The following is a 57,671-nucleotide window of genomic DNA, read 5'->3' as shown; positions in this document are numbered from 1 at the left end:
CCTGCTCAACCAGGCTGGCTTCAGCCAGGAACTTGCTGATACGGCCTTTGACCATGTTTTCAACGATGTTTTCCGGCTTGCCGGCGATCTTGTCAGCGTTCAGCGTCAGGAACACGCCTTTCTCACGCTCGACCGCTTCAGCGGAAACTTCCGATGGCAGCAGGAACTCAGGGTTGGTGGCCGCTACGTGCATAGCGATATCCTTGGCCAGCTCAACGTCGCCGCCTTTCAGGACAACTGCAACACCGATCTTGTTGCCGTGCAGGTAACCGCCGACAACGTCACCTTCAACGCGTGCCAGACGACGGATGTTGACGTTTTCGCCAACCTTGCCGACCAGTACCAGGCGATCAGCTTCTTGAGCTTCGATCAGCGGAGCAACGTCAGACAGTTTGTCGGCGAACGCTTTTTCAACGCTTGCAGCAACAAATGCCTTGAAGTCGTCCTGCAGGGCCAGGAAGTCGGTCTGCGAGTTCACTTCCAGCAGAACGGCGGATTTACCGTCTTCCTTCAGAGCGATAGCGCCTTCAGCGGCAACGTTGCCCGCTTTCTTGGCAGCCTTGATGGCGCCCGAAGCACGCATGTCATCAATGGCTTTTTCGATGTCGCCGTCAGCCTTGGTCAAGGCTTTCTTGCAGTCCATCATGCCTTCGCCAGTACGCTCGCGCAGTTCTTTGACCAACGCTGCAGTAATCTCTGCCATTTCAAAATTCCTCTTGGATAGGTTATCAACCATTCCACCCGATCGAACGGGCGTTCAATTCTTCCCGAACCACCTTTGTTAGCTGCTGCACATGACAACTGCAGTAGCGGCACCGCTGAAAACGGGCGCCTACAAACGGTTTTCGAGGTGGCAAAAAGGGGGCCAGGCCCCCTTTTTGCTTACTGAGCCAACGCCAGGGCGTTAATTACTCAGCTGCTGCTACCGGAGCTTCTTCTACGAACTGCTCGGCGCCGCCAGCAACGTGGTTGCGACCGCGGATTACAGCGTCAGCCATCGAACCCATGTACAGCTGGATAGCGCGGATTGCGTCATCGTTGCCTGGGATGATGTAGTCAACGCCTTCCGGGCTGCTGTTGGTATCGACTACGCCGATAACCGGGATACCCAGCTTGTTGGCTTCGGTGATCGCGATGCGCTCGTGATCAACGTCGATAACGAACAGTGCGTCAGGCAGACCGCCCATGTCCTTGATACCACCCAGGGAACGATCGAGCTTTTCCAGGTCACGGGAGCGCATCAGCGCTTCTTTCTTGGTCAGCTTGGCGAAAGTACCGTCTTCGGCTTGCACTTCAAGGTCACGCAGACGCTTGATGGAAGCACGGATGGTTTTGAAGTTGGTCAGCATGCCGCCCAACCAGCGGTGATCGACGTACGGCGAACCGCAACGTGCTGCTTCTTCAGCAACGATCTTGCCAGCGGAACGCTTGGTGCCGACGAACAGAATCTTGTTTTTGCCCTGGGCCAGACGCTCTACGAAAGTCAGAGCTTCGTTGAACATTGGCAGGGTTTTTTCAAGGTTGATGATGTGAATCTTGTTACGTGCGCCGAAAATGTATTTACCCATTTTCGGGTTCCAGTAACGGGTCTGGTGACCGAAGTGCACACCGGCCTTCAGCATATCGCGCATGTTGACTTGGGACATGATAGTTCCTTAATAAGTCGGGTTTGGCCTCCACGTATCCCAATGACCAACCAGCAGCATCAGCTGAAGGCACCCAGGTCATCGTGTCGACACGTGTGTGGATTTAGACTTTGCGGGGTATCCCCGGAAAGCGGCGCATTTTATATCACAGGAAGGATGAAAACGAAACCCGGATTCTGAAATCCAGGTCGCGCAGAGTGCCAACACCCCTGCAATCGCTCCAGAATGCGCCATTCTATAGAGAGATGCGATGCACAGAGGCTCAGATTTGCCCCAAGCGTCTGCTAGAATCGCGTTTTTCAGGGCTGCGCAGCACCATCACGCAGAGGCCCATTCCGTTTAGAAAGCGCCGCTGAGCGTAGAGAGAGCCTGTATGACCGTCACCCTCAAAACCCCAGAGGACATCGCAAAAATGCGTGTCGCCGGCAAACTGGCCGCCGATGTGCTGGAAATGATTGCCGAACACGTCAAGCCCGGCATCACCACCGAAGCGCTGGACCGCATCTGCCACGACTATATCGTCAACGAGCAGAAAGCCATCCCTGCCCCGCTCAACTACAAAGGCTTCCCGAAGTCGATCTGCACCTCGATCAACCACGTGGTCTGCCACGGCATCCCTAACGAGAAGCCGCTCAAGGATGGCGACACGCTGAACATCGACGTCACCGTCATCAAGGACGGCTACCACGGCGATACCAGCCGCATGTTCCATGTCGGCACCGTACCGGTCTGGGCCGAGCGCCTGTCCCAGGTCACCCAGGAATGCATGTACAAGGCCATCGAACTGGTCAAGCCTGGTTGCCGCCTGGGCGATATCGGCGAAGTGATCCAGAAGCACGCTGAAAAGAACGGCTTCTCGGTGGTGCGCGAGTTCTGCGGCCATGGCATCGGCAAGGTGTTCCACGAAGAACCGCAAATCCTGCACTACGGCCGCGCCGGCACCGGCATGGAACTCAAGGCAGGCATGACCTTCACCATCGAGCCGATGATCAACCAGGGCCGTGCCGACACCAAAGTCCTGGGCGACGGCTGGACTGCCATCACCAAGGACCGCAAGCTGTCCGCGCAGTGGGAACACACCCTGCTGGTGACCGAGACCGGTTACGAGATCTTCACATTGCGCAGCGATGACACCATCCCTCGCATTTCGGCCTGATCTGCTGCTCCCAGCCTATAGAGAAAGAAAGGAAAGCCAATCGATGCCGCAGGTGGATCCCGAACTCTTCGACCGCGGCCAGTTCCAGGCTGAACTGGCCTTGAAGGCGAGCCCGATTGCGGCCTTCAAAAAGGCCATCCGCCAGGCCCGCGAGGTGCTCGACGAGCGCTTTCGCAGGGGCCGGGATATCCGCCGATTGATCGAGGACCGAGCCTGGTTCGTCGATAACATCCTGCAAAAGGCCTGGGAGCAATTCAGCTGGAGTGAGGACGCCGACATCGCGCTGGTCGCGGTCGGCGGCTACGGCCGGGGTGAGCTGCACCCCTACTCCGACATCGATTTGCTGATCCTGCTGGACAACGCCGATCACGAAGTTTTCCGCGATTCCATCGAGCGCTTTCTGACTCTGCTGTGGGACATCGGCCTGGAAGTCGGCCAGAGCGTACGCTCGGTGGACGAATGCGCCGAAGAAGCGCGCGCCGACCTGACGGTGATCACCAACCTGATGGAAAGCCGCACCATTGCGGGCCCCGAGCATTTGCGCCAGCGCATGCTCGATGTCACCAGCACCGAACACATGTGGCCGGCCAAGGACTTTTTCCTGGCCAAACGCACCGAGCAGAAGGCGCGCCACCATAAGTACAACGACACCGAATATAACCTGGAACCCAACGTCAAAGGCTCGCCTGGCGGACTACGGGATATTCAGACGATTCTCTGGGTTGCGCGCCGCCAGTACGGCACACTGAACCTGCGCGCACTGGCCGGCGAAGGCTTTCTGGTTGAAAGCGAAAACGCCCTGCTGGCGTCGTCCCAGGAGTTTTTGTGGAAGGTCCGCTACGCCCTGCATATGCTCGCCGGCCGGGCCGAAGACCGCTTGCTGTTCGATCACCAGCGCTCGATTGCCGGGTTGCTGGGCTTTGAAGGCGATGACGCCAAACACGCCATCGAAAACTTCATGCAGCAGTACTACCGAGTGGTCATGAGCATCGCCCAGCTCAGCGACCTGATCATCCAGCACTTCGAGGAAGTCATCCTCGCGCCGGAAGACGAAGCGCCACCGCAACCGATCAACTCGCGTTTCCAGCTGCACGACGGTTACATCGAGGCGATCAACACCAACGTATTCAAGCGCACGCCGTTTGCCATGCTGGAAATCTTCGTGCTGATGGCTCAACAGCCGGAAATCAAAGGGGTGCGCGCCGACACCATTCGTCTGCTGCGCGAACACCGGCACCTGATCGACGACGATTTCCGCCACGACATTCGCAACACCAGCCTGTTCATCGAGCTGTTCAAGTGCAAGATCGGCATCCACCGCAACCTGCGACGGATGAACCGTTACGGCATTCTCGGGCGCTATCTGCCGGAGTTCGGCTTCATCGTCGGGCAAATGCAGCATGACCTGTTCCACATCTACACGGTCGACGCCCACACCCTGAACCTGATCAAACACCTGCGTAAGTTGCAGTACACTCAGGTATCGGAAAAATTCCCACTGGCCAGCAAGCTCATGGGCAAGCTGCCAAAACCCGAACTGATCTACCTGGCCGGGCTGTACCACGACATCGGCAAGGGCCGGCATGGCGACCACTCGGAGATCGGCGCGGTGGATGCCGAGGCCTTCTGCCAACGCCATCAGTTGCCTGTGTGGGACAGCCGACTGATTGTCTGGCTGGTACAGAACCACTTGGTGATGTCGACCACCGCCCAGCGCAAGGACTTGTCCGACCCGCAGGTGATCCACGATTTTGCGCAGGCCGTCGGCGATGAGACCCGCCTCGATTACCTGTACGTGCTGACCGTCGCCGACATCAACGCGACCAACCCGACGCTGTGGAACTCCTGGCGCGCCAGCCTGTTGCGCCAGCTCTACACCGAGACCAAGCGCGCCTTGCGTCGCGGCCTGGAAAACCCGGTCGACCGTGAAGAACAGATCCGCCAGACCCAGAGCGCCGCCCTGGACATCCTGGTGCGTGGCGGCACCGACCCGGACGATGTCGAGCAGCTCTGGGCGCAACTGGGCGATGACTATTTCCTGCGCCACACCGCCGGCGATGTGGCCTGGCACAGCGAAGCGATCCTCCAGCAACCGGCCGATGGCGGCCCGCTGGTGCTGATCAAGGAAACCACCCAGCGCGAGTTCGAGGGCGGCACGCAGATCTTCATTTATGCACCGGACCAGCACGACTTCTTCGCCGTGACCGTGGCGGCCATGGACCAGTTGAACCTGAACATTCACGATGCCCGCGTCATCACGTCCAGCAGCCAGTTCACCCTCGACACCTACATCGTGCTCGACACCGACGGCGACTCGATCGGCGACAACCCGGCACGGGTCAAACAGATCCGCGACGGGCTGACCGAAGCCCTGCACAACCCGGACGATTACCCGACCATCATCCAGCGCCGGGTGCCGCGCCAGCTCAAGCATTTCGCGTTCGCGCCGCAGGTGACCATTCACAACGATGCCCAGCGCCAAGTGACCGTACTCGAACTCAGCGCCCCCGACCGCCCGGGCCTGCTGGCGCGCATTGGAACGATTTTCCTCGAGTTCGACCTGTCGTTACAAAACGCAAAAATTGCCACCCTCGGCGAGCGGGTCGAAGACGTATTCTTCATAACCGACGCGTACAACCAGCCGTTGTCCGACCCGCAACTGTGCAGCCGTTTGCAGGACGCAATCGTCGAGCAATTGAGTGTCAGCCAGGAACCGGAAATCAAACTGTCACGACTGAGTATCTGAACTAACTAACTTTCCCTGTGGGAGCGAGCCTGCTCGCGAAGAGGCCGTCAGCTTCAACATTAACGTTGACTGACACACCGCTTTCGCGAGCAGGCTTGCTCCCACATTCAAAGAGACCCCGCACCGATGAACAACGCCCTGAACCAGTTGCAGCCCTACCCGTTCGAAAAGCTGCGCGCCCTGCTTGGTGCGGTCACGCCAAATCCTGACCAGCGCCCGATTGCGCTGTCCATCGGCGAGCCCAAGCATCGCTCGCCGAGCTTTGTCGCCGAGGCCCTGGCCGCCAACCTGGACCAGATGGCGGTGTACCCGAGCACCCTCGGCATCTCGGCCTTGCGCGAAGCCATCGCCTCGTGGTGTGAACGTCGTTTTAGCGTACCGAACGGCTGGATAGACCCTGCGCGCAACGTGCTGCCGGTCAACGGCACGCGCGAAGCGCTGTTTGCCTTCACGCAGACCGTGGTCAACCGCAGCGACGACGCCCTGGTCGTCAGCCCGAATCCGTTCTACCAGATCTATGAAGGCGCAGCGTTCCTGGCCGGCGCCAAGCCGCATTACTTGCCGTGCCTTGCCGAAAACGGCTTCAACCCGGATTTCGACGCAGTGTCGGACGACATCTGGAAACGCTGTCAGATTCTGTTCCTGTGCTCGCCAGGCAACCCGACCGGTGCGTTGATCCCGGTCGACACCCTGAAAAAACTGATCGCCCTGGCGGACGAACACGACTTCGTGATCGCCGCCGACGAGTGCTACAGCGAACTGTACTTCGACGAACACACCCCACCGCCGGGCCTGCTCAGCGCTTGCGTGGAACTGGGTCGCAAGGACTTCAAGCGTTGCGTGATTTTCCACAGCCTGTCCAAGCGCTCCAACCTGCCGGGGCCTGCGTTCGGGCTTCGTGGCCGGTGATGCCGACATCCTCAAAGGCTTCCTGCTGTATCGCACGTACCACGGCTGCGCGATGCCGGTTCAGACTCAACTGGCCAGCGTGGCGGCGTGGAATGACGAAGTGCATGTACGGGCCAACCGTGCGCTGTATCGCGAGAAGTTCGATGCGGTACTGGAGATTCTCGGCCCGGTCATGGATGTGCAGCGCCCGGACGGCGGTTTCTACCTGTGGCCGAATGTTGAGGGGGATGACGAAGCGTTCTGCCGTGACCTGTTTGTCGAAGAACATGTGACCGTGGTGCCGGGTTCTTATCTGTCCCGTGAAGTGGATGGGGTCAATCCGGGGGCCGGGCGTGTGCGCATGGCACTGGTTGCACCGCTGGCGGAGTGCGTTGAGGCCGCCGAACGGATTCGCGACTTTATCAAACGCCGTCGCTGATACTGTTTAATACCTGCACGGCGCAACGCCGTGCAGGTCTATTCAAATATAAAGCAATATAACCAACTTAATTTAAACTTCACTTACTCCCCCGCCCGCGCTTATTCTTTAAACGCACAACACATCATTTCAAAACCCCAACCAGCAAAACAACAAAACCTCACACCCGCAAACAGTAGATATTTAACTCAACAACACGGACGTTAACTCATGAACACACTAGAACTTTGCACCCTTAAAAAAGCAGCAGACATTCAGGCATCTTACGACGCCGCCATCACCGAAAACCCTGATAATCGCGGAGTTCCTTCCAAGCGTCAGAAGCGAGCAGTTGCCAAACACCTTAAGTTCTGGGCACCCGGCCGCACGTTGCGCATTGCCTTCCTGGACGGCGATCAATTGTTCAAGGACGCCGTAAAAGTTGCGGCACAGCGTTGGTTGCCACACATCAATCTGAAATTTGAGTTCGTCGAAGGTAGCGAAGCCGAGATCCGCATCACCAGCAAGAGCGGTTACTGGTCTTATATTGGAACCGATGCCTTGACCGTACCTGAGCAGGACGAGGCAACCATGAGCCTGTCACCGGATCACCACATCTCGCTAACGTTCTTCACCGCCAATACGATTCACGAATTCGGCCATGCATTGGGCGCCGAACATGAACACCTGCATCCTGAGGTGACTATTCCCTGGAACAAGGAAGCGGTCTACAAGGCCCATGGTGCTGAGCATGAAGACAATTACTATGCGAGAAGTGTCGTCGACAAGCGCTTTTTCAACCTTCTCGATGCCAGTGAAGTTAATTACTCACCCTACGACCCACAGTCCATCATGCACTATGCAATCCGGCAGGAATGGACCGAAGGCGACTTCAAGATTGATTTGAATCTTGTTCTCAGTGAAGGAGACAAAGCATTCATGGCCAAGGCATATCCGTACCCGGAATCACAAAGCAAATAAGTCAGGCAACGTGTACCCCATCAATCTATCCGTCACTTGAGCCGCACCACGTCAGACTCACGTAAATATAACGCTAACGACACACTATCACTCGCAACAAGTAACATCGCTCTCGCCTGTACAGTACCGTGCCGACCTCACTTAGGCCACCTGAAACAAACACTCAACAATCACAACTTTACCCTACACTGCAATACGACTAACTTTCAGTCAACCAACAAGCTTCATTTCGAACACTACTCACAAGGATACATTCAATGCCTGATTTCAAGCCCTGCAAAATCTTCGAAAGTGCTCATGATTTAACTTCGTATGAAGCCGCAACTTCCGAACGACCTGACAATGCCCCTCAGAGCGGGTCAAGTCGAAAAAACGCAGCGTCAGTGAACACACCAAATATTGGAAGCCTGGTCGAACATTAAAAATTGCAATCACCCGAGACGACGAGGATTTGTTCCAGGCAGTCAAGGCCGCTGCCAGGAAATGGCTACCCTACGTCAACCTGTCGTTCGACTTTATCGAGCTTCCTGACAACGATATGGATTACGAAGGGGATATCCGGGTTTACTTGACCCCTCACTATGACGGGACCGGAAGCTCGCAAGTCGGCACCGATGCGCTGACGAGTCCGGCTCACGACCCAACCATGTTCCTGGGGACCGACTACACCTCCCCCCCGCTTCGAGTTCACCGTTATTCATGAGTTTGGGCACACTCTGGGCCTGATGCATGAGCATCAACACCCTGAAGCGAGCATTCCTTGGGACAAGGAAAAAACCTACGCACTGTATCGACAGAATTTTGGTTGGTCGAAGGCGGAGGTGGATAAGAACGTTTTGCCTCTCACCCGTGATGCCAACCGGACTTACGCCCCGTATGACCGACATTCGGTTATGCACTATAAGGTGTCCAACACGTACACCGTGGGTGACTGGGAACAAGCGGAGAACTCACACATCAGCGCCGCAGACATCGCAAGTGTTCGTCGCATCTACCCATAAGGGCTTCTTCAGCCAGGCACATCGACCATTTTCACTCCCTACCTGCCGGCAATCTTTTACCTACACAAGACACTAAACACGGACGCTTAGTATGAATGCTCTGACAGCCTGCAAACTCATGAATACTCTCGACCCTATACTCTCCATGGAGGCTGCACTCTCAGAAAACGCCAACAATACTGACACCCCGTCGCCCGGCGGGCGTCGAAAGCGCGCTATTGCTACCCACACCAAGTTCTGGAGTAATCACCGGACCTTGAGCATTGCATTTCTGGGCAACCCCTCTGAGGAGTTACGCACGGGCACTGTCAATGCCATCCGCCAATGGCAACGCTCTATCAGCCTCACGCTGGAATTCGTCGAAGGTGAAAAAGGAGATATTCGAATTGCCTTTTCAGACCCTCATAACTACTCCTATGTCGGTACGGACGCGCTTCTGGTCCCAGCCGACCAGCAGACAATGAATATATCCGCGGAGGTTAACGACCCAGGGTTTGATACCGTCGTGATACATGAATTTGGACACGCGCTGGGAATGGAGCATGAACATCAACATCCCGACGCCAACATTCCATGGGACACACCGAAAGTTTATGAGTATTACAAAAACAACTTTCAATGGTCAGAAGAAGAAACTGACTTCAACATTTTCAAAACCTACCCGACCACTGAAATTCATAAAAGCGCTTACGACACAACGTCAATCATGCATTACCCGATCCCTACAGAACTGACCCTCGGTGAATGGGCGGTAGGAACCAACACCACCATCAGCAAACTTGACCGCCGACTCATGCGCAAGATCTATCCAAAGTAAAGCCTTTGGCGCGCAGGGTTTAACGCGCCCCGGTTTTGTCTCGCTCAAGCCCAGCGCGCGCAACACGTCATCACCCGCCGGGTGATGACGGCCGAGCGGCTTGCCGCTCAAAGCGGCACACATCAAGCAACAGGCTGCCGTCGAAGTGCCATATTTGCCGCTTAGACTGCGGGCTGGCTGCGGCACAAAGGTCGCGTACCTGGCCGGGGTACCGCCCCCGTCACGGGTAACACCCGGACGTGGCTGACGCCGAACCCGTCCGGTCATGGCATAATCCGTCACCCTTCATTTCCAGCACCTCCAAAGGGGGCAATTCCTTGACCGCTTCAAGCAAAACGTTGCACCTTTTCGGCATCAAAGCCTGCGACACCATGAAAAAGGCGCGCACCTGGCTCGATGAACACGCTGCAAAATATGACTTTCACGACTACAAAACGGCCGGAATCGACCGTGAACACCTGACCCAATGGTGCAACGAGCACGGCTGGCAAGTGGTGCTCAACCGTGCAGGCACGACCTTTCGCAAACTCGACGACGAACGCAAAGCCGATCTCGACCAGGCGAAAGCTATCGAACTGATGCTCGCACAACCCTCGATGATCAAGCGCCCGGTGCTCGATCTCGGGGACAGAACCCTGATTGGCTTCAAGCCAGACATCTACGCGGCAGCGATCAACTAAGCTTGCCCGTTCAATTTCGTTAGAGGTATTTGCATGTCCACTACCCTGTTCAGCCTGGCCTTTGGTGTTGGTACCCAGAATCGTCAAGGCGCATGGCTGGAAGTGTTTTACGCCCAACCTGTGCTCAAGCCGTCGGCCGAACTGGTCGCCGCCGTTGCCCCGATCCTGGGTTATACCGAAGGCAATCAGGCCATCGCCTTCAGCACCGCTCAAGCCGCCCAACTGGCCGAAGCACTGAAAAGCGTCGATGCCGCTCAAGCCGCACTGCTGACCCGCCTGGCCGAAAGCCACAAGCCGCTGGTCGCCACCCTGCTGGCCGAAGACGCACAACTGAGTTCCACCCCTGAGGCTTACCTCAAGCTGCACCTGCTGTCCCATCGCCTGGTCAAGCCGCACGGCCTGAACCTGGCCGGAATCTTCCCGTTGCTGCCGAACGTAGCCTGGACCAGCCAAGGCGCCATCGACCTGAGCGAGCTGGCCGAGCATCAACTGGAAGCGCGCCTGCGTGGCGAATGGCTGGAAGTGTTCTCGGTCGACAAGTTCCCGAAAATGACCGACTACGTGGTGCCGGCTGGCGTACGTATTGCTGACGCCGCACGTATCCGCCTGGGCGCCTACGTGGGCGAAGGCACCACCGTGATGCACGAAGGCTTCGTCAACTTCAACGCTGGCACCGAAGGCCCGGGCATGATCGAAGGTCGTGTATCGGCTGGTGTGTTCGTCGGCAAGGGTTCGGACCTGGGCGGCGGCTGCTCGACCATGGGCACCCTGTCGGGTGGCGGCAACATCGTGATCAAGGTCGGTGAAGGCTGCCTGATCGGCGCCAACGCCGGTATCGGTTTTCCGTTGGGCGACCGCAACACCGTCGAGTCGGGGCTGTACGTGACCGCTGGCACCAAAGTGGCACTGCTGGACGAGAACAACGCACTGGTCAAAGTGGTAAAGGCCCGCGAACTGGCCGGCCAGCCTGACCTGTTGTTCCGCCGCAATTCGGAGACCGGTGCCGTGGAATGCAAAACCCACAAATCGGCCATCGAACTGAACGAAGCGCTGCACGCTCACAACTAAGCACAGCGCTATCACTTGTAGGAGCGAGGCTGCCCTAATGCCAGTCAGTTATGCGCAATTCATGTGGGAGCGGGCTTGCTCGCGAAGACCGCGGCCCAGTCAATATTGATGTCGCCTGACACACCGTTTTCGCGAGCAAGCCCGCTCCCACTGGTTCCGCGCCTTAACTGACTGGCATTGAGGCTTGCCCGCGAAAAGCGGTGTGTCAGATACACTGCTTTCGCGGGCAAGCCTCACTCCTACAAGGTCAGGCGTACGCCCGCCCATGTCATTAGGGCTGCACAACATGATGATTCCTTCTCCCTGGCGTGCCGATTTCCCGGCCATCGCCGCGCTGCAACGGCAAGACCAGACCTATCTGGACAACGCCGCCACCACGCAAAAACCCCAAGCCCTGATCGATGCCCTGACGCACTACTACGCCAATGGCGCGGCCAACGTCCATCGTGCGCAACACTTGCCCGGTGCTCACGCCACACAGGCGTTCGAGGACAGCCGCAGCAAAATCGCTCAGTGGCTCAATGCGGGCGACAGCGGGCACATCATCTTTACCCACGGCGCGACCTCTGCGCTGAACCTCCTGGCTTATGGCCTGGAACACTCATTCAACCCAGGCGATGAAATCGTCATCAGCGCCCTGGAACACCACGCCAACCTGCTGCCGTGGCAACAATTGGCGCACCGCCGCGCGCTGAAACTGGTGGTGCTGCCACTGGATGCCGACGGCTTGATCGATCTCGACGCCGCCGCACTGTTGATCGGCCCCCGCACACGGTTGCTGGCGGTCAGTCAGCTGTCCAACGTACTCGGCGCCTGGCAGCCGCTGGCACCGCTGCTGGCGCTGGCCAAGGCGCAAAACGCCCTGACCGTGATCGACGGTGCCCAAGGTGTGGTCCATGGTCGCCATGACGTGCAGGCGCTAGGCTGTGATTTCTACGTATTCTCCAGCCATAAACTCTACGGCCCGGACGGCCTCGGCGTGTTGTATGGCCGCAACGAGGCCTTGCAACAGCTGCGCCCGTGGCAGTTCGGCGGCGAAATGGTGCTGGACGCCAACTACCACGACGCGCGCTTTCGCCCGGCGCCGCTGGGCTTTGAAGCCGGCACGCCACCGATTGCCAGCGTGATCGGGCTGGGGGCGACGCTCGACTATTTGGCGGGCCTGGACCAGGACGCGGTGTCGGCCCACGAAGCGGCGTTGCATGACTATTTGCTCAAAGGTTTGCAGGCGCGCAACGGCATTCGGTTGTTGGGCAAGCCGCAATTGGCGCTGGCCAGTTTTGTCGTTGAAGGCGTGCACAATGCCGACTTGGCGCACCTGCTCACCGAACAGGGCATCGCCGTGCGCGCCGGGCATCACTGCGCCATGCCGTTGCTGAAAAGCTTCGAACTGGCCGGGGCGATCCGCGTTTCGTTGGCGCTGTACAACGATTCGGACGACCTTGAGCGCTTTTTCGAAGCGCTTGATCAAGCCCTGGAGTTGTTGCGATGAGCCTGCCGACTGATGCCGTAGTGGCATTGGAAACCTTTCAGGCCGCCGCTGGCTGGGAGCAACGGGCACGCCTGTTGATGCAGTGGGGCGATCGCCTGCCGGCGTTGAGCGATGCGGACAAGATCGAGACCAACCGCGTGCATGGCTGCGAAAGCCAGGTGTGGTTGGTGGGCGCATTGCAGGACGACCATTGGCAGTTTGCCGCCAGCAGCGATGCACGGTTGATTCGCGGGTTGGTGGCTTTATTGTTGGCACGGGTCAACGGCTTGTCCGCCGCCGAGTTGCAACAGGTGGACTTGCCGGACTGGTTCAGTCAACTGGGCCTGAGCCGACAGCTATCGCCGTCGCGCAGTAATGGCCTCAATGCCGTGCTGCAGCGGATGCACGAACTCGCCGACTGATACCTGTGGCAAGGGAGCTTGCTCCCGTTCGGCTGCGCAGCAGTCGTAAATCTATGAATGCAGTGTGTCTGACAACCTGCGGCGGTCGATTTTGGGGCCGCTTCGCGACCCAGCGGGAGCAATCTCCCTCGCCACAACAGCAGAACTATTGCGCAGGCTTGATCTTGTCTGCCGGGCGCCGCACGCCCGCCACAATCTTATCCACCGCTTTGGTCGCCGCGACCATGCCGAACGTCGCCGTCACCATCATCACCGCACCAAAACCGCCCGCGCAGTCGAGTTTCACGCCGTCGCCGACAAAGCTCTTCTGCAAGCAAATACTGCCATCCGGTTTCGGGTAGCGCAGTTGCTCGGTGGAAAACACACACGGCACGCTGTAGTGGCGAGTCACGGTGCGGGAGAAATTGTAATCGCGGCGCAGGGTGGAACGCACTTTCGAAGCCAACGGATCGTTGAACGTGCGGTTCAGGTCGCAGACCTGGATCAGCGTCGGGTCGATCTGCCCGCCCGCACCACCGGTGGTGATGATCTGGATCTTGCGGCGCTTGCACCAGGCGATCAGCGCTGCCTTGGCGTTGACGCTGTCGATACAGTCGATCACGCAATCGATATTCGGCGTGATGTACTCGGCCATGGTGTCGCGGGTGACGAAATCCGCCACCGCGTGCACCGTGCAGTCAGGGTTGATCCCGCGCAGGCGCTCGGCCATGACCTCGACCTTTGGTTTGCCGACCGTGCTATCGAGCGCGTGCAACTGACGGTTGGCGTTGCTGACGCACACGTCATCGAGGTCGAACAGCGAGATTTCGCCAACCCCGCACCGGGCGATGGCTTCCGCCGCCCAGGAACCGACGCCACCCACGCCAACGATCGCCACATGGGCTGCACGCAAACGTTCCAGGCCCTCGATACCATACAAACGAGCGATGCCAGCAAACCGCGGATCTTCTGTACTCATGACCACTACCCTAAAAACCGGCGCGCATTATAGGGCCGATGCGGGCCAAGAGCATCTTTGCGCTATGAACGGCAGCTCGCCTGCTTTAATTAATCTGTCAGCCAAGGATATTTGCCCGGTCATGCATCCGGCCAAGAACTTAAATGAAGATGGCTTGCCCAATGTCGGGCTTGATTCTGACCGCTGTACGGTCAGTTGCAGGCCAGTGTAGGATGCGCGCCCCTTGGCGCATGCCGACCGTTCCCTCGTTCCACACCTTTTGGAACCCGAAATAGCTATGTCATCGCGTAAATTTGGACTCAACCTGGTGGTGGTATTGGCCATCGCCGCGCTGTTCACCGGTTTCTGGGCGCTGATCAACCGCCCGGTCACGACCCCCAACTGGCCTGAGCAGATCTCCGGTTTTTCGTACTCGCCGTTCCAGCAAGGCCAGTACCCACAGAAGAACCAGTTCCCGTCCGACGATGAAATGCGTCGCGACCTGGAGATCATGAGCAAGCTGACCGACAACATTCGGACCTATTCGGTCGACGGCACCCTGGGTGACATTCCCAAGCTGGCGGAAGAGTTCGGCTTGCGGGTGACCCTGGGGATCTGGATCAGCCCGGACGAGGAGCGCAACGAGCGCGAAATCCTGCGCGCCATCGAGATCGCCAACAGCTCGCGCAGCGTGGTTCGCGTGGTGGTCGGTAACGAAGCGATCTTCCGTAAGGAAATCACCGCCGAGCAACTGAGCGTGATCCTTGATCGCGTGCGCGCTGCCGTGAAAGTACCGGTGACCACCTCCGAGCAATGGCACGTCTGGGAAGAAAACCCGATGCTGGCCAAGCACGTCGACCTGATCGCCGCGCACGTCCTGCCCTACTGGGAATTTGTCCCGATGGACCAGGCCGGTCAGTTCGTTCTGGACCGTGCCCGCGACCTGAAAAAAATGTTCCCGAAAAAACCGCTGCTGCTGTCCGAAGTGGGCTGGCCGAGCAACGGCCGCATGCGCGGTGGTGCCGACGCGACCCCGGCGGACCAGGCGATTTACCTGCGCACCTTGGTGAACAAACTCAACCGCCAGGGCTTCAACTACTTCGTGATCGAAGCGTTTGACCAGCCGTGGAAAGCCAGCGATGAAGGTTCGGTCGGCGCCTATTGGGGCGTGTTCAACGCCGCGCGCCAGCAGAAGTTCAACTTCGAAGGCCCGGTGGTTGCGATTCCGCAATGGCGGGTACTGGCGGTCGGCTCCGTGGTACTGGCGCTGTTGTCCCTGACCCTGCTGATGATCGACGGCTCGGCCCTGCGTCAACGCGGCCGGACCTTCCTGACCTTCACCGCGTTCCTCGGTGGTTCGGCACTGGTGTGGATCGGTTACGACTACAGCCAGCAATACAGCACCTGGTTCAGCCTGACGGTGGGCTTCTTGCTCGCCCTTGGTGCACTCGGGGTATTTATCGTATTGCTGACCGAAGCCCACGAACTGGCCGAGACCGTCTGGACCCACAAACGCCGGCGTGAATTCCTGCCCGTGGTAGGCGATTCGGACTACCGGCCGAAAGTCTCGATCCACGTGCCGTGCTACAACGAGCCGCCGGAGATGGTCAAACAGACCCTCAATGCCCTGGCCAATCTCGATTACCCGGACTTCGAAGTCCTGATCATCGACAACAACACCAAGGACCCGGCTGTCTGGGAACCGGTGCAGGCCTATTGCGAAACCCTCGGCCCGCGCTTCAAGTTCTTCCACGTCGCGCCGCTGGCCGGTTTCAAGGGCGGCGCGCTGAATTACCTGCTTCCGCACACCGCCAAGGACGCCGAAGTGATCGCGGTCATCGACTCCGATTACTGCGTACACCCCAACTGGCTCAAGCACATGGTGCCGCACTTCGCCGACCCGAAAATCGCCGTGGTGCAGTCGCCACAAGATTATCGCGACCAGAACGAAAGCACCTTCAAGAAGCTCTGCTACGCGGAATACAAAGGCTTCTTCCACATCGGCATGGTGACCCGCAACGACCGTGACGCGATCATCCAGCACGGCACCATGACCATGACCCGCCGTTCGGTGCTCGAAGAACTCGGCTGGGCGGACTGGTGCATCTGTGAAGACGCCGAGCTGGGTCTGCGGGTGTTCGAGAAAGGTCTGTCAGCTGCGTACTACCACGACAGTTACGGCAAGGGCCTGATGCCCGATACCTTTATCGACTTCAAGAAACAGCGTTTCCGCTGGGCCTACGGTGCGATTCAGATCATCAAGCGCCACACTGCCAGCCTGTTGCGTGGCAAGGACACCGAGCTGACCCGTGGCCAGCGTTACCACTTCCTCGCGGGCTGGTTGCCGTGGGTGGCGGACGGCATGAACATCTTCTTCACCGTCGGCGCGCTGCTGTGGTCGGCGGCGATGATCATCGTGCCGCAACGGGTCGATCCGCCGCTGTTGATTTTCGCGATCCCGCCCCTGGCGCTGTTCGTGTTCAAGGTCGGCAAGATCATCTTCCTCTACCGTCGTGCGGTGGGCGTGAACCTCAAGGATGCATTCTGCGCGGCGCTGGCCGGGCTGGCGTTGTCTCACACCATCGCCAAAGCGGTGCTGTACGGTTTCTTCACCAGCAGCATTCCGTTCTTCCGCACCCCGAAAAACGCCGATAACCACGGCTTCTGGGTCGCGATTTCGGAAGCGCGTGAAGAGCTGTTCATCATGCTGCTGTTGTGGGGCGCGGCACTGGGGATTTTTCTGGTGCAGGGCCTGCCGAGCAACGACATGCGGTTCTGGGTGACCATGCTGCTGGTGCAGTCGCTGCCGTATCTGGCGGCGCTGATCATGGCGTTCCTGTCTTCGCTGCCAAAACCGGCAGCCGAAGCGGAGCCTCTGCCAGCGGCTTAAATCTGCGCAAACCACTAAACGGCGGCCTCTGGTCGCCGTTTTGCTTTAAGATATCCGCCATTTTGCAGGGCTTGGCGGAATACGGTTTGTCGATCGAACCCAATCCCTGTGGGAGCGAGCTTGCTCGCGATTGCGATGTAACAATCAACGTTTAGGTTGACTGACATACCGCCATCGCGAGCAAGCTCGCTCCCACATAGCCCATGCCCAATTTCAAGTTTCTGGAGTTTTCCATGACGGCCCACGCCGACCTTTCGCCGACCCTCCAACTCGCCATTGACCTGATCCGCCGTCCGTCCGTGACGCCGGTCGACGCCGATTGCCAGAAGCAGATGATGCAGCGCCTGGGCGATGCCGGTTTCATGCTGGAACCCATGCGCATCGAAGACGTGGACAACTTCTGGGCCACCCACGGCAAACACGATGGTCCGGTACTGTGCTTCGCCGGTCACACCGATGTGGTACCCACCGGCCCGGTGACGGCCTGGCAGATCGACCCGTTCGACGCGCTGATCGATGAGCACGGCATGCTTTGCGGCCGTGGTGCAGCAGACATGAAAGGTAGCCTGGCCTCCATGACCGTGGCCGCCGAACGTTTCGTCGCCGACTACCCGGACCACAAGGGCAAGGTTGCATTCCTGATCACCAGTGACGAAGAAGGCCCGGCGCACCACGGCACCAAGGCTGTGGTCGAACGCCTCGCGGCACGCAAGGAACGTCTGGACTGGTGCATCGTCGGCGAACCGTCGAGCACCACGCTGGTCGGCGATGTGGTGAAAAACGGTCGTCGCGGCTCTCTCGGCGCCAAGCTCACCGTGCGCGGTGTACAAGGTCACGTGGCCTACCCGCACCTGGCGAAGAACCCGATCCACCTCGCGGCTCCAGCGCTGGCCGAACTGGCCGCCGAGCATTGGGACGACGGCAACTCGTTCTTCCCGCCGACCAGTTTCCAGATCTCCAACCTGAATTCCGGCACCGGCGCGACCAACGTAATCCCTGGCGACCTGGTGGCGGTGTTCAACTTCCGCTTCTCTACCGAGTCCACCGTTGAAGGCCTGCAACAGCGCGTGGCCGCGATTCTCGACAAACACGGCCTGGACTGGCACGTGGACTGGGCGCTGTCCGGCCTGCCGTTCCTGACCGAGCCGGGCGCACTGCTCGACGCCGTGTCGGCCAGCATCAAGGCCATCACCGGCCGCGACACCAAGGCATCCACCAGCGGCGGCACATCGGACGGGCGTTTTATCGCCACCATGGGCACCCAGGTGGTTGAGCTGGGTCCGGTCAACGCGACCATCCATCAGGTCAACGAGCGGGTTCTGGCCGCCGACCTCGATGTGCTGACCGAAATCTACTACCAGACCCTGATCAAGTTGCTCGCCTGATGCTCGCCTGCCCTATCTGCAGCGCACCGCTGAACGCGGTCGACAACGGCGTGGCCTGCCCGGCCGGTCACCGTTTCGACCGTGCTCGTCAGGGCTACCTGAACCTGCTGCCGGTGCAACACAAGAACAGCCGTGAACCGGGTGATAACCAGGCCATGGTCGAAGCCCGTCGCGACTTTTTGAACGCCGGCCATTACGCGCCGGTAGCCAAGCGTCTCGCCGAACTGGCCGCCGAACGTGCGCCGCAGCGCTGGCTGGACATCGGGTGTGGCGAGGGTTACTACACCGCGCAAATCGCCGATGCCTTGCCCAATGCTGACGGCTATGCACTGGACATCTCCCGCGAAGCCGTGAAACGCGCCTGCAAACGCAACCCGCAACTGACCTGGTTGATCGCCAGCATGGCCCGGGTGCCGCTGGCCGATGCCAGCTGCCAGTTCCTCGCCAGCGTATTCAGCCCGCTCGACTGGCAGGAAGCCAAACGCCTGCTCAGCCCTGGCGGCGGCCTGATGAAAGTCGGCCCGACCAGCGGTCATTTGATGGAGCTGCGCGAGCGTCTGTACGACGAAGTGCGCGAGTACACCGATGACAAACACCTGGCGCTGGTGCCGGAAGGCATGACGCTGCAACACAGCGAAACCCTGGAATTCAAACTGAATCTGGTCAGCGGCCAGGACCGCGCCAACCTGCTGGCCATGACGCCTCACGGCTGGCGCGCCAGTGCCGAACGCCGGGCGGCCGTCATCGAACAGGCCGAGCCGTTCGAGGTCAGCGTGTCGATGCGCTACGATTACTTCGTTTTGCAGTAATTACTTGAGAGCAACCCTTCAACTTTTGGCCTTGAGCAGTGGCTTGAGGCCGGCTAAATCCGCGAATGGATTTTTCGAAACCCGCAGTGAGGAACATCCATGCGCCAACCCGATATCGAGATTTACCTGAAAGACGCCGACGTCGACTACAAGGCCATCGCGGCCTGGCTCGGCGCGGCATTGGGCCCTTGTACCGACTGGGTTCAGAAAGGCCAGACCTACAAATGCAAGGCCGGCAACGTGCCGGTCACCTGGCTGCCAAAAGCCGTGGGCAAGTGGAACAGCCTGTACCTGGAAAGCGACCAGACCCCGTGGGACGACGACATCGCCTGCGCCCGTGCAGCCTTTGCCGCGCTGAACGTCGAAGTGCGCTGCGCGCCGGGTACGTGGGTCGAGGAAGAAGGTGAAGAGTCGGCGGATCGCTGGATGCGCATCAGCGTCGACGGTGAAGAAGAAATCACCTGGAAAACCGCGTAAAAGCCTACACACCGAACCTGTGGGAGCGAGCTTGCTCGCGATAGCGGACTGACATTCAACATCTATGTTGACTGAAAGGACCTCATCGCGAGCAAGCTCGCTCCCACAGGGTTCTGCTGATACTTGAAGTATTTGGTTTACAGGCCCACCACATCCTCAGCCTGCAACCCCTTCTGCCCGTCCACCACGGCGTATTCAACCTGCTGGCCTTCGGTCAGCGAGCGGTGGCCTTCGCCACGAATCGCGCGGTAGTGCACAAACACATCCGCCCCGTCCTCTCGCTGAATGAAGCCGTAACCCTTGGCGTCGTTGAACCACTTCACGTTGCCGGTCTCGCGCGTTGCCATCAATCCATACTCCCTTTTTTTATTATTGAGTCGGCCTGTTCATCGACAAGCCTTGAGAACGTCAGCCATCTCCCGGTTTTCTGTCGGAAAAGTCACCGATAGTGGCAAACAGCCGCCCGAGTATATGACAGCCGCAGAAACTCTCAACTCAAGATTGATTCGGTGCTTTTTTGCCGATTTTCGGTGAATACGGCACACTATCGCCCCCCGAGCAATTGCTCGGTTTTTTCCACTAAAGCAGAAGCCGTATGACCCGCTCCCCGTTCCGTCGTCTTGTGTTTGGCACCTTGCGCCGACTGTTGTACCTCTGGGTTCGCTCTGAAACGATCAACCAGTCGTCCTTCACCCTTAACCTCGACCGCAGCCGTCCGGTGTTCTACGTCCTGCAAAACCCGTCCCTGACCGACCTCGCCGTGGTCGATGCCGAGTGCACCAAGGCCGGCTTGCCGCGCCCGGTGCTGCCGGTGTCGGTGGGCAGCCTGGTGGAACCTGCCGCGTTCTTCTACCTGACGCCGGAGCCCGACTGGCTGGGCCGCCAGGACAAGCGAGGCGCGCCGCCGACCCTGACGCGGCTGGTCAGCGCCCTGACCCAGAACGCCGCCGAAGACGCGCAGATCATCCCCGTCAGCGTGTTCTGGGGCCAATCGCCGGACAGCGAGTCCAGCCCATGGAAACTGCTGTTTGCCGACAGCTGGGCGGTCACCGGCCGTCTGCGCCGGTTGCTCAGCATCATGATTCTGGGGCGCAAGACCCGCGTGCAGTTCTCCGCGCCGATTCACCTGCGCGAGCTGATCGAACACAACAAAAGCTTTGAGCTCACCGTGCGCATGGCCCAGCGCATCCTGCGGGTGCATTTTCGTAACCTGAAAGCGGCGGTCATCGGGCCGGACATTTCCCACCGTCGCAACCTGGTCAAAGGCCTGCTGAACCAGCCGCTGGTCAAACAGGCGATCCTCGACGAAGCCGAACGCGAAAACATTTCGCCCGAGAAAGCCAAGGCTCAAGCGCTGCGCTACGGCAACGAGATCGCCTCGGACTATACCTACACCGCCATCCGCTTCCTCGAAGTGGTGCTGAGCTGGTTCTGGAACAAGATCTACGACGGGGTCAAGGTCAACCACATCGAGGGCGTGCAGAAAGTCGCCCAGGGTCACGAAGTGATCTACGTGCCCTGCCACCGCAGCCATATCGACTATTTGCTGCTGTCGTACCTGCTGTTTCGCAATGGCCTGACACCGCCGCACATCGCCGCCGGGATCAACCTCAACATGCCGGTGATCGGCAGCCTGCTGCGCCGTGGCGGCGCGTTCTTCATGCGCCGCACCTTCAAGGGCAACCCGCTCTACACCTCGGTGTTCAACGAATACCTGCATACCTTGTTCACCAAGGGCTTCCCGGTGGAGTACTTCGTCGAAGGCGGCCGCTCGCGTACCGGGCGCATGCTGCAACCGAAAACCGGGATGCTGGCGATTACCCTGCGCAGCTTCCTGCGTTCGTCGCGCATGCCGATCGTCTTCGTGCCGGTGTACATCGGTTACGAGCGTGTGCTGGAAGGCCGCACCTACCTCGGCGAATTGCGTGGGGCGAGCAAGAAGAAAGAGTCGATCTTCGACATTTTCAAAGTCATCGGAGCACTCAAGCAACGCTTTGGCCAGGTGGCGGTGAACTTTGGCGAGCCGATCAAACTGGCCGAGTTCCTCGACAACGAACAACCGGGCTGGCGCTCCCAGGACCATGGTCCGCAGTTCAAACCGGCGTGGCTCAACGAAACCACCAATCGCCTCGGCGAGCGCGTGGCGCAGCACTTGAACGAAGCGGCGGCGATCAACCCGGTGAACCTGGTGGCGCTGGCGTTGCTGTCCACCAGCCGACTGGCACTGGACGACCGCGCCATGGCGCGGGTGCTGGATTTGTACCTGGCGCTGTTGCGTCGCGTGCCTTATTCGCCACACACCACCCTGCCCGAAGGTGACGGCCGCGCGCTGATTGAACACGTCAAGGGCATGGACCTGTTGGCCGAGCAAAGCGACGCCCTGGGCAAGATTCTGTACCTGGACGAGCAAAATGCCGTCCTGATGACCTACTACCGCAACAACGTGCTGCACATCTTCGCCCTGCCGGCGTTGCTCGCGAGCTTCTTCCAGAGCACCTCGCGCATGAGCCGCGAACAGATCCTGCGCTACACCCGCGCGCTGTATCCGTACCTGCAATCGGAGTTGTTCATCCGCTGGTCGATGGACGAACTGGATGCGGTGGTCGATCAATGGCTCGAAGCCTTCGTCGAACAAGGCCTGCTGCGCTTCGAAAAAGATGTGTTCGTGCGCCCGGCACCGAGTTCGCGGCATTTTGTGCTGCTGACCTTGCTGTCCAAGAGCATCGCCCAGACCCTGCAACGGTTCTACATGGCGATTTCCTTGCTGCTCAACAGCGGCCAGAACAGCATCAGCGCCGAAGAACTAGAAGACCTGTGCACCGTCATGGCCCAGCGCCTGTCGATTCTGCATGGCCTGAACGCCCCGGAGTTCTTCGACAAGAGCCTGTTCCGTCACTTCATCCAGACCCTGCTCGACCTGGACGTGTTGCGCCGCGACGAAGCCGGCAAGCTCAGCTATCACCCATTGCTTGGCGAACTGGCCGAAGGCGCGGCCAAACGGGTGTTGCCGGCGGAGATTCGCCTGTCGATCCGTCAGGTCGCGCTGCATCGCAGTGAAGATGCCGCAGATCAGGCCGAAAATGCCTGATTAGACGCCCACTCAAAAAAATAATGGCCACTCAAAAGAAGCAAGGACGCTTTTTTTGAGCTGCCCATCAATTTTCAGAGCACATAGCGTTACAGGCAAGTCCAAAAAATCTTCTCGATAAAAATAGCCAGCTTCAATCGAACTACCGCGCAACAGACCGACACACATATTCCCTCCGAACACCCCGTACATATCACACCCTCTAAAACACTGTCCAAAAACAGCAAGCGCGCGGGCGACACCTCGATACATCGTCACAAGCTGATCCATTCACAACTATTAAGCCGTCTACTTTTTCGCACTTGAAACAGCGCATTCAAAAAACATCAAACAAATATAGAAAACGCCTACAAGACTTTCAAAAAACAAATCTCTAACATCAAACCCACGTCACCCCCGACGTATTGATAAGGACATCATAATGAGCACACATACCGTTACCGCGACATTGCACTTGCCGAACAACTACAAACTTCCCGAAACCGGCAGCACTGACATCAAAGTACGCAACATCACCGATAGAGCCACCCCGTTCACTCACCATGTGTGGGGGGCTGATCGACTCCCCGCCGAGTCGCCTTGGCGCTTTACATTCAACATTGATTCCAGCGTGACCGAAGTGGGTGACACGTTCGCCATAAACGTCAACATGGCACATGAGGGCGCTGCACTCCTGCTCGACATCGAACACACCTTCAGGTGGGGCGGTGGCGATCAAGAAGTTAATATCGACCTCAGCCCCGTGGGCTACATCGCAATCAAAAAAGCCTTTATGCCCAGGATTGGTTATCCACACGACTCAAAACTGATTGTAAAGTTGATAGAAAAGACGACAGACGGCGGACCTGAAGTTGTGCTGGGTGAGGCTGTTGGCCTGACCGCCGACACACGTCCGGTCTACCTGCGTTATGACCCACTCGTAATCAAACCGGGACAGCGCTATGCGCTGACAGGTTCTTTTGAAACCCTTAACCGCACACTGATGACACTGGGCCTGAAACCCAATGAGTTGGTATTAATGCCGGAGAAAGTGCAAACACTGTCTTTCGGTGCCTGACCCTCGAACGTTGCGGGGCTGATGTTTGGCGTAAAATCCGCTAAATTCCCCATGGGCGCCAGTCTGCTTCTGGCGTCAATGATATAGGCGTCCTCCCCGATGAAAAAATATTCTCTGCTCGCACTCAGCGCCCTGCTCGGTGCGTGCCAGTCCGTAACGCCACCCACCGAAACCAAAGCCTCGCTCGATGGCGAAGTCTTCTACCTGCAACGCATCGCCCTGCCGCCCACCGCGACCCTGAGCGTCAGCTTGCAGGACGTGTCCCTCGCCGATGCCCCGGCAGTCGTACTTGATGAACACAAAGGCCAGGTCAAAGGCCAGGTACCGCTGCCGTTTCATCTGAGCTACGATCCGGCGCAGGTCAAACCCGGTCATCGTTACTCGGTGAGCGCGCGCATTGAAGTCGACGGTAAACTGATCTTCATCACCACCGAACATCACGCAGTGCAGCTGGACGGCAAGGATCCACAGCCGTTGAAGCTTCGCGTCGACGCGGTCCGTTAATTCCCTTTTGCGAACAAGGAAGCTGCCATGCTCCGCCCTACCCTACGCTTTGCCGGCCTGTGCGCGGGCCTGATGATCTCCGCCAGCGCACTGGCGCTGTCCCTCAGCGATCTGTCGCAAAAAGACGCCAGCGGCGGCCTCAAGGACGCCTTGACCCAAGGCGCGCAAATCGCCGTCAAACAACTGGGCACGCCTGGAGGCTTCAGCAACAACCCGGACGTGAAAATCGAATTGCCGGGCAAACTGGGCAAAGTCGCCAAGAAGATGAAGCAGTTCGGCATGGGCGACCAGGTCGATCAACTGGAAGCCAGCATGAACAAAGCCGCCGAGGCCGCCGTGCCGCAAGCTCAGGCGTTGCTGGTGGATGCCGTGAAGAAAATGACCGTCGATGATGCCAAGGGCATTCTCAGCGGCGGCAAGGACTCGGCCACCCAGTACCTGAGCAAGACCAGCCGTGAGCAGATCCGCGAGAAGTTCCTGCCGATCGTCAAGCAGGCCACCGATCAGGTCGGTCTGGCCAAGCAGTACAACTCGTTCGCCGGCCAAGCCGCGACGCTGGGTGTGGTCGACGCAAAAAGCGCCAACATCGAAAGCTACGTGACCGAGCAGGCGCTGAACGGCCTGTTCGAAATGATCGGCAAGCAGGAAGCCAACATCCGCCAGAACCCGGCGGCAGCGGCCACCAGCCTGGCGAAGAAAGTCTTCGGCACGCTGTAACTCTCGGCTCCACTCTGTAGGAGCGCAGCTCGCTGCGGCTCCTACGGATTTGTACCTTGAGGGCGCAAGAAGAACACCCACTCACGTCCCAGCTTTTTCTTCTCGAACAGTTTCAACTCAACAAGACCGTTCAAGGCTGTAGCCGCGGTGTTGTATGAGCATTTCAGGTTTTCCTTCACGTTGACCGCCGTAAACTCCTTGGCCATGCCGCCCTTGGCAACCTGCAATACCGTGCGCTGCTTCTCGCTCAGCCGTGCGAAAAGCCCCGACGCCATCAACCACTGATCATAACCCTCGGCATACGCCAGGCTCTTCTGATACGCCGTGGTGAAATCGGTGACCGCCCGCAAGATCACCGAGCACTGGTAATCAATGAAGTAGGTCAGGTCCAGTCCATCGGTCTCGCTGTACAAGTAAGAACGGCCGTACTTGACCGGCGCATTGCGCAGCAAAATGCTGATGGCAATGTAGCGAAACGCCGAAAAATCATTCTTGAACATGAACCAGTAAAACAAGGCTCGTGCCACCCGACCATTGCCATCACGAAACGGGTGCTCATACCCCAACGCAAAATGCAGGGTGATGGCCTTGATCATCGGATGCAGATAGTCAGGGTGTGCCGGATCGTTATGGGATTGGTTGATCCACCGCACCCATTCATTGATCCGGGTGACGATACCTGCAACCGGTGGCGGGGTATGGACGGTATTACCCTCGCCATCCTGCACGACTACCTGATCATTACTGCGAAAACACCCCGGCGAATACTGCGCGTCATCAATCCCTTCGACCCCGACACGGTGAAGTTGCAGGATTAGTTCCACACTCAAGGGTTCGTAGCGCTTGTCCCAGGCGAAGTTCATCATCTTGTAGTTGCCAATGACCATTCGCTCATCCGGCGTGCGCGGTAACCGGTTGCGCTTGAGCATGTCCTTGGCGACGAGCGTCGTGGTTGCTGCGCCCTCCAGCTGACTGCTGCTGATAGCCTCGTCTTCGATCAAATCATTGAGCAGGTAGCTGAAATGCGCCGTCTCACCGATGTGATGGGTCATGTATTCCAGCGCCGCAGTGGTGGCTTGGCGGTCAACCACCGACAAAGCCCGTTGTGCCAAAGGCGTGAGAACAAACTGCCCCCATTGAATCGGCTCACCCAAGGGCAACAAACGGACGTATTGCACGACACGCGCCTTTTTCACCAAGGCCCAACACAACGTCGTATCAAGCCCCGAGGGCCAACGATAACGCAGGTCATCAAAGGGCAAGTAACGCCCCTGCTCATCCAGCGGTTTGAGCAGGGCCAGGTACTCGGTCAACTTCTCCTTGTGGGGCGATTGCCCCAGTTTCTCAAGAAAGGCGGAATCCACGAACGGAGGGCTTTTTATCATCGCTGTCTCAAAAACCAATGAAACCGAGTCATGAGTACAGCACAGATACCTGAATGTCTCAATAATCGAAAAAATTGAGACAGCAGCATTGCAGGTTCAGGTATGCACCTGTACCTGCAATGAGCGCGTCACCCCTCCTTCTTGACCTTGAACCACGCCGCATACAGTGCCGGCAGGAACAACAGCGTCAACGCGGTTGCGACGATCAACCCGCCCATGATCGCCACCGCCATCGGCCCAAAGAACACGCTGCGTGACAGTGGAATCATCGCCAGCACGGCGGCGAGTGCGGTCAGGACGATAGGTCGGAAACGTCGCACCGTGGCTTCGATAATCGCTTGCCAGGGTTTGAGCCCGGCGGCGATGTCCTGCTCGATCTGGTCCACCAGAATCACCGAGTTACGCATGATCATCCCCGACAGCGCGATGGTCCCGAGCATGGCCACGAAACCGAACGGCTGGCGGAACACCATCAGGAACAACGTCACCCCGATCAACCCCAATGGCGCTGTCAGAAACACCATCACCGTGCGTGAGAAGCTGCGCAATTGCAGCATCAGCAACGTCAACACAACCACAATGAACAACGGCACACCGGCCTTCACCGAGTTCTGCCCACGGGACGAGTCTTCCACGGTGCCGCCGACATCCAGCAAATAGCCATCCGGCAACTCGGCGCGGATCGGCTCCAGGGTCGGCAGGATCTGTTGCACCAGGGTCGCCGGTTGTTCCTTGCCGTAGATGTCGGCGCGAATCGTCACGTTCGGCAGACGATTACGGTGCCAGATGACGCCTTCTTCGAAGCCATATTCCAGCGTCGCAATTTGCGACAGCGCGACGCTTTTACCGTTGTCGGTCGGTACTGCAAGGCTCGGCAGCAGCGACAGTTCAGTGCGTTCATGGACCGTGCCGCGCAGCAGGATCTCGATCAACTCGTTGTCTTCGCGGTACTGGCTGACGCTGGAACCGGTGAGTGAGCTTTGCAGGAATTTCGACAGGTTGGCCGTGCTCACGCCCAAGGCTCGCGCACGGTCCTGATCGACGTTCAGGTACACCACCTTGCTCGGTTCTTCCCAATCCAGGTGCACGTTGACCACGTGAGGGTTTTCGCGAACCTTGGCCGCGACCTTGCGCGCCAATGCCCGCACTTCCTCGATGTGCTCGCCGGTCACCCGGAACTGCATCGGATAGCCCACGGGCGGACCGTTTTCCAGGCGCGTGACCCGTGAGCGCAGGGCCGGGAACTGTTCGTTGAGGGTCTCGATCAGCCAGGTGCGCAGGCTTTCACGTTCCTCGATGGTTTTGGCCAGCACCACAAATTGAGCGAAGCTTGCGGCCGGCAGTTGCTGGTCCAGCGGCAGGTAAAAGCGCGGCGAACCGGTGCCGACATAGGCCACATAGTTGTCGATGCCCGCGTGCTCCTTGAGCATCGCTTCCAGGCGTTTCACTTCATCCGTCGTGTTGCTCAGCGAGGCGCCTTCGGCCAGTTTGAGGTCGACCATCAGTTCCAGACGACCGGAGGCCGGGAAGAACTGCTGCGGCACGAACCGGAACAACACCACCGAGGCCACGAACAGCACGACGGTCAGAACGATCACGGTTTTACGGCGGCGCACACACCATTCCACCACTCGCCGAACGCGTTGATAAAACGGTGTGGCATACGGGTCCGGCTGACCGGCGCCATGTTTGGCGGCGTGAATTTTCGCCAGGTCCGGCAGGAGCTTTTCCCCCAGATACGGCACAAACACCACGGCAGCGATCCATGAAGCCAACAGGGCGATGGTCACTACCTGGAAGATCGAGCGGGTGTATTCGCCAGTGCCTGACTGCGCGGTAGCAATCGGCAGGAAGCCTGCGGCCGTAATCAACGTCCCCGTGAGCATCGGGAACGCGGTGCTGGTCCAGGCATAACTGGCGGCGCGGATCCGGTCGTAACCCTGCTCCATTTTGATCGCCATCATTTCCACGGCGATGATCGCGTCATCCACCAACAGCCCGAGGGCCAACACCAGTGCGCCGAGGGAAATCTTGTGCAGGCCGATCCCCAAGTAATACATGCAGGCGAAGGTCATCGCCAACACCAGTGGAATCGCCAGGGCGACCACCATGCCGGTGCGCACGCCCAGGGAGAAGAAGCTCACCAGCAACACAATCGCCAGGGCTTCGACCAGCACTTGAACGAACTCGCCGACACCGGTTTTGACCGCAGCAGGCTGGTCGGAGACCTTGCGCAACTGCATGCCGGCCGGGAGGTTTTTCTGAATCCGCCCGAACTCCAGCTCCAGTGCCTTGCCGAGCACCAGAATATCGCCGCCGTCCTTCATGGCCACGGCAAGACCAATCGCGTCCTCGCCCATGAAGCGCATGCGCGGCGCCGGTGGATCGTTGAAACCACGGCGAACATCGGCCACGTCAGAGATGCGGAACGTACGATCACCGACGCGGATCGGGAAGCTCTTGATCTCTTCTACGGTCTGGAAATTCCCTGAGACCCGTAGCTGCAAACGCTCACTGGTGGTTTCGAAGAAGCCTGCGGTGGACTTCGCATTCTGTTCTTCCAGCGCTTGCTGGACCACCGCCAACGGCAAGCCGAGGGTCGCCAGTTTGACGTTGGACAGCTCGATCCAGATCTTCTCGTCCTGCAACCCAAGCAAGTCGACTTTGCCGACGTCCTTGACCCGTTGCAGCTGGATCTGGACACGGTCGGCGTAGTCCTTGAGCACGGCGTAGTCGAAACCTTCGCCGGTCAGGGCGTAGATGTTGCCGAACGTGGTGCCGAACTCATCGTTGAAGAACGGCCCCTGGATACCCGGCGGCAAGGTCTGGCGGATATCGCCGACCTTCTTGCGCAACTGATACCAGAGCTCCGGGATCTGCGCCGAATGCATCGAATCCCGGGCCATGAAGGTCACCTGGGACTCGCCGGGGCGTGAGAACGAAACGATGCGTTCGTACTCGCCGGTTTCCATCAGCTTCTTTTCGATGCGTTCGGTAACCTGCCGCGAGACCTCCTCGGCCGTGGCGCCCGGCCATTTGGTCTGAATCACCATGGCTTTGAAGGTGAACGGCGGGTCTTCGCTCTGCCCCAGCTTGGTGTAGGACAAGGCGCCGACAACCGCCAGCAGGAGCATCAGGAACAGTACGATCTGGCGGTTACGCAGCGCCCATTCGGAAAGATTGAAACCCATCGGGGATTACTCCTTGACCGCCAGATTGACCACGCGGTTGGAACGATCCACCGGGCGCACTTGCTGCCCTTCATGGAGCACATGAACCCCGGCGGCCACGACCCAATCGTCGGGATTGAGGCCCTCGAGTACCGGCACGCTCTTTTCGCCGAACGCACCGACTCGCACCGGAGCACGTTTGAGCGTGTTGTGGGCGTCGACGAGCCACACATAGGTCGCGCCGTTTTCAGCGGTGAGCGCCGAGAGTGGCACAGACAATGGAACGGTCTCGGCGGTCTGGATGAACACCCGGGCGCTTTGGCCAAGCTCGGCCGGGACCTTGCCGGCGGTGAAAGTAATCCGCGCCGCGAAGGTACGCGACTTGGGGTCGGCGGCCGGCGACAGCTCGCGAATACTGCCGGCAAAGCGTTGGCCAGGCTGGGTCCAGAGTTCCACCGACACCGGCTGACCGATCTTGAAACGGCCAAAGCTCTGCTCGGGCAGGCTGATCAGCACTTCACGCTCGCCATCGGTGGCCAGGGTGAACACGGTTTGCCCGGCCGACACCACTTGCCCGACTTCCACCGCACGCTTGGCCACCACGCCATCCTGGGGAGCGCGCAGCACCGCATAGCTGGCCTGATTGTTGGAAACGTCGAATTCGGCTTTGATCTGTTTAAGCCGCGCTTCGCCGGAACGGTAGAGGTTTTCGGAATTGTCGTACTGCGAGCGGCTGACCATCTGACGGTCCATCAGGGTCTTGTAGCGATCACGCTCGGCACGCACCAGGCTCAGGTTGGCCTCGGCGGCGGCAACCTGGGCACGCGTGGCTTCCAGTTGCAGGCGCACGTCCTGTGGATCGAGTTCGGCCAGAGGCTGATTGGCCTTGACTCGCTCGCCTTCCTCGACCAGTCGTCGGCTGACTTTGCCCGCGATGCGAAACGCCAGGTCCGGCTCATAGCGGGCGCGAACTTCACCGGGATAGCTGTCGATTGCCTGTGCCGAAGGCTCTGGCTGAACCACCATGGCCGGACGCACGGTGACTTGCGCCGGCTCTTCGTGGCCGCACGCAGACAATAAAAAAGCCAGGGTGACTGGCAAGGCAAGTGGCAGGACATAGCGGGACATGGTGAAGGACCTTTCGCTAATGGTGCTTGGAATAATTATACTGACCGGTATGTTATTAATAGCAAACTCACCAGTCCAGTATTATTAAAGCGAAGAATGTCGAACAATCTTTCTGCACCCAGCGGCCCCGGTCGCCCAAAAGACCTGGCCAAGCGCGAGGCCATCCTCGACGCGGCAAAACGGCTTTTCCTGAGCAAGGGTTACGCGAGCACCAGCATGGATGCGGTAGCCGCTGAAGCCGGCGTGTCGAAATTGACGGTCTACAGCCACTTCAACGACAAGGAGACCCTGTTTTCGGCGGCAGTGATGGCCAAATGCGAGGAACAACTGCCCAACCTGTTCTTCGAACTGCCCGAGGGCATTCCGGTACAGAGCGTGCTGTTGAACATCGGGCGGGGCTTTCATCAACTGATCAACAGCGACGAGTCGGTGAACCTGCATCGGCTGATCATGGCGCTGGGCAGCCAGGACCCGAAGCTCTCGCAGATTTTCTTCGAGGCCGGACCACAGCGGATGCTGCATGGGATGGAGCGCTTGCTGATCAAGATCGACCAGATCGGCGCCCTGACCATCGACAAGCCGCTCAATGCTGCCGAGCACTTCTTCTGCCTGCTCAAGGGCGCGGGAAATTTCCGCTTGCTCTATGGCTGCGGCGAGCCGCCGACCGGCGATGCCGCCGAGGCCCATGTGCAAGAAGTGGTGGGGTTGTTTATGCGGGCGTATCGCCCGCAAACCGTCTGATAGATTTTTAGCGTCTGGGCTGACGCTATTGCGAGCAGGCTCCCACACATTGGACCAATGTCTTTAAGTAAGAACGCGGTCAACGGTGGGAGCGAGCTTGCTCGCGATGGGGCGACGCGGTCTTAAGGCTTGAGCGCTTTCTTCGGGTAGATGTCGTAGCGGCTGGATTTGCCGTCCAGTGCATGGCTCGGCTTCGGCCCGTCAATGCACGGCGCCTTGCGTGGGCGCTTGACCACCACCCGGTGGCTGGCCAGCGCCAGCGCGGCTGCCAGCAGTGCCGGGGCGTCCGGGTCATCACCGACCAGCGGACGGAACAAGCGCATTTCCTTCTTCACCAACGCGGTTTTCTCACGATGGGGGAACATCGGGTCGAGGTAGATCACCTGCGGTGGCTCGCCTTCCCAGTTGTTCATCAGCTCGATCGAGTTGCCCTTGAGCAAACGCATGCGCGCCACAATCGGCGCCACCTCAAAGTCTTCCGCGCCACGGGCCAGGCCATCCTCCAGCAACGCGCCGATCAGCGGCTGACGCTCGATCAGGCTTATCTCGCAGCCCAGGCTTGCGAGCACAAAACCATCCTTGCCCAGCCCCGCCGTGGCATCCAGCACCCTGGGCCGCACGCCTTGAGCAACCCCGACAGCCTTGGCGATCATCTGACCGCTGCCGCCGCCGTACAACCGGCGATGAGCGGCGCCACCCTCGACGAAATCCACCCGCACCGGGCCCGGCGCATCCGGCCCCAGTTGTTGCAGCTGCAAACCCTGCTCACCCACCTGCAAGGCAAACTCCGCATCGTCCAGCTGCAACGGCAGGTCCAGGCGTTCGGCCCATTGCTCGGCCTGGGCTTGAAACGTCGCGGCCAGGGCCTGAACTTTGATGCGGCTGGCCGCAGGTTGCTCACTCATCAGAAAACACACTCAAAAAATTAATGATCGGCAAAAACGGCCGATAACAAAACTATCGAGCATTTTGCCAGAGCTGAGCGTCGACCGAGAGAAATGTCAGACATTCAACGCACATCAGTAGGCTACATCTCGCCCTACGGCGATTATGGCCTGCGTAATTCCCAAGCACTGAGCGGTGTCAGTCACCTGTGGCAGGATTTTTTTGCCCAGGCCCTGGCCGATCAGTTGGGCGATGCTGCGCCTGCTCCAGCCCAATACCCACCGGTCGCGATTGACAGCCCAGACGAACCGACCGTGGGTGCCGAACTGCTTGCGCACATCGTCACGCAGCGCGAATGCGACGTGAAAGACACCGAGATTCGCCCGCCTGAGCCACTGTTCCTGCCGATCGCCGAGTTCGAAATGGACCTGGCCGACAAACCGGCGCCGCCGTTCCCACCGGAAGAAATCGTCGCTCAGCAGAAACAGCAGAACTTCGAAAGCGGCTGGGTACGCCCTATCGTCCTGACCGCCGGCCAACCGCTGCCGGTTCCGGGCCCAGGGCCGCAACCTCGCGCGTTGTACCTGCCGATTGCCGAATTCGACATGGACCTGCTGGAAAAACCGGCACCGCCCTACCCGCCGGAAGAACTGATCGAGCAACAGAAACAGCTCGACTTCGACAATGGCTGGGCTCGCCCGATTGTCCTGCAGAACCTGCGTATCGCCGCCTGACCCTCAGCGGCAGACCCACCACGGCCCGACATCCAGATGAAAGTGATTGCGATGGGCGGCGTTGTAGTCCGGGCTCAACACCACATTGAACATGTCACAGGCGCCATCGCGTACAGCGCGCAGGAAACGTGCGTCGTCATTGGTCTTCGGCCAGTCCTTGAGCACATTGATACTGCGCCCGTCCGCCAAGCGAAACCCGGCGATGTCCAGCGCATTGGCCGTCGCGTGCTGACTGCGCGCACCGTTCTCGCGGCTGTACATGTTGCGACAGGCAAAACTGCCCAGATGATCGACCCGCGCCACTGACTGCCCATAAGCGACCTGAGCCGCCGGTTGCAGCGCGTGACGCTCGAACAGCGCGAACGCCACGGCCAAGGGGCAACTGGCGAGGAAACTGCTGCTCAGCGCCACTTGGCCGCCTTGCACGCGCAAGGTATTGCTCAGTGGGCAAGCAACCTCTGGAGAGCTGTCGGATTGGCGAGTCACCTTCAATCCGGCACCGCTGAGCACCTGATCACACAATTGCGGGTTGTCGCGCAGGCGCATGAGCTTGAAACGGGTCAACAGGTTCGGCTTCGCCCGTACATCCAACGGTGCCCAAGGGTTCCAATCCGCTGGCAACGGTAACCAGCCACGCCACACGCCGACCAGCAAAACGCCCAACACACCCATCACCAGCAACAGCCCTTTCAGAACCCGCACGACAACATCCTGTAATCAGTTTTTGAACATTTGATTGATCTGCCCGAACGGCAGCGCATTGTCGGCGAAACCGAAGGTGCCGTGCTGTTGTATCTCCTGCGCGGCCTGATAAAACGCCCCGTAGGCCGCACGGGCCATGGCCGAGCCGACGCTGATTCGTTTGACGCCCATTTCACCCAACTGCACCACACTCAGCTTGAGGCCGCCCGACATCAATACATTGACCGGCTTGGGGCCCACGGCGCGAACCACGGCCAGCACTTCTTCAGCGCTGCGCAACCCCGGCGCATAGAGCACATCGGCGCCGGCCTCGGCAAAGGCCTGCAAGCGGCGAAGGGTATCGGCGATGTCGAGCTTGCCGTGCAGAAGATTCTCGGCGCGGGCCGTCAGGGTAAAAGGGAACGGCAGGCTGCGTGCAGCGGCCACAGCGGCTTCGACCCGTGCGACGGCATGTTCGAAGCAATAGATCGGGCCCTCTTCACGGCCGGTGGCATCTTCAATCGAACCGCCGACCGCACCGGCCGCGGCGGCGCGCAGAATGCTCTGGGCGCAGCCTTCAGGGCTGTCGGCGAAACCGTTCTCCAGGTCCACCGCTACCGGCAGATCGCTGGCCCCGACAATCGCCTGAACGTTGGCCAGGGTGTCTTCCAGTTTCAGCCCGCCGTCGGGACGGGCCATGGAGAAGGCATAACCGGCGCTGGTGGTCGCCAGCGCTTCATAGCCAAGGCTGGCAAGCATCTTCGCGGAACCGGCGTCCCACGGGTTGGGAATGACAAAAGCCCCTGCACGTTCATGCAGTGCCTTGAACGCCTGAGCTCGACAGGTTTGTGCATCCATGGGTTGGCTCCTGAAGTAGGGAATGGTCCACCTTCAGAGCAAATCCAGCTGCTCGGCGGCGGGTTCTCTGTATAACTCAGGCAGGGCCGGCAAGCCAGGCAATCGCGCCATCAAACGCACATGAAAACGCTGGGCCAGGGCGGCGGCCAGCAGGTTGTCGGCGGTGTGCAGGAAGATGTAAGGCGTGCGCCCCTCCTCAATCCACTGGGCGATTTTCTCGACCCACGGCGTCAGGAACGTATCGTTGGCCTCCAACACCGGATGACCGATGAAACGCACCTGCGGGAACCGGGTAAACGCTGCCGGTCTTGTCGGCACTCGGGGCTTTTTGGACTGGGCGTGAAGCACCGAAGGTTCGGTGGACGTGCAACTGAACAGTGCCCGCGGATCCAGGCAAATGCGTTCGACGCCACGGTCGCGCAGCAGCCGGTTGAGCATGCGCTCGGCGTCGCCCTTGGCGAAGAAATCCCGATGACGCACTTCAACCGCCAGCGGTCGCTGCAAGCCGTCGATGAAACCGGCCAGCTCCGCCAGCCGTTGCGGGGCGAACGTGGCGGGCAGTTGCAACCAGAGTGGCGAGACTCGATCACCGAGCGGGCTGAGCAGTTGCACGAAGGTTTCGGCGGCGGTCAGTTGCTCGCGCAGGTCGCCGCCGTGGCTGATGTCGCCGGGAAACTTGGCGGTGAACCGAAAGTCATCAGGCATGATCTCAGCCCAGCGCTGCACCGTGGTAGCGGCCGGGCGCGCGTAGAAGGTCGTATTGCCTTCCACGGCATTGAATACCTGGGAATAGAAGCCGAGAAACTCGTTGGGCCGGGCATTCTGCGGATACAGATAGTCGCGCCAGGCGTTTTCACTCCAGGACGGGCAGCCGAGGTAGTAAGGCAGCCCCATCAGATGTGCAGGTCGAGCCCCAGCACTTCCATGTCCCAATCGACGAAAGCGGCGGTGGCCAGGTAGCTGGCCAGGGCCCGCGCGGTGCTTTTGCTCATGGCGCGATGGTAGATCATGTCTTGCTGGCGGGCGGGTAGATTGCTCAGGCGCTGGGCCGAAGCCTTGGCGGCGCGGGCAGCCAGTTGTTCTTCGGACGGGATTTCCTGCTCGCCATCGATGTCTTCGAGAGACTCGTCCACCACCACATTGCCTTTGCGAGGCTTGCGCTTGATGGGGTAGGACTGAGAGGAAAAGCCGTCTATGCGCATAATTTCATGCTCGGAATCAATGATGGCAATTTAGCGGCACATTGGCAGCTGTGCAAATGCTCAAGTGATAACTAGAACACAGAATCCGGAAAAGGTTTAAAGGCGAGGGGCTGGAACTGACGATTGGCAGTGCCCCTGTGGCGTGGGAGCTTGCTCCCGCTCGGGTGCGAAGCGCCCGCAGATCAGCCGTCGCGGTCTGTATGGCGGAATGGAGTTGCGGTTTTTTGGGTCGCTTCGCAACCCAGCGGGAGCAAGCTCCCTCGCCACAAAAGCACCCGGGTTACCGGGCCTTGGGGGTTGCCACTTTATCGCGCAGGTAAACAGGTTGAGCATCGTCGGCCACGATCGCCTCACCGCGCTCCCAGGCAAAACGCGCCAGGGTCAGCAAGTCTTCGGCGTGAGGCAACATACCCGCGTCCTGGCCGGTCAGCGTGACGGCGATCCGCTCGCCATAGCCCCAACCCGTGCCCGCGCCAAACCAGTCGCCCGCAGCCTCCGCCGGCAATGCCGCGACTTCCGGCGCCAGCACGGCTTCAGCGCCAACCAGACGCATCTCACCGGCGGTTTCGCGGTAGCAGCCCCAATACACTTCATCCATTCGTGCATCGATGGCCGCCGCGACCTGGCTCACGCCGTGTTCGCGATAAGCGCGCTGGGCCAGTACCGCCAGGTTGGACACCGGCAACACCGGGCGCTCCAGGGCGAAGGCCAGGCCTTGAACCACGCCGATGGCAATCCGCACCCCGGTGAACGCGCCTGGCCCACGGCCAAAGGCAATCGCATCGACCGCTTGCAGGGTGGTGCCCGCGTCGGCCAGCAGTTGCTGGATCATCGGCAGGAGCTTTTGCGCGTGCAGGCGCGGAATCACCTCGTAATGGCTCGTGACCTTGCCGTCATGCAGCAAGGCAACGGAGCAAGCTTCAGTCGCGGTGTCCAGGGCCAGCAAGGTGCTCATCGATGTTTCCGTAAAGAGAGGTGGAAAAAGTGCGCCAGTATAAACAACAACGGCCCGCAAGCGGGCCGTTGAACGTAAAGCAAATCAGCTTTCTCAGCTCAGTGCTTCAAGCACCTTGCCGGTGATCGCTTCTACCGAGCCAACGCCAGCAATGTGGCTGTAAACCGGCTTGCCTTTGGCAGCCGACAGCTTCTGGTAGAAATCCACCAGCGGCTTGGTCTGGGAATGGTAGACCGACAGGCGATGACGCACGGTTTCTTCGGTGTCGTCTTTACGCTGTACCAGCGCTTCTCCCGTGACATCGTCCTTGCCCGCGACTTTTGGCCGGTTATAGACGGTGTGGTAAACGCGGCCGCTGGCTTCGTGAACACGACGCCCGGCGATGCGCTGAACGATTTCTTCGTCGTCGACCGCGATCTCAACCACGTGGTCCAGCTCGACGCCGGCCGTCACCAGGGCTTCAGCCTGGGGGATGGTGCGCGGGAAGCCGTCGAACAGGAAGCCGTTGACGCAATCAGCCTGGCTGATGCGTTCCTTGACCAGGTTGATGATCAGCTCGTCGGAGACCAGGCCGCCGCTGTCCATCACGCTCTTGGCGATCAGGCCCAGCTCGGTGCCAGCCTTGACCGCAGCACGCAGCATGTCGCCGGTGGAGATCTGCGGAATACCGAATTTTTCAGTGATGAACTTAGCCTGAGTACCTTTACCGGCCCCGGGAGCTCCCAGCAGAATGACGCGCATCGATGTGCTCCTCAATTTTTTATTTAGAAACGCTCGGATTCGCCTCGTGGGGCCAATCTCAACAAAAAGGGTCGTGGCCGCCCAAACGGCCAAAGGCTGATCAAGATACACAGCAGGCACGGCCCACACAAGCCGCCGAAAGTCGGACGAACCCGTGCCTGTCGTGCCCTTGCGCCAGGGTGCTCCAAGTCGCAACCCCATAACAAAGTGTCGCCTGCCAGCCGTGACCGGCCCCTGGGACCGATCACCCAAGGGCTTCGCCAAGCCCCTGACGCAGCACAAAAAACCTTAGCCGGTGTTGCGCAAACCGGCGGCAATTCCTGCCACAGACACCAGCAACGCCTGTTCTACCGGGCTGCCCTGTGCCACGTCCTGTTGCCGCGAGCGCGCCAACAGTTCCGCCTGCAATAGATGCAGCGGGTCGAGGTAGGTGTTGCGCAGACGGATGAACTCCAGGGTGTCAGGGCTATGGGCCAGTAGCTGTGACTGACCCGTCAGGCCCAGCACCACGGAACACGCCTGCGACAATAGGTCGCGTAAATGCACCCCCAAAGGTAATAAATCAGGCGCAACCAATCGCTCATCGTAGGACTGCGCAATGTCGGCGTCGGCCTTGGCCAGGACCATCTCCAGCATGTCGATGCGGGTGCGGAAGAACGGCCACTGCTCACGCATCTGCGCCAGCAACTCGCCCTCGCCGCGCGCCAGCGCCTTGCTCAGCGCCGACTCCCAACCGAGCCACGCCGGCAGCATCAGGCGCGTCTGGGTCCAGCCGAAGATCCACGGAATGGCGCGCAGGCTTTCAATGCCACCGGCACGCCGCTTGGCCGGACGACTGCCCAGCGGCAAACGTCCCAGTTCCTGCTCCGGCGTGGACTGGCGGAAATACTCGACGAATTGAGGGTTTTCCCGCACCACGGCGCGATAGGCGCTGACGCCATCGGCGGCCAATTCGTCCATCAGATGGCGCCAGGCTGGCTCCGGCGGTGGCGGCGGCAGCAGCGTTGCCTCCAGCACGGCGGCCAGATACAGGTTGAGGTTTTGCTCGGCGATGTCCGGCAGGCCGAATTTGAAACGAATCATTTCGCCCTGCTCGGTGGTGCGGAAGCGCCCCGCCACCGACCCCGGCGGTTGCGACAGAATCGCCGCATGCGCCGGGCCGCCGCCACGGCCGACGGTGCCACCGCGGCCATGGAACAGCAGCAATTCGACGTCGTGCGAGCGGCAGATGTCCACCAGCCGTTCCTGCGCCCGGTATTGCGCCCACGCGGCGGCCGTGGTGCCCGCGTCCTTCGCCGAGTCGGAGTAACCGATCATCACTTCCTGCGGCCCCTGCAAGCGCGAACGGTAGCCGGGCAGCAGCAAGAGTTTCTCGATCACCGGACCGGCGTTATCCAGGTCCGCAAGGGTTTCAAACAACGGCACCACACGCATCGGCCGCAACACGCCGCACTCTTTAAGCAGCAGTTGCACGGCCAGTACGTCGGAAGCCGCGCCGGCCATGGAGATCACATAGGAACCGAGTGACGCCCCCGGCGCCGCCGCGACCTCGCGGCAGGTTGCCAGCACTTCAGCCGTGTCCGCCGAAGGCTTGAAGTGTGCAGGCAACAGTGGCCGGCGATTGTTCAGCTCACCCGACAGAAAACGCACACGCGCTTCTTCGTCCCAGTCTTCATAACGGCCGAGCCCCAGGTAATCGGTGATTTCGGTCATGGCCGACGAGTGCCGCGAGGCGTCCTGACGCACGTCCAGCCGCACCAGGAACAGGCCGAACGTCACCGCCCGACGCAGGCAATCGAGCAGCGGGCCATCGGCAATCACCCCCATGCCGCACTCATGCAAGGACTGAAAGCAGAGCTCCAGCGGGTCCAGCAGCTCACGGTTGTTTTGCAGGACCTCGGCGCTGGCCGGTGTCGAACTGGCCAGTGAGGCCTGGGCCCATTGGCGAGTGGCACGCAGCCGCTCACGCAACTGCTTGAGCACCGCGCGGTAAGGTTCGGCGCTGTCGCCAGCCTTGGCCCGTAGCGCTTCGCTGGCCTGCTGCATCGACAATTCGGCGGCCAGGTGATCGACATCACGCAGGTACAGATCAGCGGCCATCCAGCGCGCCAACAGCAAGACTTCGCGGGTCACCGCCGCGGTGACATTCGGGTTGCCGTCACGGTCGCCGCCCATCCATGAGGCAAAACGAATCGGCGCTGCCTCCAGCGGTAAACGCAGGCCGGTAGCGGCATACAGGGCCTGATCGGCCTTGCGCAGATAATTCGGAATGGCCTGCCACAACGAGTGTTCGATCACCGCAAAGCCCCATTTGGCTTCATCGACCGGGGTCGGTCGAGTACGGCGGATTTCTTCGGTGTGCCAGGCTTCGGCGATCAGCCGCTGCAAGCGCTGGCGGATCTGCTCGCGCTCGGCGGTTGTGAGGTCACGATGGTCCTGCGCCGCCAGTTGCGCGGCGATGGCGTCGTATTTCTGAATCAAGGTACGGCGCGCCACTTCGGTGGGGTGCGCGGTGAGTACCAACTCGATATCCAACCGCCCCAAGTGCCGGGCCAGAATTTCGGCGCCATGGCCCTCGGCGCGCAACCGGGCGAGCAGCTCGGGCAGCACCCGCGACTCGAAAGGCGCCGGCTGGGATTCTTCGCGGCGGTGAATCAACTGATATTGCTCAGCGATGTTCGCCAGGTTGAGGAACTGGTTGAACGCCCGCGCTACCGGCAGCAGTTCGTCCTCGCTCAACTGATCGAGGCTGGCGCTCAATTGTGCGTCCATGGCACCGCGACGGTCGGCCTTGGCGCCCTTGCGGATCTGCTCGATCTTGTCGAGAAACCCTTCCCCGTACTGGTCACGAATGGTGTTGCCCAACAGTTCACCCAACAGGTGAACATCCTCGCGCAAGCGTGCATCGATATCAGTCATCAGCAGTTCTCCAGCGAAATCCGTGCGGCTATTGAGGCTCAAGCTCTGAAGCCCAAGAGTGCCGTCCGCAGCGGGTTCTTACAAGCAGGCGACGAACTGACTTTAAACCTGGGGCAATAGCGCTAGTCTCAAGGGTAAGCCGTACCAAGGCTTGCCACCGGCCACCACCGGACACTCATCACACCCCGCCACGAGCAGGTGCTCATTGAGGTCATCATGAAAATCCGTGAGCTTGCCCAGCATTGGGAAGAGAACGCCAAAGGCCGATTGACCCAGACCGGCTACACCATTCACTTGGACGTCGAAGCCGCCGCGCGGCTGGCGGCGCTCGCCGAGATGTACCCCAAACGCCATCCCGAAGAACTGCTCGGCGAACTGATCGGTGCAGCGCTGGAAGAGCTCGAAGCAAGCTTCCCTTACGTCAAGGGCCAGCACGTGGTCGCCACCGACGAAGAAGGCGATCCGCTGTACGAAGATGTCGGTCCGACCCCACGTTTTCTTGCATTGTCCCGTCGTCATTTGCACGATCTGTCGTCGCAAAACGACAAGCCGAAACACTGATTCGCCCTCGTAAATCCTGCCTTTCTTCCCGGTTGTCGGGAAAAAAGCACCCGCCCCCCCTCACCACTTCCTCCCCCTTGCAAACACTGATTGAAAACAACGATTTAGTGGGAGCAACGAAGGTTTTTCGAGGCCAATGGCGGGTGCTCACCTGTTATTTCTGACAGTAGGCAGCCCTCTTCATCGCGAGTAAAAGTGAGCTCCAGGCCAAAACCAAAGGCATAAAGGAGCGTAACCATGCGACTGCTGACGTTGTTTTTGATGCTATGTGCAGCGGTAGTCCAGGGAGGCTGCGTACGCCCCCCATCCGACTACAAATCCCTCGACCCTGGCGCCATTCTCAGCAATGAGCCCCAGCCAAGACCCGGCATCAACCAGCGACCGGTCACGGGCACAAAAAAGGTGTTACTGGTGGTCGGGCAGTGGACGGGCCAACCCGCGCTGGACAAAGACTTGCTATGGAAACAAAGCCTTGCCCCTGCGGAGAAAACCTCGTTACGCAGCTACATCACCGACGTCTCGGGTGGGAAGTTGACCCTGGAAGGCCGGATGATCACGGTTGCCTTAGGTGCGAAGCCGGCGAACTGCGACAACCTTGATGAGGTGACACGGCCCGCCGAAAGAGCCGTGCGGGAGCAAAGTAACCTTGAGCCTGACGACTACGATTATCTGTTTATCGCCGCTTACTGCAACGGCACCACCCTCTCCAGCGCTCGCACATCCGGCAGGACACTGGGGATTTACCACCAGCCGGCGAACGCCAACACCTGGATCCACCGATTCGGAAACAACCTGGGATTCCTGCAAGCGTTCACCTACTCTGCCTGCCCGGTGAGTGGTGACAGCGTAGAGGCGCCTGGGCGCTGTAAAACCATCGACGCCACCGATTACGGGGACCCCGTCTCGGGCGGCACTGACGCCTTGTACCCTGCGAACTACCGCTGGTACGCCGGTTGGCTGGACGATACGCAGGTGGCGCGGGTGCAACACAGCGGTTTCTACCGTCTGGCCGCATTGGGGACTGCGGGGCCGCAAACTTATCTGATTGATCGCAGTGGCGGCGGTCCGAAGCAGATTGCCGTTGAAGTCCGCCAACCCGGCCAGACGTGGGACAAATTCCCTGCCGGGGATAACCGGGTCAAGGGCGTCTGGACCCGATACACCGACATGGGCACCTACGCTCAAAACTTCCAGGTGGACGGGACACCCCTGACCCTCTCGACGATTGACCCGACACTCACTGCAAAAAAGCAGCTCGTGGATCAAGCGGCGGGGATCACCGTCAAAGTCTGTACGGTCAGCGAGGGTTTTGGGGCGACTCTTTCGGTGGGCATCAAGGGAGAAACGCCACCTGATTGCAGCAGTTCAAAGCTTCCAAAACCTGTAGTAACGAGCCATTCGAACGGTGATGTGGTCGGTCCGATTCCAATCTTCGGGGGAACCAGCCTGCCCGGTGCAGTCATTATTGTTACCGCGTACAAAGGGTCAGAACCTGTTGTAGCGGGAGGTGGTGTCGCCAATGCCAAGGGTGAATGGTCAGTCAAACTAACCAAGCCACTGCCCTCGGGACCTTACAGGGTGACCGTCTCGCAAACCATGGCGACAGTACTGAGTCAGTTCTCGGACCCACTGTCTATCACTGTTCGTTGAAACATAGAAACACGCCCATCCACTCTGACTGAGCCGTAACGCAAAAGCCCCGCCTGATCCGATCAGGCGGGGCTTTTGTGCTTTTGCTTTCTGTAGGAGCGAGGCTTGCCCGCGATAGAGGTGTAACAGTCAACATGAATGTTTGGCCCCCATCGCGAGCAAGCTCTCACGTGGGTTCGTTGACGAGCACTGAATGGTGTATGCCTTCAGTTACTGCTCCAGCTGCGGCGTTTCCTGCCCCATGCAACGCACGGCTTTTTTCTGAGCGTTGACCAGCACACCCGTCAGGCCTTTTTGCTCGGTATCAAACAGCACCAGCACGCCATCGATGCACTGGGCGACTTCGGCGGCCGGTTGCAGGGAGACTTTGTAGTCTTCGCCCGGCACGGTCTTGAGCATGGTGAAGTCGTTGAGCAGCAACGCGTCTTCCGGCTTGGCGAAATGCAGGTAACCGTAGAACCACAAGGCACCGACGGTGCCGATGATGCTGCAGATACCGGTGATGATCATCGGGATGGCGTTACGTTCTTCACTCATTTCGGGCTCTCTGGAGGTTCAACTTCTGAATTCGGGGGCGCCGGGTAGTTGGGGACTTCTCCCAACCGGCGCAGGCCGTTGAAATGCTGCGGGTCGTCGAGGTAGCGCAGCATGACTGTTCGCCAGACCGGGTCGGCGAATGTCTGCACATGGCCACCGCGCGTCAATTGCAACACTTTCGGCGGGGGCGCAGCTTGATACAGACGGATGCCGTTGGAAAGAGGCACGATTGGATCATCGATGCTGTGGTAGATCAATTTAGGCACGCCGTTAAGCCGTGGCATGGCATTGATTGCGCTGTCGGCGTCCGGCACCAGCCAGGACAACGGCACCTGAAACGGCCAGGTCAGCCATGAAGTGCTCAAGGCATAACGGCCGACATCGCGATAACTGGCGGGCACATCGTCGAGGACAAACGCCTTGAGTTGACGCTGGCGCTCCGGGTGTTCCACCAGATAATGCACCGCCAGCGCACCACCCAGGCTTTGGCCCAGCAGTACCAGCGGCTTGCCCTGAACCTCAGGCGCGTTATCGAGCCATTTGAACGCAGCGTCGATGTCCTGATAGATCGCCGGCAAACTCGGCTCCCCCTGGGACAGTCCATAACCCCGGTAATCCACCAGCAGCACCTGATAGCCTTGCTTGGGCAGCCACCAGCTACCGCCCAGATGCCCCGAAAGATTCCCGCCATTGCCGTGCAAATGCAGGACCGTGCCCTTGACCTCGACACCTTTTTTGGCCGGGAGCCACCAGCCATGCAGCTTGAGGCCGTCGGCGGTGGTCAGGGTGACGTCGCGGTATTCGAGTTTGGCTTTTTCCGGGGTAAACGGCAGGCCGGGTTCGGGGTAGAACAGCAAGGAACTGCACCCGCCGAGGGTCAGGAGCAGGCAAAAGATACCGAGGATTCTCATCCGTTGAAACCTCGCGAAAAGGTTGGAACACGAAACACTGTGGGAGCGAGCTTGCTCGCGATAGCGGTGTATCAGCCAGCATAAATGTTGGATGTAGAACCGTCATCGCGAGCAAGCTCGCTCCCACAAGGGGATTCGTTGCTCACAAAATGTTGGAGTAATCCGCCTCGATCCGGTCCAGGCTCAAGTGATTGAGGAAGTTGGAGAAACACATCCAGGCCGACAGCGCGTTCATGTCGCGAAACTGATCCGGCAAGTATTTCGGCGGTTCCACCAGCCCCTCATCGACTAACTGACGCAAGGTGCGCATGTCTTCCAGAGTGGTCTTGCCGCAAAACAGCAACGGGATCTGCTCAAGCTTGCCTTTACGCACGGCCAACTGAATGTAGTTGTAAACCATGATAAAGCCCTTGAGGTAGGACAAGTCTTTGGTGAATGGCAGCCCATTGGGCACCGAACCACGGAAAACCCGACTCGCATTGCCATAGCTTTCCGCCATTTCGAAGCCCTGCTCGCGGAAAAACTCGAAGACCTGCAAGAAATCCGCACCCTCCTCCACCATGTGAATGGCGCGGGTGCGGTTGGTCAGTTTGCGCAATCGGCTCGGGTAGGAAGCGAACGTGATGATTTCCATCAGGATCGCCAACCCTTCCTGGGTCACGGTCGACGACGGCGGCCCCTTGGACAGGAAGGTGCAGATCGGCTGGTTCAGGCCGTTGAGGGTGGTGCCGACGTGCACCAGCCCTTCGTGAACTTCCAGGGCCCGCACGTCACGATCGTTGAACATCGCGTCAGCCCGGATCTTGATGTAGTCGGCACCCGCCGCCGCATCGGCAACGATCCCGTCGGACTCGAACACCCGAATGGTTTCCTCGGCCTCACCAAACACCTTGTTCAAGCGGGTTTGCAGCAGATGCACAGCCTCCTTGGCGGTGAGGATCTTCGGTTCGTCCTTGAGGTCGCCGCGACCGTCGATGTTGTTCAGGTAATCGGACATCATCAGGCCAAGGTCGGCCAGGGTCGGGTCGCCGGCGTGGAAGGCATCGGACGCCGCGCCGTACAACTCTTGGGAGATCAGCCCGAAATCCTCGGTGCCACGCGCTTCGAGCATGCGCACCACCATGCGGTACTCCTTGCACATGCGCCGCATGATCTGCCCAACCGGGTTGAACTGACCGAGCTGGCGGGTGATATCGCGCTCGATGTTCTGGAACTCCAGCTTCACTTTGCTCGAATCAAAGGACAGCGGCCGGTTCAGGTAATAGTCGCGGTCCACGGCCGGCATTTCCTTGCCCTTGGCCTTGAGGAATCCTTTGCGGATGTTCTCGTCCCACTTGACCGCATCGAGGACGCGGATCGGCGTCTGCGCCAGCACAATGCGATCGGACAAGGTGCGTATCGTCTGCTGGTAATCGTCCACCCGGAACTCCCTGAAAATAATTGGACGGCTTGTGAGCAACCGTCAGGCTCAGACCGACGCGAGTACCAAATGCATGTACCGGTTGAGGATACCTAGCATGTCTTCCTCGGCCAGCGGCTCTGCGTCGTTGAGCAGGCCCTGATATTCCATCCGTCCGATTATAGCCGTCAACACTTTGGCATCCTGTTGTGGCTCGCGTGAACCCAATACCTGGAAAAGCTGGCAGGTGCCCTGCAGGAGAATTTTCTGGTGCGAGCGCACCAACAGCGCCAGGCGCGGGTTGAGCAAGGCTTCCTGGCGGAAGGCCTGCTCGGCCATCAAATGCTCGCGACGGTTGATCAACTGACGGTTGACGTAGTCGGCCGTCAGCCGCGCAATGTCGTCTGCCAACTGTGAGCGCGATTGCGGGCTGCCATCGCCGCTGACCACCAGCTCACGCAGCAGACCTTCGTTGTTGGCCCACAACTTGGCCATGAACGCCGCACTGCGCTCGACGTACTGGGCGAAGGTGTCGGTGAGCAGGTCATCGATGTCCTTGAAGTAATACGTGGTGGCCGACAACGGCACGCAGGCCTCGGCGGCTACGGCACGGTGGCGCACGGCTCGCACGCCATCGCGCACGACAATGCGCATCGCCGCGTCGAGAATTTCCTGTCGGCGCTGCTCGCTGCCCTGTCGGCTGGCCTTGCGGCCCTGGTACTGAACACTTTCAGCGACCGCAGTGGCGATACCCGCTGCACCTTCTTCAGCAATTGCGCGATTCACGACAGGTATTCCTCTCTTACTTCAAAAGTAACCAATTGATACGTTTGTACCAGACAGGCAATAAAAAGCCGCCTGAATTAGGCGGCTTATTTATCGAAACACTTACGCTTGCGGCCGCATGTGCGGGAACAGGATCACGTCGCGGATCGACGGTGAATTGGTCAGCAGCATCACCAGGCGGTCGATGCCGATACCTTCACCCGCCGTTGGCGGCATGCCGTACTCCAGCGCACGAACGAAGTCGGCGTCGTAGTGCATGGCTTCGTCGTCGCCGGCGTCCTTGTCGGCCACCTGCGCCATGAAGCGCTCGGCCTGGTCTTGCGCGTCGTTCAACTCGGAGTAGGCGTTGGCGATTTCGCGGCCACCGATGAACAGCTCGAAACGGTCGGTGACGTTCGGGTTGTCATCGTTGCGACGGGCCAGCGGCGACACTTCGAACGGGTACTGGGTGATGAAGTGCGGCTGTTCCAGCTTGTGCTCGACCAGCTCTTCGAAAATCATCACTTGCAGCTTGCCCAGGCCTTCGAAGCCCAGCACCTTGGCGCCGGCCTTCTTGGCGATGGCGCGAGCCTTGTCGATGTCGGTCAGGTCGTCGGCGGTCAGTTCAGGGTTGTACTTGAGGATCGAGTCGAATACCGACAGACGCACAAACGGTTCGCCGAAGTGGAACACCTTGTCGCCGTAAGGGACGTCGGTGCTGCCCAGAACCAGCTGCGCCAGTTCACGGAACAGTTCTTCGGTCAGGTCCATGTTGTCTTCGTAGTCGGCGTAAGCCTGGTAGAACTCCAACATGGTGAATTCAGGGTTGTGACGAGTCGAAACGCCTTCGTTACGGAAGTTTCGGTTGATCTCGAACACCTTTTCAAACCCACCGACAACAAGCCGCTTGAGGTACAGCTCAGGCGCGATACGCAGGAACATTTCCATGTCCAGCGCGTTGTGGTGAGTCTCGAACGGCTTGGCCGCTGCACCGCCAGGAATGGTTTGCAGCATCGGCGTTTCGACTTCCAGGAAGTCCCGCTTCATCAGGAAGCTGCGGATGTGCGCGATCACTTGCGAACGTACGCGGAAGGTCTGGCGTACGTCTTCGTTGACGATCAGGTCAACGTAGCGCTGGCGGTAGCGCTGTTCGGTATCGGTCAGGCCGTGGTGCTTGTCCGGCAGCGGGCGCAGCGACTTGGTCAGCAGGCGCACGCTGGTCATTTCAACGTACAGGTCGCCCTTGCCGGAACGGGCCAGGGTACCAACGGCAGCAATAATGTCGCCCATGTCCCAGGTTTTCACCGCGACCAGGGTTTCTTCGGACAGGGTTTTACGGTTGACGTAAACCTGGATGCGACCGGTCATGTCCTGGATCACCATGAACGAACCACGGTTGAGCATGATGCGACCGGCAACCTTGACCGGGATTGCAGCCTCTGCCAGCTCTTCCTTGGTCTTGTCCGCGTACTGCTTCTGCAAGTCTTCGCAGTAGTTTTCGCGGCGGAAGTCGTTCGGGAAGGCATTGCCCTTGGCGCGCTCGGCAGCCAGCTTTTCCTTGCGCAGGGCGATCAGGGAGTTTTCTTCCTGTTGCAGGGCTTGCGGGTCGAGTTCTAGGTCGCTCATGTCTTTAAAAATTCCATCACAGGTTCGTTGCCCCCACCGGAGGCAGGGGACTTAAGGTCTTTACTGGCGGTTTACAGGCCTTGTTTCAGGCTGGCCACCAGGTATTCGTCGATATCGCCGTCGAGCACCTTGTCGCAGTCGCTGCGTTCGATGTTAGTGCGCAAATCCTTGATTCGCGACGCATCGAGTACGTAGGAGCGGATCTGGTGGCCCCAGCCGATGTCCGACTTGGTGTCTTCCAGGGCTTGCGAAGCGGCGTTGCGTTTCTGCACTTCCTGTTCGTACAAGCGTGCCCGCAACATTTTCATCGCGGTGTCTTTGTTGGCGTGCTGGGAGCGTTCGTTCTGGCAACTGACCACGGTGTTGGTCGGTACGTGAGTAATACGTACGGCCGAGTCGGTGGTGTTTACGTGCTGGCCACCGGCACCGGAGGAACGATAGGTGTCGATGCGCAGGTCCGACGGGTTGATGTCGATTTCGATGTTGTCATCGATTTCCGGCGACACGAACACGGCCGAGAACGAGGTGTGGCGACGGTTGCCCGAGTCATACGGGCTCTTGCGCACCAGGCGGTGTACGCCGATTTCGGTACGCAACCAGCCAAAGGCGTATTCGCCCTTGATGTGCACGGTCGCGCCCTTGATCCCGGCGACTTCACCGGCGGACAGTTCCATGATCGTGGCGTCGAAACCGCGTTTATCCGCCCAGCGCAGGTACATGCGCAGCAGGATGTTGGCCCAGTCCTGAGCCTCGGTACCGCCAGAGCCGGCCTGGATATCCAGGTAGGCGTTGTTGGCGTCCATTTCACCGCTGAACATGCGGCGGAATTCGAGTTTTTCCAGGGCCTCGCGCAGACGCTCGACTTCGGCAGCGACGTCATCGACGGCGGCCTGGTCTTCTTCTTCGGCGGACATCAGCAGCAGGTCTTTGGCGTCGGCCAGGCCTGTGTGCATTTCGTCGAGGGTTTCGACGATCTGGGCCAGCAGGGACCGCTCGCGGCCCAGTTCCTGAGCATACGACGGGTTGTTCCAGACATTCGGATCTTCAAGCTCGCGATTGACTTCAGTCAGACGCTCATGCTTTTGATCGTAGTCAAAGATACCCCCGAATAGTTTCGGAGCGCTCGGACAGGTCCTTGATACTGTTAAGGATCGGGTTGATTTCCATGGCGGGCAGCACTCGTTGGCGAACTTTTGAAAGCCGGCGAGTATAACGTAATCAGGCTGTCACGGCAGCCCGCCTGGCGGCTTTAGGGGCGAATGGATTGAGGTTCCTTGTCTGGCTTGAGATCGCTCCCCTCACCCTAACCCTCTCCCAGAGGGGCGAGGGGACTGACCGAGGTGTTTTGGCGAAATACTGCGACCTGCCATTACGAGTCGAACTCAGGATCTGAAAAACAGAGAGATCGGCTCCCTTTCCCCCTCTCCCTCGTGGGGAGAGGGCAGTGAAGGGTCGATCCTGAATTTCACTCAACCCTCACCTGATTGCGCCCATTGTTCTTGGCCAGGTACAGGCCCTTGTCTGCCGCCGAGATCAATTGCCGGCAATCACTGCCCGACTGCGGCGTCATGGTCGAGAGCCCGATGCTGATGGTCAGGCTGGCACCCTCGGCCGGGTAGACGTGCGGAATGTTCAGCGCGGCCACGGTCTGACGGAGCTTTTCCGCCACCAGCCGTGCACCGCCCGGCGAGGTGTTGGGCAGCACCAGGACAAATTCCTCGCCACCGTACCGCGCGGGCAGGTCCGAGGGTCGGCTGCTGGCGTCGCGGATCGTATCGGCGACCTTGCGCAGGGCTTCATCGCCCGCCAGATGGCCGAAGCTGTCGTTGTAGGACTTGAAGTAGTCGACATCGATCATCAGCAACGACAGCTGTATCTGATCGCGCTGCGCCCTTCTCCACTCCAGTTCCAGGTACTCGTCGAAATGCCGGCGGTTCGACAGCCCGGTCAGGCCGTCGGAGTTCATCAGCCGTTGCAGCACCAGGTTGGTGTCGAGCAACTGCTGCTGGCTGACACGCAGCGCCCGGTAGGCCGCATCGCGCTGCAACAGGGTCATGTAGGAACGGGAGTGATAGCGAATGCGGGCCACCAGCTCGATGGTGTCCGGCAGCTTGACCAGGTAATCGTTGGCACCCGCCGCGAATGCCGCGCTCTTGATCAGCGGGTCTTCCTTGGTCGACAGGACGATGATCGGAATGTCCTTGGTGGCCGGGTGATTGCGGTACTCGCGCACCAACGTCAGGCCGTCCAGCCCCGGCATGACCAAGTCCTGGAGGATCACCGTCGGCTTGATGCGGACAGCCTGGGCAACCGCCTGATGCGGGTCGGCACAGAAATGGAAGTCGATGTTTTCCTCGTTCGACAACCCGCGGCGAACCGCCTCACCGATCATTGCCTGGTCATCGACCAGCAGCACCATCGCGGCATTTTCATCGGTTTTGAAATCGTCGAGCTGTAAATCATTCATGTGCGATCACCTGAATTTCTACCTGAGCCAGGACAGCGGATGATGAGCGTCATTTGGCGAATATCTCCAGCAATCGTGGCGCAATCTTGTCCAGTGGGCGAATTTCCACTGCGGCATCGATGGCCGCAGCGGCTTTCGGCATGCCGTACACCGCACTGCTGTGCTGATCTTGCGCAATGGTCAAATACCCTTGCTGACGCATCAGTTTCAATCCCTGTGCGCCATCGCGGCCCATGCCCGTCAGCAGTACGCCGACCGCATCGCCATTCCAGTAACTGGCCACACTTTCGAAAAACACATCGATCGAGGGCCGATAGATCTCGTTGACCGGCTCGGCGGTGTACGCCAGCGTGCCATTCTTCAACAGACGTATATGGTGATTGGTGCCCGCAAGCAACACCGTACCGCTTTGCGGCGGCTCGCCCTCCCGGGCCAGGCGTACCTTGAGGCCGCAGGAACTGCTGAGCCATTCGGCCATGCCGGCGGCAAACACCTGGTCGACGTGCTGGACCAGCACAATCGCCGCCGAGAAATCGCGCGGCAAGCCTTTGAGCAAAACCTCAAGGGCCGCCGGACCACCCGCAGACGAACCGATGGCCACCAGGCTGCGCCGCTGGCCCATGCTGCGCAGGGTCACGGGCGCCGAACGCACGCGATTACCGTGCTCACCGATCAGCCAGCCAATATTAAGGATCTTGCGCAGCAGCGGCGCCGCCGCGTCCTTCGGGTCCCCCGCGCCAAGTGCCGGAGTGTCGACCACATCGAGCGCGCCGTGGCCCATGGCCTCGAACACCCGGTGGACGTTCTGCTCACGGTCAACGGTCACGATGACGATGGCACACGGGGTGTCGGCCATGATCCGCCGGGTCGCCTCCACGCCGTCCATCACGGGCATGATCAGGTCCATCAGAATCAGGTCCGGGGTCAGCTCGGTGCAACGCTGCACCGCTTCAAGGCCATTGCTCGCCACCCACACCACCTGATGCGCCGGCTCAAATGCCAGTGCCCGGCGCAAGGCCTCGACGGCCATGGGCATGTCGTTGACGATAGCGATCTTCATGCCCGCGCTCCTCCTATGAGCTCAACCACTGCATCAAGCAGGGCGTCGTCATGAAAACTGGCTTTGGCTAGATAATAGTCGGCTCCGGCGTCCAGTCCACGGCGGCGATCTTCTTCGCGGTCCTTGTAGGACACCACCATCACCGGCAGCGATTGCAAACGGTTGTCGCGACGCAGCAACGTCACCAATTCGATGCCGTCCATGCGCGGCATGTCGATGTCGGTGATCAGCAGGTCGAAATCCTCGGCACGCAGGGCGTTCCAGCCATCCATGCCGTCCACGGCCACCGCCACGTCATAGCCGCGATTGAGCAACAGCTTGCGCTGCAATTCGCGCACCGTCAGCGAGTCGTCGACCACCAGAATCCGCTTGCGGGCTACGTGCGCGGCCTGCTGGCTCTGGCGGGAAATGCGCTCCAGACGCCCGGTATTGAGCAGTTTGTCTACCGAACGCAGCATGTCTTCGACATCGACGATCAGTACCACGGAGCCATCATCGAGCAAGGCCCCGGCGGAAATGTCCTGCACCTTGCCCAGGCGCTCATCCAGCGGCAGCACCACCAGCGTGCGCTCGCCGACAAACCGCTCCACCGCCACGCCATACACCGCATCGCGCTCGCGAATGACCACCACTTTGAGGGTCGCCTGCGGGGTCTGGCTCGCTGGGCGCTGCAACAATTGACTGGCGGCCACCAGGCCGACATGCCGGCCCTCGTGCCAGAAATGCTGACGGCCCTCGACCTGAACGATGTCGTCAGGCTCCAGGTCGCACATCCGTTCGATGTGGGCCAGCGGAAACGCGTAAGCCTCCTCGCCGACCTCGACCACCAGGCTGCGCACCACCGACAGCGTCAACGGCACTTCGAGATGAAAGTGACTGCCCTTGCCCGCCACCTGCTCCAGCACCACCGCCCCGCGCAACTGGCGGACCATGTGCTGGACTGCATCCAGGCCGACACCGCGCCCGGACACCTCAGTGACCTTGTCGCGCAGGCTGAACCCGGGCAGGAACAGAAAGGTCAGCAGCTCTTCTTCGCTCAGTTGCGCCGCCGTCTCGGCGGGCGACAACTGACGCTCGACGATGCTGCGACGCACCTGTTCCAGGTCAACGCCGTTGCCGTCGTCGCTGAGTTCCAGCACCAGCAACCCGGCCTGGTGCGAGGCTCGCAGGCGGATCAGGCCTTCGGCGGGTTTGCCGGCCAGCAGGCGCTGCTCGGGCATTTCGATGCCGTGGTCGACCGCGTTGCGCAGCAAGTGAGTCAGCGGTGCTTCGAGCTTTTCCAGCACGTCGCGATCGACCTGAGTCTTTTCGCCTTCGACCTCCAGCCGCACCTGTTTACCCAGGCTGCGACCCAGGTCGCGGACCATGCGCACCTGCCCGGCCAGCACATCGGCAAAGGGCCGCATGCGACAGGCCAGCGCGGTGTCGTACAGCACCTGTGCGCGTTGACTGGCGTGCCAGCCAAACTCGTCGAGCTCGGCGGTTTTCTCCGCCAGCACCTGCTGGGACTCGGCCAGCAAGCGCCGGGCATCGTTCAGGGATTCCTGGGCCTCAAGGCTCAACGCGTGCTCCTTGAGGTGCACGTTAAGGTTTTCCAGGGCCCGCAGGCTGTTGCTCTGCATGCGTTTGAGGCGTTGCAGGGTCGCGAGGTAAGGTTTGAGTCGCTGGGTTTCGACCAGCGACTTGCTCGACAAGTCGAGCAGGCTGTTCAAGCGTTCGGCGGTCACCCGCAACACCCGCTCGCCCCCCTCGGTGACCCGCCTGGCCTTGCCCGCTGCTTCAATAACGCTGGCGGGTTCCGGTATCGCAGCCAGGGTGTCGTGCTCAATCTCGGGGGCCGTGAGCTGCAACTCGGCCATCACCGGGGCAAACGTCTCGATGATCGACGCCGCAGCCACCACGGCCGATGGATCGAGCAACTGCGCCATCAACGCCACGTAGGCCTCGATTGCAGCCGCGCCGACCTCGGTGCCGGGGGTCGCGATACGCATCAGCAAATCGGTGCCTTGCAGCAAGGCATCGATGTGTTCGGCTTGCAGGCGCAGGCGACCTTCCTGGGCACTGACCAGGCAATCTTCCATCACATGAGCGACGCTGACCCCGGCGTCTACGCCGACAATCCGCGCGGCGCCCTTGAGCGAATGCGCGGCGCGCATGCAGGCCTCAAGGTGATCGGCCTGAGTCGGGTCGCGCTCCAGCGCCAGCAGGCCTGCGCTCAGCACCTGGGTCTGGGCCTCGGCCTCCAGGCTGAACAGTTCCAGCAACGATGCGTCGCGCATTTGATCGGGGGTCATGTCAGGCTCCGAGTCACGGCGGACAGCAATTGCTCTTCATCCAGCCAGCGCAGGCTGCGCCCCTTGAACGGCAACACGCCACGGGTGTATTTGGCACTGGCCTGGGTGCCGGAGCGGGACGCCGCGTCGAGGATGCGCTCGTCAATGGCATGAATCCCGTCGACCTCATCCACCGGCACCACCACCGGGCCACCGTGGGCGGCAATAATCAGCATGCGTGGCATCACTCGCAGGCCCGTGGCAACGCTGTCGGTCGCCTCAAGCCCAAGCAGTTCGACCAGCGACAGGCACGCTACCAGCGCACCCCGCACGTTCGCGACGCCCAGCAACGCCCGCGAGCGCTGATGCGGCAAGGAGTGGATCGGTTGCAACGGCGCCACTTCCACCAGGGTGCGCGTGGCCAGCCCCAACCATTCCTCGCCCAGGCGAAACATCAGCAGTGAGCGGGTCGCCACATCGGCTTCGACAGCGGCCGACACCTGGACGCGGTCGTCCTGCTGCAAGGCATAGCGGTCGAGCAAACGCGTGGCAGCGGCGGAATACACCGCGCAGTTGCGGCAATGAATGTGTTCGGTCAGCAGCGGGCACGACTGATCACCGTGGATGCCGATACGGTTCCAGCAGTCGTCGATGGCCTGGGCATCGTCATGGGTGACGTTCAACGAAACAGAACCGATCATCGTTTGCGCTCACTGTCAGCGGTGCGTTCACTGCGGGCGGCGCGTTCTTGCAAGCGACGGGCCCCCGCGGCATCACCCTGGGACGCCAGCAACGCCGCCAGGTGCATCAGGGCTTCCGGGTGCTGGGGTTCCAGATACAGGGCCTTGCGATAAAAACCTTGAGCCTCGAGTGCACTGCCCGCGACATCGCTGAGCAGGCCCAACCAATAAAACACCTGGGCCACCGGCTCGTGGCTACGCAGGTACTGCTCACACGCGGCGCGCGCGTCGGCGCTTTTACCTTCGTTGGCCAACGCGGCAATGCTCGCGAGCAGGGTCGCCGCATCGCTGGCAGGTGCTGGCGCACGGTTCAGCGCGGGCACGGGAGCGAGTGTGGAAAAGGGCCGGTTGCGCACGGGCGGCGTCACGCTGCGCACCGGTTGGCGTACCGGCAGGGGCGGCGCCACGAAACCCGGCAGCGGTTCGGGCTCAGGCTCGCTATGGCGGCTGAACGCGAACGACTGGGGGATACCGATCGAGCGCATGCCCAAGCGGCCCAGCAAACTGCCCTCGGCCGGGCCGATAAACAGCACACCGTCGACATGGGTCAGGCGCTTGAGCACTTCGAAGACTTGCTGCTGAGTCGGCTGATCGAAATAGATCAGCAGGTTGCGGCAGAACACAAAATCATAGGCCGGCTCGTTGGCCAGAAGCGTTGGGTCCAGCAGATTGCCGACCTGCAAACGCACCTGCTCGCGCACCCTTTCGCTGAGACGATCGCCGTCTTCTTCGACGCTGAAGTGACGCTCGCGAAAGTCCGTGACTTGCCCGCGAAAGGAGTTCTTGCCGTACAGCGCACGCTTGGCGCGCTCCACCGACAGCGGGCTGACATCCAGCCCGTCGACCTTGAACTGATGCGGTGCGAGCCCTGCATCGAACAAGGCCATGGCGATGGAGTACGGCTCTTCGCCGGTGGAACAAGGCAGGCTGAGGATTCGCAGGGCGCGCATGCCCTTGATTTCAGCCAGGCGCTTGCTCGCCAGTTTCGCCAGGGTGGCGAACGATTCCGGGTAACGGAAAAACCAGGTTTCCGGGACGATCACCGCTTCGATCAACGCCTGTTGTTCGTCGCCCGACCCTTGCAGGAGGTGCCAATACTCATCGGCGCTCATTGCACGGTGGGTGGTGCTGCGCTGGCGGACCGCCCGCTCGATGATCGCCGGGCCTACGGACGCCACGTCCAGGCCGATGCGTTCCTTGAGAAAATCGAAAAACCGCTGATCGCTGCTCATGGCTGCGCCTCCAGCGCTGTCAGGTCCAGAGGCGGCGACGGGAACAACAACGCTCGAACCTGGGCGTCGAGCAAGTCCGCCACTCGTACCCATTGCAGCAACCCCTGCGCGTCTTCGCGCACCGGCCCCAGGTACGGTGCCTGACGGTTGTCCAGGCCATAAGGCTGAAAATCTTCCGGGGCGCAGCGCAAGGTATCGGTCGCCTGCTCAAGAATCAGCCCCAGTTGCTGTGCAGTCAGGGCGTCATCCGGTCGGTAATGCACCAGCACCAGCCGGGTGCTGGTACGCGCCTGCGCCGGTTGCCCGAAGGTCAGCGCACTGAGGTCGATCACGGGCACCACCGCGCCACGATAGGCAAACACCCCCGCCACCCAGGCCGGTGCCCTGGGGATGGGTTTCAATGGCAGGCGCGGCAGCACTTCGATCACCTCGGTGGCTTGCAGCGCATACCGTTCTTCGCCGATACGGAACACCAGGAACAGTGCCTGTTTCGAGCCGCGCTTGGCCGACAGTTCGCTCATCAGACTTTGAAGCGCGAGACGCCGCTACGCAGCCCCACGGCCACCTGGCTCAGTTCGTCGATAGCAAAACTGGCCTGGCGCAGGGACTCGACGGTCTGGCTGCTGGCATCGCCCAACTGCACCAGCGCGTGGTTGATCTGCTCGGCACCGGTGGCCTGGGCCTGCATGCCTTCGTTGACCATCAACACCCGCGGCGCCAGCGCCTGAACCTGGTGAATGATCTGCGACAGCTGCTCGCCGACCTGCTGCACTTCGGACATGCCACGGCGCACTTCTTCAGAGAATTTGTCCATGCCCATGACCCCGGCCGACACCGCCGACTGGATCTCGCGCACCATCTGTTCGATGTCGTACGTGGCCACGGCAGTCTGGTCCGCCAGACGCCGCACTTCGGTGGCGACCACGGCAAAACCGCGACCGTATTCACCGGCCTTCTCGGCCTCGATGGCGGCGTTCAGCGACAGCAGGTTGGTCTGGTCGGCCACCTTGACGATGGTCACCACTACCTGGTTGATGTTGCCGGCCTTCTCGTTAAGGATCGCCAGTTTGGCGTTGACCAGATCGGCCGCGCCCATCACCGAGTGCATGGTGTCTTCCATGCGGGCCAGCCCCTGCTGACCGGAACCGGCCAGTACCGAGGCCTGGTCGGCGGCGGTGGAAACTTCGGTCATGGTGCGCACCAGATCGCGGGACGTCGCGGCAATTTCCCGCGAGGTCGCGCCGATTTCGGTGGTGGTGGCGGCAGTTTCGGTGGCGGTCGCCTGCTGCTGCTTGGACGTGGCGGCGATTTCGGTCACCGACGTGGTGACCTGCACCGATGAGCGCTGGGCCTGGGACACCAGCGACGTCAGCTCGGTCATCATGTCGTTGAAGCCGGTTTCCACCGCTCCGAACTCGTCCTTGCGCTCAAGGTTCAGACGGCCGCTGAGGTCGCCCGTGCGCATGATTTCGAGGATCTGCACAATGCGATTCATCGGCGCCATGATGGCGCGCATCAGCAACAGGCCACAAAGGCTGGCGACGATGATCGCAACCAGCAGCGAGACGCCCATGCTGATCTTGGCCGCGGTGACCGCATCGCCAATGGCCAACGTGGAGTTCTCTGCCTGAGCGCGGTTACGCTCGATCACGCCGTTCAACTGCTTGCGACCACTGACCCAGGCCGGCGTGAGCTTTTGTTCCAGCGCCACACGCGCTTGCTCATACTCTTTGCGCTGATAGAGATCGATGACGTTCTTCAGTTCACTATTGAAGGCCAGGTGACGCACCTCGAACTCGTCGAAGGAGGCTTTATCCTCCGGGTCGAAAATGGTCCCTTGATAGTTGGCAATTTCCTGGCTCAAACGCTCTTCAAAACTCTTGTACAACTCCA

At 60.1% G+C, this 57,671-nt stretch carries 50 protein-coding genes and 1 pseudogene (2 of these 51 running past the window's edge); 22 read left to right on the top strand and 29 right to left on the bottom strand.

The features are described 5' to 3' along the window. Both tsf and rpsB read right to left on the bottom strand, forming a co-directional pair. Positions 1–703, bottom strand: the 5' portion of a protein-coding gene (gene tsf, locus AABM54_RS06105; RefSeq protein ID WP_347904410.1) for a translation elongation factor Ts. Its footprint begins 161 nt before the window's first position; 703 of the gene's 864 nt are visible here — the first part of the coding sequence; its start codon is at positions 701–703; the stop codon falls past the left edge of the window. 205 nt (positions 704–908) lie between these two features. After that, complete coding sequence (rpsB, locus tag AABM54_RS06100; protein ID WP_102061743.1) at positions 909–1,646, bottom strand: 30S ribosomal protein S2; 738 nt, start codon at positions 1,644–1,646, stop codon at positions 909–911. Between the two features lie 373 nt (positions 1,647–2,019). Between rpsB and map the strand changes: the two genes are divergently transcribed. The 10 genes and pseudogenes from map to AABM54_RS06050 all read left to right on the top strand — a co-directional run bounded on the left by map (position 2,020) and on the right by AABM54_RS06050 (position 13,294). Beyond that, positions 2,020–2,802 carry a type I methionyl aminopeptidase gene (gene map / locus AABM54_RS06095; RefSeq protein ID WP_347904409.1) on the top strand — a complete coding sequence of 261 codons (783 nt, stop codon included), beginning with the start codon at positions 2,020–2,022 and terminating at the stop codon, positions 2,800–2,802. 43 nt (positions 2,803–2,845) lie between these two features. Beyond that, entirely contained in the window at positions 2,846–5,548 is a 2,703-nt protein-coding gene (locus tag AABM54_RS06090) for a [protein-PII] uridylyltransferase (RefSeq protein ID WP_347904408.1), read from the top strand. Between the two features lie 126 nt (positions 5,549–5,674). Next, positions 5,675–6,875: pseudogene (gene dapC / locus AABM54_RS06085) on the top strand (succinyldiaminopimelate transaminase). Positions 6,876–7,085: 210 nt separating this feature from the next. Beyond that, positions 7,086–7,835 (top strand): M12 family metallopeptidase, encoded by a 750-nt coding sequence (locus AABM54_RS06080; protein WP_347904407.1) that lies wholly within the window; start codon positions 7,086–7,088, stop codon positions 7,833–7,835. 695 nt (positions 7,836–8,530) lie between these two features. After that, the gene (locus AABM54_RS06075) at positions 8,531–8,836 is read left to right on the top strand and encodes a M12 family metallopeptidase (protein ID WP_347906137.1); all 306 of its coding nucleotides are present in this window, start codon (positions 8,531–8,533) and stop codon (positions 8,834–8,836) included. A gap of 91 nt (positions 8,837–8,927) precedes the next feature. Further along, positions 8,928–9,653, top strand: a complete 726-nt coding sequence (locus AABM54_RS06070; RefSeq protein WP_347904406.1) for a M12 family metallopeptidase — start codon at positions 8,928–8,930, stop codon at positions 9,651–9,653. Positions 9,654–9,970: 317 nt separating this feature from the next. Further along, the gene (locus AABM54_RS06065; protein ID WP_347904405.1) at positions 9,971–10,333 is read left to right on the top strand and encodes an ArsC family reductase; all 363 of its coding nucleotides are present in this window, start codon (positions 9,971–9,973) and stop codon (positions 10,331–10,333) included. Between the two features lie 33 nt (positions 10,334–10,366). Continuing rightward, a complete protein-coding gene (gene dapD / locus AABM54_RS06060; protein ID WP_347904404.1) occupies positions 10,367–11,401 on the top strand; it encodes a 2,3,4,5-tetrahydropyridine-2,6-dicarboxylate N-succinyltransferase in 1,035 nt (344 codons plus the stop codon). 286 nt (positions 11,402–11,687) lie between these two features. Continuing rightward, a complete protein-coding gene (locus AABM54_RS06055) occupies positions 11,688–12,893 on the top strand; it encodes a cysteine desulfurase (RefSeq protein WP_347904403.1) in 1,206 nt (401 codons plus the stop codon). Then, the gene (locus AABM54_RS06050; RefSeq protein ID WP_347904402.1) at positions 12,890–13,294 is read left to right on the top strand and encodes a SufE family protein; all 405 of its coding nucleotides are present in this window, start codon (positions 12,890–12,892) and stop codon (positions 13,292–13,294) included. The genes AABM54_RS06055 and AABM54_RS06050 overlap by 4 nt, the downstream gene beginning before the upstream one ends. 145 nt (positions 13,295–13,439) lie before the next feature. Here the strand turns inward: AABM54_RS06050 and tcdA are convergent, their stop codons facing one another. After that, the gene (gene tcdA, locus AABM54_RS06045; RefSeq protein ID WP_347904401.1) at positions 13,440–14,252 is read right to left on the bottom strand and encodes a tRNA cyclic N6-threonylcarbamoyladenosine(37) synthase TcdA; all 813 of its coding nucleotides are present in this window, start codon (positions 14,250–14,252) and stop codon (positions 13,440–13,442) included. A 277-nt stretch (positions 14,253–14,529) separates the two neighbouring features. On the opposite strand from tcdA, the gene AABM54_RS06040 reads away from it, so the two are divergent. From AABM54_RS06040 to AABM54_RS06025, 4 genes are all read left to right on the top strand, one after another. Further along, the gene (locus tag AABM54_RS06040; RefSeq protein WP_347904400.1) at positions 14,530–17,121 is read left to right on the top strand and encodes a glycosyltransferase; all 2,592 of its coding nucleotides are present in this window, start codon (positions 14,530–14,532) and stop codon (positions 17,119–17,121) included. Positions 17,122–17,354: 233 nt separating this feature from the next. Then, positions 17,355–18,506 (top strand): succinyl-diaminopimelate desuccinylase, encoded by a 1,152-nt coding sequence (gene dapE / locus AABM54_RS06035; RefSeq protein WP_347904399.1) that lies wholly within the window; start codon positions 17,355–17,357, stop codon positions 18,504–18,506. Next, positions 18,506–19,315 carry a putative RNA methyltransferase gene (locus AABM54_RS06030; RefSeq protein WP_347904398.1) on the top strand — a complete coding sequence of 270 codons (810 nt, stop codon included), beginning with the start codon at positions 18,506–18,508 and terminating at the stop codon, positions 19,313–19,315. Before dapE ends, AABM54_RS06030 begins: the two co-directional genes overlap by 1 nt. A gap of 99 nt (positions 19,316–19,414) precedes the next feature. Then, the gene (locus tag AABM54_RS06025) at positions 19,415–19,792 is read left to right on the top strand and encodes a hypothetical protein (RefSeq protein ID WP_003172246.1); all 378 of its coding nucleotides are present in this window, start codon (positions 19,415–19,417) and stop codon (positions 19,790–19,792) included. 137 nt (positions 19,793–19,929) lie between these two features. Here AABM54_RS06025 and AABM54_RS06020 read toward each other — a convergent pair whose 3' ends face one another. After that, positions 19,930–20,139, bottom strand: coding sequence for a cold-shock protein (locus AABM54_RS06020; RefSeq protein ID WP_347904397.1), 210 nt, complete (start codon positions 20,137–20,139; stop codon positions 19,930–19,932). 248 nt (positions 20,140–20,387) lie between these two features. Between AABM54_RS06020 and plsB the strand changes: the two genes are divergently transcribed. Next, a complete protein-coding gene (gene plsB, locus AABM54_RS06015) occupies positions 20,388–22,880 on the top strand; it encodes a glycerol-3-phosphate 1-O-acyltransferase PlsB (RefSeq protein WP_347904396.1) in 2,493 nt (830 codons plus the stop codon). 12 nt (positions 22,881–22,892) lie between these two features. Here plsB and AABM54_RS06010 read toward each other — a convergent pair whose 3' ends face one another. Further along, positions 22,893–23,150, bottom strand: coding sequence for a hypothetical protein (locus AABM54_RS06010; protein WP_347904395.1), 258 nt, complete (start codon positions 23,148–23,150; stop codon positions 22,893–22,895). Between the two features lie 151 nt (positions 23,151–23,301). Between AABM54_RS06010 and AABM54_RS06005 the strand changes: the two genes are divergently transcribed. The 3 genes from AABM54_RS06005 (at position 23,302) to AABM54_RS05995 (ending at position 25,158) form a co-directional block, all read left to right on the top strand. Continuing rightward, on the top strand, positions 23,302–23,937 hold the full coding sequence (locus AABM54_RS06005) for a hypothetical protein (RefSeq protein WP_347904394.1): 636 nt from the start codon (positions 23,302–23,304) through the stop codon (positions 23,935–23,937). 99 nt (positions 23,938–24,036) lie between these two features. Then, complete coding sequence (locus AABM54_RS06000) at positions 24,037–24,441, top strand: YbaY family lipoprotein (RefSeq protein WP_347904393.1); 405 nt, start codon at positions 24,037–24,039, stop codon at positions 24,439–24,441. Between the two features lie 27 nt (positions 24,442–24,468). Continuing rightward, complete coding sequence (locus AABM54_RS05995; RefSeq protein WP_347904392.1) at positions 24,469–25,158, top strand: DUF4197 domain-containing protein; 690 nt, start codon at positions 24,469–24,471, stop codon at positions 25,156–25,158. 41 nt (positions 25,159–25,199) lie between these two features. On the opposite strand, the gene AABM54_RS05990 is transcribed toward AABM54_RS05995, so the two are convergent. The 3 genes from AABM54_RS05990 to AABM54_RS05980 form a co-directional block, all read right to left on the bottom strand. Next, the gene (locus AABM54_RS05990) at positions 25,200–26,543 is read right to left on the bottom strand and encodes a Fic family protein (protein ID WP_347904391.1); all 1,344 of its coding nucleotides are present in this window, start codon (positions 26,541–26,543) and stop codon (positions 25,200–25,202) included. Positions 26,544–26,671: 128 nt separating this feature from the next. After that, positions 26,672–29,734, bottom strand: a complete 3,063-nt coding sequence (locus tag AABM54_RS05985; protein ID WP_347904390.1) for an efflux RND transporter permease subunit — start codon at positions 29,732–29,734, stop codon at positions 26,672–26,674. Between the two features lie 6 nt (positions 29,735–29,740). Next, positions 29,741–30,841: an efflux RND transporter periplasmic adaptor subunit gene (locus tag AABM54_RS05980; RefSeq protein WP_347904389.1), complete on the bottom strand. Its 1,101-nt coding sequence runs from the start codon at positions 30,839–30,841 to the stop codon at positions 29,741–29,743. A gap of 96 nt (positions 30,842–30,937) precedes the next feature. On the opposite strand from AABM54_RS05980, the gene AABM54_RS05975 reads away from it, so the two are divergent. Then, entirely contained in the window at positions 30,938–31,582 is a 645-nt protein-coding gene (locus AABM54_RS05975; protein ID WP_347904388.1) for a TetR/AcrR family transcriptional regulator, read from the top strand. A gap of 122 nt (positions 31,583–31,704) precedes the next feature. Here AABM54_RS05975 and AABM54_RS05970 read toward each other — a convergent pair whose 3' ends face one another. Beyond that, positions 31,705–32,487, bottom strand: a complete 783-nt coding sequence (locus AABM54_RS05970) for a class I SAM-dependent methyltransferase (protein WP_347904387.1) — start codon at positions 32,485–32,487, stop codon at positions 31,705–31,707. Positions 32,488–32,580: 93 nt separating this feature from the next. On the opposite strand from AABM54_RS05970, the gene AABM54_RS05965 reads away from it, so the two are divergent. Then, on the top strand, positions 32,581–33,201 hold the full coding sequence (locus AABM54_RS05965; protein ID WP_347904386.1) for an energy transducer TonB: 621 nt from the start codon (positions 32,581–32,583) through the stop codon (positions 33,199–33,201). A 3-nt stretch (positions 33,202–33,204) separates the two neighbouring features. Here the strand turns inward: AABM54_RS05965 and AABM54_RS05960 are convergent, their stop codons facing one another. The 7 genes from AABM54_RS05960 to ppc form a co-directional block, all read right to left on the bottom strand. Then, complete coding sequence (locus AABM54_RS05960; RefSeq protein WP_347904385.1) at positions 33,205–33,903, bottom strand: extensin family protein; 699 nt, start codon at positions 33,901–33,903, stop codon at positions 33,205–33,207. 15 nt (positions 33,904–33,918) lie between these two features. After that, positions 33,919–34,740, bottom strand: coding sequence for an isocitrate lyase/phosphoenolpyruvate mutase family protein (locus AABM54_RS05955; protein WP_347904384.1), 822 nt, complete (start codon positions 34,738–34,740; stop codon positions 33,919–33,921). Between the two features lie 33 nt (positions 34,741–34,773). Beyond that, on the bottom strand, positions 34,774–35,634 hold the full coding sequence (locus AABM54_RS05950) for a DUF72 domain-containing protein (RefSeq protein WP_347904383.1): 861 nt from the start codon (positions 35,632–35,634) through the stop codon (positions 34,774–34,776). Further along, positions 35,634–35,942 carry a hypothetical protein gene (locus tag AABM54_RS05945; RefSeq protein ID WP_347904382.1) on the bottom strand — a complete coding sequence of 103 codons (309 nt, stop codon included), beginning with the start codon at positions 35,940–35,942 and terminating at the stop codon, positions 35,634–35,636. The genes AABM54_RS05950 and AABM54_RS05945 overlap by 1 nt, the downstream gene beginning before the upstream one ends. Positions 35,943–36,222: 280 nt before the next feature. Then, positions 36,223–36,897: a tRNA (adenosine(37)-N6)-threonylcarbamoyltransferase complex dimerization subunit type 1 TsaB gene (tsaB, locus tag AABM54_RS05940; RefSeq protein WP_347904381.1), complete on the bottom strand. Its 675-nt coding sequence runs from the start codon at positions 36,895–36,897 to the stop codon at positions 36,223–36,225. Between the two features lie 93 nt (positions 36,898–36,990). Next, positions 36,991–37,638 (bottom strand): adenylate kinase, encoded by a 648-nt coding sequence (gene adk / locus AABM54_RS05935; protein ID WP_347904380.1) that lies wholly within the window; start codon positions 37,636–37,638, stop codon positions 36,991–36,993. Between the two features lie 288 nt (positions 37,639–37,926). Continuing rightward, positions 37,927–40,557 (bottom strand): phosphoenolpyruvate carboxylase, encoded by a 2,631-nt coding sequence (ppc, locus tag AABM54_RS05930; RefSeq protein WP_347904379.1) that lies wholly within the window; start codon positions 40,555–40,557, stop codon positions 37,927–37,929. A gap of 216 nt (positions 40,558–40,773) precedes the next feature. Here ppc and AABM54_RS05925 point away from each other — a divergent pair, with 216 nt between their 5' ends. Both AABM54_RS05925 and AABM54_RS05920 read left to right on the top strand, forming a co-directional pair. Beyond that, positions 40,774–41,118 carry a pilin assembly protein gene (locus AABM54_RS05925; RefSeq protein ID WP_347904378.1) on the top strand — a complete coding sequence of 115 codons (345 nt, stop codon included), beginning with the start codon at positions 40,774–40,776 and terminating at the stop codon, positions 41,116–41,118. A gap of 237 nt (positions 41,119–41,355) precedes the next feature. Next, a complete protein-coding gene (locus tag AABM54_RS05920) occupies positions 41,356–42,768 on the top strand; it encodes a transposase (protein WP_347904377.1) in 1,413 nt (470 codons plus the stop codon). 210 nt (positions 42,769–42,978) lie between these two features. Here AABM54_RS05920 and AABM54_RS05915 read toward each other — a convergent pair whose 3' ends face one another. From AABM54_RS05915 to AABM54_RS05855, 13 genes are all read right to left on the bottom strand, one after another. After that, complete coding sequence (locus tag AABM54_RS05915) at positions 42,979–43,305, bottom strand: hypothetical protein (protein ID WP_347904376.1); 327 nt, start codon at positions 43,303–43,305, stop codon at positions 42,979–42,981. After that, entirely contained in the window at positions 43,302–44,216 is a 915-nt protein-coding gene (locus AABM54_RS05910) for an alpha/beta hydrolase (RefSeq protein ID WP_347904375.1), read from the bottom strand. Before AABM54_RS05910 ends, AABM54_RS05915 begins: the two co-directional genes overlap by 4 nt. A gap of 142 nt (positions 44,217–44,358) precedes the next feature. Next, the gene (locus AABM54_RS05905) at positions 44,359–45,636 is read right to left on the bottom strand and encodes a flavohemoglobin expression-modulating QEGLA motif protein (protein ID WP_347904374.1); all 1,278 of its coding nucleotides are present in this window, start codon (positions 45,634–45,636) and stop codon (positions 44,359–44,361) included. Positions 45,637–45,684: 48 nt separating this feature from the next. After that, positions 45,685–46,401 carry a TetR family transcriptional regulator gene (locus AABM54_RS05900; protein ID WP_347904373.1) on the bottom strand — a complete coding sequence of 239 codons (717 nt, stop codon included), beginning with the start codon at positions 46,399–46,401 and terminating at the stop codon, positions 45,685–45,687. A gap of 102 nt (positions 46,402–46,503) precedes the next feature. Next, on the bottom strand, positions 46,504–48,006 hold the full coding sequence (gene lysS, locus AABM54_RS05895) for a lysine--tRNA ligase (RefSeq protein WP_347904372.1): 1,503 nt from the start codon (positions 48,004–48,006) through the stop codon (positions 46,504–46,506). Positions 48,007–48,077: 71 nt separating this feature from the next. Continuing rightward, positions 48,078–49,173 (bottom strand): peptide chain release factor 2 gene (prfB, locus tag AABM54_RS05890; RefSeq protein WP_347904371.1). Its coding sequence is split into 2 segments (ribosomal slippage): positions 48,078–49,100 and positions 49,102–49,173, totalling 1,095 coding nucleotides; the frame shifts between segments, so codons are not numbered across the junction. A gap of 298 nt (positions 49,174–49,471) precedes the next feature. Continuing rightward, a complete protein-coding gene (locus AABM54_RS05885) occupies positions 49,472–50,473 on the bottom strand; it encodes a PleD family two-component system response regulator (RefSeq protein ID WP_347904370.1) in 1,002 nt (333 codons plus the stop codon). Between the two features lie 49 nt (positions 50,474–50,522). Beyond that, positions 50,523–51,533, bottom strand: a complete 1,011-nt coding sequence (locus tag AABM54_RS05880) for a chemotaxis response regulator protein-glutamate methylesterase (protein WP_347904369.1) — start codon at positions 51,531–51,533, stop codon at positions 50,523–50,525. Beyond that, complete coding sequence (locus AABM54_RS05875; protein ID WP_347904368.1) at positions 51,530–53,827, bottom strand: hybrid sensor histidine kinase/response regulator; 2,298 nt, start codon at positions 53,825–53,827, stop codon at positions 51,530–51,532. The genes AABM54_RS05880 and AABM54_RS05875 overlap by 4 nt, the downstream gene beginning before the upstream one ends. Further along, the gene (locus AABM54_RS05870) at positions 53,824–54,507 is read right to left on the bottom strand and encodes a chemotaxis protein CheW (protein WP_347904367.1); all 684 of its coding nucleotides are present in this window, start codon (positions 54,505–54,507) and stop codon (positions 53,824–53,826) included. The genes AABM54_RS05875 and AABM54_RS05870 overlap by 4 nt, the downstream gene beginning before the upstream one ends. After that, complete coding sequence (locus AABM54_RS05865) at positions 54,504–55,778, bottom strand: CheR family methyltransferase (protein WP_347904366.1); 1,275 nt, start codon at positions 55,776–55,778, stop codon at positions 54,504–54,506. Before AABM54_RS05865 ends, AABM54_RS05870 begins: the two co-directional genes overlap by 4 nt. Continuing rightward, entirely contained in the window at positions 55,775–56,299 is a 525-nt protein-coding gene (locus AABM54_RS05860; protein ID WP_347904365.1) for a chemotaxis protein CheW, read from the bottom strand. The genes AABM54_RS05865 and AABM54_RS05860 overlap by 4 nt, the downstream gene beginning before the upstream one ends. Next, positions 56,299–57,671, bottom strand: the 3' portion of a protein-coding gene (locus tag AABM54_RS05855) for a methyl-accepting chemotaxis protein (RefSeq protein ID WP_347906136.1). 250 nt of this gene lie beyond the right edge of the window; only the last 1,373 of its 1,623 coding nucleotides appear in the window; the start codon falls outside the window, past its right edge — the gene reads right to left on this strand; it ends in the stop codon at positions 56,299–56,301. Before AABM54_RS05855 ends, AABM54_RS05860 begins: the two co-directional genes overlap by 1 nt.

This window comes from Pseudomonas purpurea, assembly GCF_039908635.1.
GTDB classification, from domain to species: domain Bacteria; phylum Pseudomonadota; class Gammaproteobacteria; order Pseudomonadales; family Pseudomonadaceae; genus Aquipseudomonas; species Aquipseudomonas purpurea.
The sequence above is the reverse complement of the archived record's forward strand: the minus strand, read 5'-3'. Positions and strand labels throughout refer to the sequence as shown.

Excerpts from the sequence above, each read along its gene's own strand:
- rpsB (WP_102061743.1), bottom strand. The coding sequence starts at position 1,646 with ATGTCCCAAGTCAACATGCGCGATATGCTGAAGGCCGGTGTGCACTTC.
- map (WP_347904409.1), top strand. The coding sequence starts at position 2,020 with ATGACCGTCACCCTCAAAACCCCAGAGGACATCGCAAAAATGCGTGTC.
- AABM54_RS06090 (WP_347904408.1), top strand. The coding sequence starts at position 2,846 with ATGCCGCAGGTGGATCCCGAACTCTTCGACCGCGGCCAGTTCCAGGCT.
- AABM54_RS06080 (WP_347904407.1), top strand. The coding sequence starts at position 7,086 with ATGAACACACTAGAACTTTGCACCCTTAAAAAAGCAGCAGACATTCAG.
- AABM54_RS06070 (WP_347904406.1), top strand. The coding sequence starts at position 8,928 with ATGAATGCTCTGACAGCCTGCAAACTCATGAATACTCTCGACCCTATA.
- dapD (WP_347904404.1), top strand. The coding sequence starts at position 10,367 with ATGTCCACTACCCTGTTCAGCCTGGCCTTTGGTGTTGGTACCCAGAAT.
- AABM54_RS06055 (WP_347904403.1), top strand. The coding sequence starts at position 11,688 with ATGATGATTCCTTCTCCCTGGCGTGCCGATTTCCCGGCCATCGCCGCG.
- AABM54_RS06050 (WP_347904402.1), top strand. The coding sequence starts at position 12,890 with ATGAGCCTGCCGACTGATGCCGTAGTGGCATTGGAAACCTTTCAGGCC.
- tcdA (WP_347904401.1), bottom strand. The coding sequence starts at position 14,252 with ATGAGTACAGAAGATCCGCGGTTTGCTGGCATCGCTCGTTTGTATGGT.
- AABM54_RS06040 (WP_347904400.1), top strand. The coding sequence starts at position 14,530 with ATGTCATCGCGTAAATTTGGACTCAACCTGGTGGTGGTATTGGCCATC.
- dapE (WP_347904399.1), top strand. The coding sequence starts at position 17,355 with ATGACGGCCCACGCCGACCTTTCGCCGACCCTCCAACTCGCCATTGAC.
- AABM54_RS06030 (WP_347904398.1), top strand. The coding sequence starts at position 18,506 with ATGCTCGCCTGCCCTATCTGCAGCGCACCGCTGAACGCGGTCGACAAC.
- AABM54_RS06025 (WP_003172246.1), top strand. The coding sequence starts at position 19,415 with ATGCGCCAACCCGATATCGAGATTTACCTGAAAGACGCCGACGTCGAC.
- AABM54_RS06020 (WP_347904397.1), bottom strand. The coding sequence starts at position 20,139 with ATGGCAACGCGCGAGACCGGCAACGTGAAGTGGTTCAACGACGCCAAG.
- plsB (WP_347904396.1), top strand. The coding sequence starts at position 20,388 with ATGACCCGCTCCCCGTTCCGTCGTCTTGTGTTTGGCACCTTGCGCCGA.
- AABM54_RS06010 (WP_347904395.1), bottom strand. The coding sequence starts at position 23,150 with ATGGATCAGCTTGTGACGATGTATCGAGGTGTCGCCCGCGCGCTTGCT.
- AABM54_RS06005 (WP_347904394.1), top strand. The coding sequence starts at position 23,302 with ATGAGCACACATACCGTTACCGCGACATTGCACTTGCCGAACAACTAC.
- AABM54_RS06000 (WP_347904393.1), top strand. The coding sequence starts at position 24,037 with ATGAAAAAATATTCTCTGCTCGCACTCAGCGCCCTGCTCGGTGCGTGC.
- AABM54_RS05995 (WP_347904392.1), top strand. The coding sequence starts at position 24,469 with ATGCTCCGCCCTACCCTACGCTTTGCCGGCCTGTGCGCGGGCCTGATG.
- AABM54_RS05990 (WP_347904391.1), bottom strand. The coding sequence starts at position 26,543 with ATGATAAAAAGCCCTCCGTTCGTGGATTCCGCCTTTCTTGAGAAACTG.
- AABM54_RS05985 (WP_347904390.1), bottom strand. The coding sequence starts at position 29,734 with ATGGGTTTCAATCTTTCCGAATGGGCGCTGCGTAACCGCCAGATCGTA.
- AABM54_RS05980 (WP_347904389.1), bottom strand. The coding sequence starts at position 30,841 with ATGTCCCGCTATGTCCTGCCACTTGCCTTGCCAGTCACCCTGGCTTTT.
- AABM54_RS05975 (WP_347904388.1), top strand. The coding sequence starts at position 30,938 with ATGTCGAACAATCTTTCTGCACCCAGCGGCCCCGGTCGCCCAAAAGAC.
- AABM54_RS05970 (WP_347904387.1), bottom strand. The coding sequence starts at position 32,487 with ATGAGTGAGCAACCTGCGGCCAGCCGCATCAAAGTTCAGGCCCTGGCC.
- AABM54_RS05965 (WP_347904386.1), top strand. The coding sequence starts at position 32,581 with ATGTCAGACATTCAACGCACATCAGTAGGCTACATCTCGCCCTACGGC.
- AABM54_RS05955 (WP_347904384.1), bottom strand. The coding sequence starts at position 34,740 with ATGGATGCACAAACCTGTCGAGCTCAGGCGTTCAAGGCACTGCATGAA.
- AABM54_RS05950 (WP_347904383.1), bottom strand. The coding sequence starts at position 35,634 with ATGGGGCTGCCTTACTACCTCGGCTGCCCGTCCTGGAGTGAAAACGCC.
- AABM54_RS05945 (WP_347904382.1), bottom strand. The coding sequence starts at position 35,942 with ATGCGCATAGACGGCTTTTCCTCTCAGTCCTACCCCATCAAGCGCAAG.
- tsaB (WP_347904381.1), bottom strand. The coding sequence starts at position 36,897 with ATGAGCACCTTGCTGGCCCTGGACACCGCGACTGAAGCTTGCTCCGTT.
- adk (WP_347904380.1), bottom strand. The coding sequence starts at position 37,638 with ATGCGCGTCATTCTGCTGGGAGCTCCCGGGGCCGGTAAAGGTACTCAG.
- ppc (WP_347904379.1), bottom strand. The coding sequence starts at position 40,557 with ATGACTGATATCGATGCACGCTTGCGCGAGGATGTTCACCTGTTGGGT.
- AABM54_RS05925 (WP_347904378.1), top strand. The coding sequence starts at position 40,774 with ATGAAAATCCGTGAGCTTGCCCAGCATTGGGAAGAGAACGCCAAAGGC.
- AABM54_RS05920 (WP_347904377.1), top strand. The coding sequence starts at position 41,356 with ATGCGACTGCTGACGTTGTTTTTGATGCTATGTGCAGCGGTAGTCCAG.
- AABM54_RS05915 (WP_347904376.1), bottom strand. The coding sequence starts at position 43,305 with ATGAGTGAAGAACGTAACGCCATCCCGATGATCATCACCGGTATCTGC.
- AABM54_RS05910 (WP_347904375.1), bottom strand. The coding sequence starts at position 44,216 with ATGAGAATCCTCGGTATCTTTTGCCTGCTCCTGACCCTCGGCGGGTGC.
- lysS (WP_347904372.1), bottom strand. The coding sequence starts at position 48,006 with ATGAGCGACCTAGAACTCGACCCGCAAGCCCTGCAACAGGAAGAAAAC.
- AABM54_RS05885 (WP_347904370.1), bottom strand. The coding sequence starts at position 50,473 with ATGAATGATTTACAGCTCGACGATTTCAAAACCGATGAAAATGCCGCG.
- AABM54_RS05880 (WP_347904369.1), bottom strand. The coding sequence starts at position 51,533 with ATGAAGATCGCTATCGTCAACGACATGCCCATGGCCGTCGAGGCCTTG.
- AABM54_RS05875 (WP_347904368.1), bottom strand. The coding sequence starts at position 53,827 with ATGACCCCCGATCAAATGCGCGACGCATCGTTGCTGGAACTGTTCAGC.
- AABM54_RS05870 (WP_347904367.1), bottom strand. The coding sequence starts at position 54,507 with ATGATCGGTTCTGTTTCGTTGAACGTCACCCATGACGATGCCCAGGCC.
- AABM54_RS05865 (WP_347904366.1), bottom strand. The coding sequence starts at position 55,778 with ATGAGCAGCGATCAGCGGTTTTTCGATTTTCTCAAGGAACGCATCGGC.
- AABM54_RS05860 (WP_347904365.1), bottom strand. The coding sequence starts at position 56,299 with ATGAGCGAACTGTCGGCCAAGCGCGGCTCGAAACAGGCACTGTTCCTG.